This is a genomic window from Bradyrhizobium sp. RDI18 (genome assembly GCF_043203335.1).
Lineage (GTDB): Bacteria > Pseudomonadota > Alphaproteobacteria > Rhizobiales > Xanthobacteraceae > Bradyrhizobium > Bradyrhizobium retamae.
In genome coordinates, this window is sequence record NZ_JBICRN010000008.1 from 56,283 (window position 1) to 112,878 (window position 56,596).

Here is a 56,596-nt window from a genome sequence, read left to right on the forward strand (position 1 = left end):
CAGCTGCCGCCGAACTCGCGGAAGATCGAGGGATAGATGTACATGTTTTGCCCGGCGCCGGCGACGCCGCGCAGGGCGCATCCCCAGATGCGGTCGTTGGGGTTGTTGAGGGCGGCGGCATTTGACACATAGGCCTCGAGCGTGTCGGCCGGCTTCAGCCCCTTCGCGTCGTAAAGGTCCTTGCGATAGACCTGGATAGTGACTTCGCCGTCGTAGGGCACGCCATAGAGCTTGCCGTTGATGCTGTCGGCGCTGCGCCAAGCGGGGATGATGTCGTCGAACTTGAACCAAGCATCATCGGTCAGCGATTTGTCCTTCAGATAGTTATCGAGCGGCTCGACCCATTTGTTCGCAGCATAGAGCGAGTAATACATGGGATCGGCGGCATGCGTGGCATAGGTGCCGGTCTTCGAGGTGAGGTCGATGACGCATTTCTGACGGATCTGCGCCGGCGGAATCTTTTCGAAGCGCACATCGATGCCGGTCAACGTCTTGAACTGCGGCGCCAGCGTAATGAGATTTTCGAAATAGCTTGCGGGGATCACGGCGACGGTGATGGTTTCGCCGGAAGCCTGCTGCCAGTCGATCTTGGCCGACCTATAGGGCGCCAGATCCGCCTCTTGCGCCGCGGCGCCTCGCAATAGGGCAGGGCCCAGCCCGATCAGGGCGGCGGCTGCCGTACCGGTCTTGAGGAACGTACGTCGCGTGGGCCTGAATGACCGCATCTTCCTGTCCTCCGATGGTGTTTCCCTGGCTCTTTTTTGGGCCCGGCTTGGGCCGGTTAAGTTAAGACATTCTGCCAAATGTTATAACAAGTCAACGCGCCCTGGCGGGCAACTTGTCACGGGAACGAGCTGTCGTGCGAAATCTCGGCGGCGGGCCTGAGTGGCGATCTGCTGGAGCGAAGGCTCCAGCCGCTTGGCCGCAGAACCCAGCGTCGGGATCGTGGCTGAGGCCGAATACGCAGCGAAATAGCTACAAACGCGGTCAACCGGCTTGTTGATGAAGCAACCTAGACCTTAACACATCGGCAGTTTCCGTCATGTGGGTGACGTGCATATCCATATTCGCGATGTAAATTTTCTGCACAGCAGAAGCATCGTGCGCGGCCTTCCTGGATTTGGTCGGAAGCTTGCGACCCCTTTCCCACATTGCCTGCTTCGATGCCGTCCAGGCGCGCATAGCGGTACTGAGCAAAGTCATCGTCAGTGCAAGCGGGCAGCACATTGCGCCAGGCGTCTCAGACTGTCGTCGAGTGTCAGAAAGTCTTCAGCGGTACCCGCGTGAACGCGGATGCGCTGGCGGTACGAAGCCGCAGCGCCGACCCCATTGTTCCGCCGCCGCCGGAACGCCGGCTGATGGTGCCAACCTGGACGTCGCCAAACAAGATCAGCCAGCAGTCGGCGGTACTAGGCGCGCGGGCGGCGGGTGAGTTCGCTCATGGCGTTGCTTCCGGCTCCTGACGCCGCCGCTTCGCCAGTTGCCGCAGCTCCGCCGGCGGACGCTTGCCGGCCTTGCGACATTTCTCGCAAGCGAAGTCGGCTGACGAGGTGGTGCACGCAGGTAATTGGCACGTGTGGGAGCGATGCAACGTCGACGGTATGCGGTGTGCGGCAACGCGAACAGGCGATTTCAAGCCAGTATAGCACCATTCATCGCCTGGTCGACCCTCGGCGAGGGTCACACTCGGCTAACATTCATTTTGAACCAAGTGCACATCGAGCCTTACATATGTTCATGCGCTCAAGCGCGAGGAAATCGTGTCCGAGCCGCCTCTAATTCTCGTCATTGAGGACGAATATCCGATGCAGGGCATCGTTGAAGATGCGCTCACCGAAGGCGGTTTTGAAACCGATATTCTCTCCTCTGCGGAAGAAGCCCTGACCTTGTTCAAGAGCGGACGCAAGAACTACAAGGTGCTCGTCACCGACGTTAGCTTGAAGGGTAGCTTGAGCGGTTGGGAGGTCGCGAGGCAGATCAGGGAAAAAGTCCCTGCTTTTCCGGTCGTCTACATGACGGGAGCGGCGGCAGACGAATGGACGTCGCAAGGAGTCCCCAACAGCATCCTTCTGCAAAAACCGTTCGCGCCCGCTCAGCTTGTCACCGCCGTTTCCAATCTGCTCAATATGGGCACGCCGACAGCGTAGAGCCGCAGCAGAAACAGCAACACCCCGGTCGCTCGAGCGAACCGGGGTGCGGGGGCTGGCAATGTGATGCGGTACGGCAATGTTCCGGCACCACCGGCCTGAATAGACACCGGCTTCTTAAGCGCGTCTGCCCGGTAGATGGCGCTCCTTCGCGCAAAGAGAATGGCTGTTTGCGGTTCGTTCGCGCACTGGGCATCGAACCGCACGAGACCTGGCTCGAGGACCAAGACATGGATCTGTTGAAGGAGCACAAGAAGGACGCGTTACGCCAGGCGGTCTGACGATGCTCGGGCCGACAAAGCGGATGCACGCCACCCTTCGCCGCCGCCGTGGCCGCCGAACTCGACCACCAGCGGCAGAGCTTCGGCCGCGACTTGCCATTGCGGCAATTGGCGTTCTTTGGCGGACAAATCCAGCCTATAGGTTGCGGATCGCGGAAGCTGGCGAGCCTGCGTAGGTGCGGCAACGCGATCGGCTCGTTGAGTTCGCGGCCCCAACCTGAAGAACGCTCTGACATTTCTCCGCCTCGGGAACAGCCAATCGGAGGCGAGGGTCAGGGGAAAGCGAGGCCGCGCTTATCACCGGTTCGTAGTGATGGGAACTAATCGATCGTTGTCGGTTTACTAGCTGGATGAGCGACTTCACCCCAAGTAATCGCGTCTACAGCAAGCCAGGACGCTCCCGCCGCATACTGCCGTGGTTTCTCCTTCTTCTTCTCGCGGTTGCGATCGGTGCAGTGCTTTGGGCCAGCAATCGTATTGGAGACGAGTCCTCGCCAGTAGCTGTTGTTCGGCCCAAGGCTGAACTGTCTGCGGCTGCGGAGATCGCCGACACGACGGCTAGAGAAGCTGTGGCTAATCTCCAGCAAACGATCCAGGAGCTGCGGGCAGAACAGCAGCGTGTCGCGGAACAGATCAGCGGTCTCCAGCGGCAGATATCAGCGGAGCAGGGCGGGCGTAAGTTGCTTTCGGAACAGGTGGGAGGGCTTTCCGCTCGCGTGGATAGCCTTCAAGGATCGAATGCGGCAGCGCCGCCCAACCCGCCGCAACCTGCCAAGAAAGGGCGTGGACAATGACTGCTGCTTCGTTTCGCTCTTTCTTGACCAGCAGGTGGTGATGCGGGCTGCTCCGGCATCTAAGCCTACTCGACGCCAAGTCACGCATTCCTGGCCCGAATGGCTGGCCGCCTCGCACAAGATCGAGGGGCCAAATCAGCCTTTGAGGCTCGGCGAGACCTTTCGCGAGGAGTGGCAGATCCGGCGTGGCACGATCGAGCTGCATTGGACGGTGACCGAGAGCAACCGTCCGAGCGCATGGACGTGCAAGGCCGATACCGATTTCATCGGTCCGATCGTCATCCGCTACACGTTTGCGGATGAGAAAGGCCACACTCGCTATACGCGGGAGCTCACCAATCCCGATCGGCCATCCGAGCCGACCGAGGACCAGCTCCTGCGCATGGACGAGGAAGCCCGGATCGGGCTCTGCAATATCAAGAAGCAGGTCGAGTGGCGTTTCGCCGCCCGCCATGTCAGCCCCTATCCGTGCTGAAACGCAGGAGACCACGCGATGACGACTGAGATCACGGTCAGGGTCGATCCGGACAAATGTCAGGGGCATGCCCGTTGTAGCGCGCATGCGCCAGAGTTGTTTCAGCTCGATGAGTTCGGACACGCGCGGGAAAGCGCGAGCACCTTCGCCGCCCCTGACCTGATCGACAAGGCCTACATCGCTCGCGCGAATTGTCCGGAGGAAGCCATCATCATCACCGAGCGGCTTAAACCAGTTCCATAGCGCCCAGACCTAGGGCATTGGCGACGGCCGGCCCATTGCGCCGACGGGACGGAGCTGCCCCGGCAAGGATCACTCGGCCGAGTTCACGCGGATTTCGGATTGGACGAGCCTGCATCCCTTAGCTTCGGCGCAGCGGTCCATCGGAACAACAAGCATCTCCCTCAACCTGCGCTGCTTCTCTCCTTGGGAAAAAGGGGGCGCTAACTGGTCGGCTCTTCTCCGAATCTCACTTTCCAAGGCGGCTCGCTGGTCAGGAGTAAGAGCCTTCCCAGCCGTCATTAAAAGGAAACCAACTAGATCATGCCGCCGTAAGTCCAAATCCAGAATGATGAGCCCGAAAGAACCATCGGGGATGCTCACCCGCTTAAAAATGCAATCATAGCTGTTCTGGCAAAGCGAATATTGCTTCAAGTTCACATACCGCATGCTACATTCCGGAGGCGTTTCCAAACGAACGACGCAGACCGCCAGATCCGGCGCATTTTTGTTGGGGATGGGCATGGCCGTCGGACCGCGCCCCCCGCCAATGCCTGGAATGCCGTCCCAGGGTTCTCCGTTGGCCTTCGTGTGGTCGGCCGCCACGGTGATGCTGATGGGTTTCCCTTCACCGGCTAGGCAGTAGGCGGGGAACATCAAAATAAACAAAATGGCCCACAAAGATTGTCGGCTTATGCGCGAATGCCAACTAGCGGCTCGGTAAGAGCGCCTGAATAAGCACAACTGGTGTATTTGCATGTTGCGCATCCGACAGGTTTTTCCTGACACGGGTTCGCGATTCATTGATGATCCTTTTGCGAGATCAACATATTCTCGCGTACGGACGCGTCAACGCCTAAGCGACAAGCTCTATGGCAGAGCGCCTAAGAGAGATTTCCATGTTTCGTTGCTCCGCGAGCGCTTCGGAAGGAGAGATATCATGGATAATGGCCAACAAATGAGGATTACACGGCGAGCTTACGAGCTGTGGCAGCAAGCAGGCGAGCCGAAAGGTAGAGACGAAGAGTTTTATCGTCAGGCCGCGCGAGAACTCAAGGAAGGTGCCAACAAATCCAATGAAGGCAACAGTCCAGCTTCGGATTGTAAAGGGCGGCTATGATCTTACCTTCGACTGGATCTGCTGCAAACTGCATGACCTTTAAAGGCCTACCCCATTAGCGGAAATCGGAGGGCCGTTGGTCGCATGCAGCCGGCTGCAAAACATATCATAAAGAATGGACTGCCCGCCCATCGGCAAAAGCCACATGATTGGAATGGTGGCTCAATTGACATCGCCATCATGCATGCGGTCGTATCTGCAACGAGGGATTTTTCCCGCGGCAGGACAACCAAGAACCGACATTCGCGAGATCTTTTGGGACCACTGGAGTTTCGACTTTTTCAATAGTATCGGCACGACCCGGAAGTCCGACTATCGGTGATCAGCTGACCTGCGTCGGACGGATCATGGGGCCCGCTCGGTCATCGAGGAGCCGCCGCCACGCTACTCCAGACGAAGCGGCGCAGCACGTCGCAGAACTCCTGGGTCGCGGTGAATAGGGGCACGTGGCCGTAGCCCTCGAAGGGATAGAGCTGTGCACCAGGGATATGGGCGGACAGGTATTCGGCGGCGGCGAATGGCACCTGCCGGTCCTCGGTACCGTGAATAACCAGGGTCGGCACCCGGACGCTGGCCAGCAACGACCTGATGTCCATGTCGGGGTCGCGATCGTAGAAGCTGAGCATGGTCTCCCGCGGCATGCCAAGCCATCGCTTCAAGCGGCTCGCCGCCAGATCTGCAACGTCGGGCTCGGAGAAAATCCTGGCAACGTGATAGCGCATCAGGCCATCGAAGTCCTTGTTGGCGAGAAATGTCGAGATAGTGTTCAAATACTCGAGTCGCTGTACAGGGCTGCCGCTCGTCCCGACGTCGGTCGGGGCACCGATCAGGATCAGCCGCTGCACCAGTTCGGGGTGCCTGTCCGCGAGGCGTACCAGGAGGTTGCTGCCACGGGAAATGCCGATGCCGGTGACCGTCGCGATTCCGGCGTGGACCATGACGGCGAGCAACGTCCTCGGTGTGCTGACTAAGACCATAGGCACGCCGCAACGGATCCGATGCGCCCGTTCCTCGCGGGTCGATGGTGACAATGCGGAATTCCTGACACAGCCGCTCGACCAGCGGCTGGAATACCTCGAGGCCGTACACGACCGGATTGACAAACAACAGTGTCTCATCGCCGCTGCCGTGCAGGTAGTAGGCGATGCGTGCGCGGTCGCGCAGCGCGCGGCCGGGTCGGTGCCGCTCATTCTCGATGCGATGGCTTGCCGCCGCGTCAATGGCCATCGCGCTGGCGGCATCGTAATGTTGATTGGCCGCCTCCAGATCGCCAACCAGGCTGTGCAGATCGCCCAACAATTCCAGGGCCAGCAGCCGGACCCTTTCGAGTGCCGGATCGCGCCCGGCGGTTTCCTGCGCCTTCCCTGCGAGCTCCAAAGCGGTTGGATACACGTATCTCTGTTTCGGTTTCTCCGCGGCCCGCAGGAAATACTCAGCAGCCTTTTGCCACACGGCACCCTGCTCGAAATGGTAAGCGAGCGTATCGACGACCGAGTCGAGATGATCTACGTGCGAAGCCTCCAGGAGTTTTTGCGACGCGAGCGTGCAATGCACGGCGGTTCTCGTGGAGCATTCCGTCATACACGACGCGCCGAGTGAGCCCGTGCCTGAAGGCATAGGCTATGTTCGGAAACAGCCGCGCCTCATACAAGAGCTCACGAGCGCGCAGGCTGGCCAGCGCACTATGGAGCGCATCGACGGAGAGCTCGGACACGCCCTCGAGTAGCGCGAGGGGAACGTCTTCGCCACTCACTGCGGCGAGCTGAAGTACCGACTTCTCGGCCGCACTGACCCGGTCGATACGTGCGGCGATGATTGCGGTGACGCTCGCCCGAATCCCGATCACCTGCGCCCGCTGCGTCAAATGGTAGGCGCCGCGTCCGCCCGACAGCACGTTAGTGTCCACCAGAATGCGTACGTTCTCTTCCAGAAACAAGGGATTGCCCTCGCTCGCCTGGTACAGCCGGAGCTTGAGCTCGGCGAGATCAGGTGCGTTGCCGAGCAAGCTGGAGAGAAGCTCGCCGGTTCCTGCCGCCTCGAGCGGAGCAATGCGCAATTGCGTGTGGTGGGCTCGGTTGCCCCAGTCATGTCGGTATTGGGGCCGGCAGTTGACCAGCAGCAGCATGCGACAGGCGTGCATGCTTTCGACAAGGCCATCCAGCAGCGCTTGGGTCTCTCCGTCGATCCAGTGCAGGTCGTCCAGCACCAGCGCAAGTGGCTGCCGCTGGCTTTCGCGCACGAGCAACGCTTTGACACCATCGAATATCCGTCGTCGCCATTGCGGCGCCCCGAGTGCCTGCCATTCGGCATCCTCGACTGGCAGGTCGAGCAAGGCCAGTATCGCGGAAAGGAAAGGCCGCAGCGCATCGTCGAGCAGCTTGATCTTTCCGAGCACCTCCTCGACGCTGCGACATCGATCATCGCCGGGCCCAATGTCAAAGTAGAGTTTGAGCATGTCGATGACCGGTGCCCATGGGCTGGCCCTGCCAGAAGAGACCGAAGCGGTCTCCAGCACCAGCCATGGGCTCATCCGCCGGGTGCGCGTGAGTTCGTAGAAGAGCCGGGACTTGCCGACGCTCGGTTCGCCGCAAGCATCTGGCCGTGCCCGGCCGCAGCCAACTCGCGCGCCCTATCGAGCGCTGCCACTTCCTCACTGCGGCCGACGAAGGGGCTGAGGCCACGGCTGGTCGATGCCTGCAGGCGCGTGCGCGCCGCACCGACCCCTGTGAGATCGAAGGCCTCGATCGGTTGCGAAAGGCCCTTCCGGCACTTGCCCCAACGACCTGAGGTCGACGAATCCCTCGGCGAGATTGGCGGTCGCCGAGGTCAGCCTGATGGTGCCCGGGCTCGCCAGCTGTTCCATTCGGCTCGCTAGATGCACGGTCGGGGCCGACTGCATCGTAGTCAATGCTGAGATCGTTGCCGATCGCGCGCACCAGCACCTCGCCAGAGTGCAGCTCGACGCGCGCGCTAACCCCTATGCCGCCGCGTGCTTGGCCGGCCTGGGTGCGCATCGCCTGTTGAATTGCCAGCGCCGAGTAGCAGGCACGCACCGCATGGTCCTCGTGCGCAATCGGTGCCCCGAACAGCGCCATAATACCGTCGCCCATAACCTTGTTGACCGTGCCCTCATAGCGATGCACGGCATCCATCATCACTCGGATTGCCCCATCAAGGATGCGGCTTGCTCCTTCCGGATCGGTGCTTTCGATGATCTCGAGCGAGCCTTTGATGTCGGCAAACAGCACCGCGATGTGCTTCCGCTCGCCTGTCTCGCCAAGTGATCCGGCGTATAGCTCCCAGGTGGCGCCGCGCCAGGCATCGACTCCCATGTTGTCGCCGAGGCGTCGAACTCCGCGATAGCGGCCAGCAGCTTCTTGCGGTGACCCAGGGACGCGACGCCGAGGTCCTTGAGATCGTCAGTTGTCAGCGTACACAAGACTTGCGCGTCGATATCGTTCGACGCGAACCTTTCTGCATACTGTCCGAGGTTGTGAGCCTCCAGCCAGGCGCGGACGTCCATCGCTTTCCTCGACGCTGATTGCGAAGCCGGTCCCTGACGCACCGACAGCTTGGCATTTCTGGGGCGCATTTCCATCACCTAACTCCAGTACATATTCTCGCCCTCGATCGTGATCGCGACGCCCTAAGTCAAACCCGATCGGAGAGCCGAGAGTTGCTGTCTCCAAATGCGTCTCCACGTCACGTCCATCTAGACGAACCCCCGAGGAGGTTCCCGAAGGGAAGGGGACGAGGTGACGCAGGGAACGCGATAGCCGACTCCTGGCACGAAACGGACCTGCCTAGTTAGGCAGTCGATGTCCGGTCACAGGGGTAAAGTGGACCTCGACGGTGGGCGCGTCAAAGGTCTGTAGTTGGACCCACAGCGGACTTACGGGCGTCTTTACTCAGATCATCCCCCCGGTCCCGGAATGAAGCAACGCCATATAGGGGTCATTCTTCCATCGGTGTAGGACGGCGACCACCAAACCATCGCGATGCCGCTGAGGTTCGGATGGTCGATCACGGCGGAGTATGGCACGTCGAACCATTGGCCCCGGCTCGGTTGGCCTATGCGGATCCTTCAATAAGACTTTATACCCGCCCTTCATCATATCCCACTCGGCCTCCACGTGCTGGCCGTCGCCGGTGTCGCAGCACGGCTCGCCTACCTTATTCTTGAGACTCTTGAACCACGCATTGAGTTCTGGTCGCATCGGGTCATGCGAATTGGCCGTGCCAATCTCGAGAAGAGCAACCGCACTCAATCCCATCATGGGAGTTAGGATCAATCGATAAAGGCGTGTCGGCCGGCGTCCATTCGAACTGGTCATGGGAACCTCCGTTCCCCCAAACCCGTTTCTGTGGGTCATCGGCACTGCGAGAAGGTTCAACCGGATGGCCGACGCGCTGGCTCGGTTAGCCATTTCGAATCTGGCACCAATGCGAAGTTCAGAGGCCTCCGAAGATTATCTGCTTATCGGGGCAGACCGGAAGTGGTCAGCGCACGGTTAGAAGGACGCGATTGACCTAAGGCGGACATTCGATCTCTTGGATGTCTCCCTTAAAGGTTCTACGCTCCAGTGTGATACATAGCAGGGGCATGGACTGATGCGTCGGCGAGAGCTCATTGCAATAATTGCTGGCATCGCAGCATTGTCGCTCGCGGCGCGGTTAACAGGCTCCGTGGCGGACGAGCGCGCCGAACGGCGCTTCGACGGGCCAATCATTTGATCTTGGAGCCGCAAGGCACCACGAATAGACCCAAATCGGCGATTTCATGCCCTCCAGCCAAAACAAGAGGCTTTACTCGATACCAAGTGCCACCGGAGCTATCGCGCGGCTCGCATGCGCGCGGCTGCGCGAACTTGGTAAGGACCCTGCGGCCGTTATCGCCAAGGTAAGGGCAAGGCCCGAGCAGGTCTATGATGACGCCATACGACTTGAGGTCCCCAAGCAAATCAGGATCCTGGAGTTGGCATCCGAAGAACTTCAGGATGGACTCCTCGGATTTCACCTGGCCCGCAGTTTCGATCTCCGCGAGATCGGGTTGGTTTACTATGTGATCGCATCATCGGAACGATTTGCCGACGCTCTGCTGAACGCGAAGCGCTATTGCACGGTCATGAATGAAGGAGTCCGCCTTCAGGTGAGGCAGGATGACCGAACGGTCTCCATTGCACTCGACTATGTCGATATCGACAGGAAGTCAGACCGGCACCAGATCGAGTTCTGGCTGGTGACGATGGTGCGGATTTGCCGGCAAGTGACAGCCACTAGGCTGGCGCTGCGCCATTTGAGGATCAGACATCGGCGCGATGAAATGCCTGCGGAATTCAAGAGCTTTTTGGGTGCGATGTTGAATTTTGCGCAGATAGGGATGAGATCATTTTCCCAGCGCCAGTGGCATCCCTCCCCATTGTTGGCCGTGACAACTATTTGAACGATCTGCTGCGGCGATACGCAGAGGCAGCACTCGCCGACCATCCGAAGGAGCGCGGGGCTCTTCGATCGGCCGTGGAGGGAGTTCTGCCGCAGCTGCTTCCACACGCCAGAGCAAGTATATCGAACGTCGCCAAACGGCTCGCCATGAGCACGCGAACGCTGTCACGCAAGCTCCGCGAAGAGGGTGTGGCATTTACCGAATTATTGGAGGAGACAAGAGCAGCTCTTGCAAAGAGCTACCTTGCCGAGCGCGATCTGCCGGTCTCCGAAATTGCATGGCTACTGGGATATCGCGAGGTCAGCTCTTTCAACCACGCGTTCAAGCGTTGGACCGATATGACGCCGCGGCAATTTCGTTTAGCCGCAGCTTCTCCCCAACCTACGAACACGCCGAAGGGAGGGCGAGGTGGCTAGGGGTTTGCTGGCAGTCATAGCCAACTGAGGCGGTCTTGTGTCACAAGAACGCGACGTGATGTGGCTCGGCAGGCTGATCGTCATCACCAAACGATCAGCCATATGACGGCGATGCTCAGGCCGAAAACCGAAGCGACTGAAGCCAGGACAAGGAAATCGTACCGATCCATATGGGGCTACAGTCCTTAGCTGAGAAGGCCGCAGTCATTCGATACTTCGGCGACAATGCCTTAGCGATTGATCGGATCGAAATCTTGTATTTGAACGCCTATTTGTTGCGATTGTGCGCCAATTTCCTATGTGGCGGCCAACCGCGCGGGGTCTGCTGTTGGCCCCTTTGCGACATGCCGACGCGCCCTGCGAATGTCCGCTGACCGAGGTAAACCGGAAGCGACCGGCCGGTGGTCAAAAGGCGCTTTTGACCCGCAGCAGACTTTCGGTCCGCGCTGAGTTCAGGTCACGCTTTAGTTGCCAACAAGCTTTGACTGAGTCCTAATTTGCAGGACTGGAGATTGAGGCACATGGCCAAACTTGCAGTGGTCGCAACCATCAAGACCGTTCCGGGCAAGCGAGAAGAGTACCTCAACCACATGAGGGCTCACTCTCAAACGTACCTTGCAACGGAGCCGGGTACGCTGAAGTTCGAGATAATGGTACCGCATGACCAAGCCGACACAGTCATGCTGTACGAAATCTATGCAAGTCCTGAAGCCTTCGAGACGCATTGGCATGGTCCGACCAAGCAGGAAGCCAATCGAGATTTGGAGCCCTTTAGGGTCAGCGTCAGTTTTGTGCGCTGCGATCTCGTCGAGTGAGGGCGGTTGGCGAGCTCGTTTGTTTCCAAACGTCAGTCTGTTGGCACTAACCGGGCGTTGCGATTGCACTAGCTGATGTCCGCTTTGGTGGCGTTACAGCCCGCCCGTGCTCAGCCGGGGTCGTCACCGCCACTGCACGGTATTGGCGGACACGGCCCCGCGCCTTCTCGGGGGCATGTTGTTGAGGCCGGGGCCGTGCCGGGGCCATCGGTAACCGTACCGCGTGGCCCGCAAACGAAACGGGTTCGGGGATACGGTTGTTCCTAAAACGCCGGCAGCGTATCGCCGATTATCACAGCGATCTGACGTTACACCGCGTGCGGCGGTAATTTGGCTGACCGTTGGCCGCTTGTTTCCGCGTTGCTGGCGGTTGGAATGGGCGCGGTCCCAGCCAGCCTCCCAGCCTCCGCTGCTGGGGCCGCTTCTCCGCGCGGGCTTTTTGCGCTGAAATGCCCTGCATTCTTCCGCCGCTCACAGTCGCAACGATAGCTGCCGCGTCGGGCCAGCATAGGTATCAACGAAGTCTTGGATATGCTCGGGCACGGGCTCACCAGCAATGTCGCACCGGGTCTGTATTTCTTGAGCGACATCTTTGGAAACGTCGTCCGCCCAATGCTCCAACGTGTTGAAGGCGACGACGCGAACCGGATCATTGAACTGCCCGGTCATAAAATCGCTGATGATGGTTTCGAGGTCCGTGCGCTCGATCTCGGTCTCGCGATACACGGCGCCATTCTTAAAGCGGTCGATCACTAGATAGACCGTCTGATCCGCGCCGTAAGGAACGGTACTCGGCGACCAGCCCGTTCTGGGCATGGCAATACTCCAACGCAACAGGTACCCGAAAGGAGATCAAGCTTACACCGGCCGGTTCGTTCCGGCCACTGGAGCGCTTAGCCGGTCCCAATCGATCCATCGGGCTCGTGGTTGGGTCATTAGGGTAGTTGCGTTGAGATGCGCTAAGCCCGCGATGCCCAGTGCGATCAATCGGCGATCAATCAGCCCGATAGTTAGCAACCGTTTCTTGTGCAAATGTAGCTTGGTGATCGCCGCTAGGATCGATTGAGCCACCGTCAAAATCGTCTTCGAGGCGTCGTCTCGTCAAGGCATCCATGCCGTTGCGGTGCAGCCAGAGAAGCCCCGTGGCAAGTTGCCGTAAGTCGTTCCGATCGGCGCCAACAGGGAGCCTTCTCGCCCGACGCAGCGAGTCGGCCGCCTGCTGCTCCAATGCTGACAGCTCGCGTTTCACTTGCGCCCCATAAATTTATCTTTGCCGCTTGGCGAAAGATCGATCTCTATCTCACTTCACGCGTCAGATTTGTGAAATGGTTCACAATTCATCGCCGGCCAGACTGCGATCTATCCCCCGCATTACGGAACGGTGCACTAGGCCGCGCTTGTTTCCTCATGTCCTTATTCCTGACCCTTCGGAACAGTCTCTTTCTCCGGCGACGGCGTTGGCGCCTTATCTTCCGGCGGGGTGGTTGTTCTCAGTTCAGGCGCCGCCATGCACTCACCGGCCCGGAGCTTGGTGCCCTTGACCGTTCCGACGAGCTTGCAGGCCATCGGCGCGGTCGGCTTTACTTGAACAATCGGTTTGCCGCCAACGGTTGGTCGCTTCGCTGGGACGGCCCCTTGGGCGAACGCGGCGCCAGAAACTATGGTTATAACGAACACCAAAGCCGCTCGGGCGGCAGTAGTACGGATGCTCATCGATGTACTCCCCCTCGGCAGTGGCGGGGAAAGCCTATAGTATCACCCTTTCTCAGTGAGGTTTTACGCCGCTGACGATCTTCCTTGTCCGCTCCCCGCATGACGATCTTCAGCGCATCATTCGCGAACGGCCGCTGCAGCACCTTGGCCTCATCCCACGACGCACGCATCCAAACATCGCGCTCTTCGTCTGTCTGCAGGATTACCGGCATCGCCTTGGGATGGATCGGCTCAACGATGGCGTTAGGCGACGTTGTGAGAAAGCCATAGACGTTGTGTGGTCCCGGAATAGGTTTCGACTTCGTACCCCGGTCGTCCTTGAACTCGGTCCAGATGCCCCCGACGGCGAACAACGGTCGCTCCTCGTTGAGTGCAAACCAGACCACGTCCTTTTTCTTGGTTTCCGGGTTCGGCTCAGGGGCGTATTCGGCGAAGCTGTTGGCTGGGACCAAGCAGCGGTTCGCCGGCTTCAGCCACATGCGCCAATGCGGTGAGAACGTGTTGCGGATGTTCGTGACCGGCGGACCGCACGTGCGCGGCGGTGGTGGCATGCCTCAGCGCATCAACGTCATCTCGGTGCCGCTGTCCGTGTTGCGGATCACCGGCGCGGGGTAGTCCGGGAAGACGCCGGGCATCGGCGCGAGGTTACTGACGTAACGATTAATGACGCGGAAGAGCGCTGCGATGGCGGCTTGGTTCGCGGTGATGCTGTATAGGTTACACATTTATCGCTTTCTCTACAGCATTTCGCCTTTTGGAGCTAAATCATAAAATGCGAGGAAACGAGGATTTCATTACTTAACGATTGTCGGCGATAGTCCGTTTCAAACGCAACCAGATCAAGATCCCGCAGTCTGAGAACGCGCATCCAATGGCCCACGCCCCCACGATAATCGGACTGACTGCTGTCGGCGGCATCATCGCCGCTTCGGAGTTCGGGCCAACCCTTGTCGGCTGTCCCATCAAGGGCAACATCAGCAAGAACACGGGCGAGCGCATCTATCACACGCCGGGACAGGAATACTACGCTCAAACTCGGATCAATTGGTTCGCTGGCGAGCGATGGTTCTGCTCTGAGGGGGACGCGCGTGTAGCGGGATGGCGGAAGTCTCGAAGTTAGGTGTGAAGTCTGTGCCCGCGGGAGGCGAAAGCAAGAACGCGCTGATTACGAAGGAAGAAACTTCGCCTTTTGACCACAGCGGATCGCACCCTTCGGTCACTTCGTGCAGCGTAGATCGCGTGAAATTCTTTCCACCCGGAGACCGCCGCCTTCTGATCATCGGTTGTTCTGATACTAGCGTCTTTAGCGAACCCCCCGGTACGGCAAGGAAGCGTTTATGGATTCTTCATAGGCGTTCAATGAATCTGTGCTTTGAGGCCCCCCGACTGGCGCGCAGCATAACAAACTTCGCGACTGCCCGGAAGTCAGGCCCCGCGCTGGGGGCGGCCAAAACGCTAACTTCCAGTTTTGGCACATTCGAGACACCCCGACGCAGGGTACCAATGTCTGTTCATAGGGAGTGGAGCGGAAGTCGTCCGTGCGCGCCAAATCGACGCGAATGACCCAACTCGGACATCACGCAGGGTCCAATTGGATATACAGGTAGCTGTTAAGCGGCTAAAACAGGCACCGGAAACCACGTTGGGCTTCGGGCAATTAAATGAATAGCCGCGCTTCATTGCTCTCAGGGACAAGGATGAAACGGCGTGAATTTCTCTTAAGCCTCGGCGGAGCCGTAATATGTCCCTTTGCTGCGTTTGGGCAGCAAATCAAAGTTCCGACAATCGGCGTACTCGTTTTGGGGAATCCTAATCCCGGTCCCTTTTTGAAAGCTCTTCGAGAAGCGCTGGGAAAAATTGGCTACATCGAAGGCCAGAGTTTTCGCCTAGAGCTGCGGTCCGCGGGTGGCGATGCGGCAGCCCTTGGAGATTTGGCTAGTGAATTGGTTCGCCTCAAAGCCGACGTTATTGTCGCTTGGCAAACGCCATCTGCCATGGCGGCGAAGCAAGCCACGAACAGCATTCCCATCATCATGGCGGCAGTCGGCGATGCGGTTGCTACCGGACTTGTGAAGAACCTGGCACGGCCTGAAGGTAACATCACCGGAAATACGGCCATCGCTGCAGAAGTCATGGCTAAGAACGTCGAACTCATTCGTGAGACGTTGCCGGCCGCTCGCCGCGTTGCAGTTCTGGCGAACACGGTGGACCCCTTCAGCAAGCCCTTTCTCAGTCAGATCGAGCTCGCAGCACCGGCCCTTGGCATCGAGATCAATCGGGTAATGATGCATCCAACGGAGAATGCCGAGGGTCATTTTGAGGGAATGAGCCAAAGCAAGGTGGATGCAGTTATTATTCAACCAACCTTGGTACGGAGGGATGTCATCGAACTCACACTGAAGCATCAGATGCCTTCGTTCTCGATGGTTGGTTCGTTTCCTTCTTCGGGCGGTCTGATGTCGTACGGCGCCTCTGATCCCGACCAGTGGCGGGAAGTGGCCATATACGTGGACAAGATACTGAAGGGCTTACGACCGTGGTCCAACATCGAAGCGATGTAGCTAGCGTCACTGGGACGGACCTCCGGCGCCTGCGCGCACGAATTGCATCGCGGCGACATCGGTCCGCTGTTTCTGTCTGACGGGAAACCCCCGTTGATTCTACTCAGTAATCCTGGATGGCCGGGGCAGGATACGCTCCCAAAAACGTGCTAAGGTTGCAACTTGGCGAGGTGAGCCTGCGGGCAGATTACTGAGTTTGTAAATTTACAATTGTAACGTTTTGAGTGGCGGCGTTTTCAAAATGACTACGATGCGCATCGTCGTGTGGAGCATCGGCCTCCTTTTTTTGCTCGCGGGGGAATCTCGCGCCGCGGAGCGTGCGCGCATTCTTATGCTCCACGCCTTCAACTACTCATTTCCCGCCACCAGCGTGATCGCCGAGGCCGCTCGAAAGCGGCTTGTCGAACACTCGAAATCAGCTGAGATCGATGCGGAATTTCTCGATCTGGGTCGAAACACTGACGAGGCCCATTCGCTGCGAGCGGCGACTTTTATTCGCGACAAGTACGGGAAGCATCCGCCGGATTTGATGATTACGCTCGGCAGCAACGCTTTGCCATTTGTCGTCAAGCATCGTGACATGCTGCCCGACGTTCCGGTCGTCTTTGCATCCATCTCTCCACACACCTATGCTGCGTTGCGACCGCCGCCGGGCATTACCGGGCTCGTCACTGCGTTCGATCTGGCGAAGACGCTTTCGCTTGCGGAGAAGCTCCAGCCGGAGGCGCGCCGTCTGTTTGTCATCGCCGGAAGCGGCGAGACTGATCGCCGTTGGCAACCGATAGCTCGCAAGATGATCGAGGAGCGCGGCGGCAAATTCGAGACGACATTCCTGTTCGAGCTTCCATACTCAGAACTCGTCGCTGAACTGTCGAAGGTGCCTAGTGATGCGATCGTGATCCTTCTGACGTTTTTTGCTGATCGCGAAGGAAAGACTTTTGTTCCGGCACAGGTCGCGGCTGATCTGTCCGCGCTGTCACCTGCACCGCTCTACGGGCCTTACGATACGTTTATCGGCAGGGGTGCCGTCGGCGGTTTTGTTGAGACGTTCGAGTCGATCGGCGTTGCAGCGGCTGAAATGGCGATCGAAATCATGGATGGCGCGGATCCGGCTACGCTCGCGCCCCGAACAAACCCGGCGCAGCACTACCGCGTCGATCACCGGGCAATGCAGCGCTGGAATCTGAAGGAGAAGAATCTGCCTCCAGACACCGTTGTTCTGTTCAAAAAGCCGACGATCTGGGATGAGCATCGCGGCACCGTTCTTGCGGCACTTTCCGTCCTCGGGTTGCAAACGACAATTCTGGGCGCCTTGCTAATTCAGCGGCGCAGGAGACAGCGCGCCGAGGAACTGCTTAAGGATAGCGAGGAGCGGATGACCTTTGCGGCCGCTGCGGCAAACATCGGCCTCTGGCAGTTTGACCGGGATACGGATGAGTTGTGGGTCACCGACCATGGCAGGGCGCTGTTCGGGCTGCCGCGTGATGTACCTCTCACCCGGGAGGCATTCCTTGCCGCTGTTCATCCGGATGATCTCGAAACCGCACGCCGTTCGCTCCGGCAGTCCTTCAGGAAGGAGCGGTCCACGGCCAGCGACGTACGAATTGTCTTGCCGAGCGGTGAGACGCGTTGGATCCGTATGCGCGCCCGGTCGTATGCGGAGAGCAAAAGCGAGCCAAAGCAGCTAGGGGGAATTTTCGTCGACATCACCGACCAGAAATCGGCCGAAGCTGAGACCGCATTGCAACGTCTGGAAATTGAGCACCTGATGCGGGTGTCCGTACTCGGCGAACTTTCAGGTTCGATAGCTCACGAGGTCAACCAACCCCTCACTGCAATCCTGTCAAATGCGCAAGCGGCGCTCCATCTCTTGAGGCAGAGGTCCCCAGATCTCGCCGAAGTTCGCGACGCTCTTGAAGACATTGTGCACGAAGATAATCGGGCGGGCGAAGTGATCCACCGTCTCCGTGGCCTTCTTAAGAAGGGCGAGCGAAATATGGAAAACGTCAACATCAATTCCCTTGTCACATCGACGATCAGTCTGCTGCACAGCGAGCTGATCGGCCGCGACATTAGCGTCAAGCTTGATCTGGAAAACGATGTGTTTCTGACGCGAAGCGATTCTGTGCAGTTGCAGCAAGTCCTGCTCAATCTTGTCATGAATGCAATGGACGCCATGGCCGCTACCCCGATAGCGCAGCGGTCTATCCTGATCTCGACCCGAGGGGCGAAAACCGGAATGATAGACGTGCTCGTGAAGGATCGGGGGCACGGCATCTGTCCCAAGGTAAATGGCCGGCTGTTCGAACCGTTCTACACCACCAAGGTCCATGGCCTTGGCCTGGGTCTGGCCCTTTGTTCGACGATCATAAAAGCGCATCAGGGAAAGCTGACCCTAGTCAATGGCGAGGGCGGTGGCGCCGTCGCAGGATTTTCGTTGCCCGCTCAGCAACCTGCGGTCAGTTCTGTATGACAGACATGTTCACGGTTTATCTCGTTGACGATGACCCCGGAGTCCTCAAGTCGTTGTCGCGACTGCTCCGCGCCAAGGGTTATGACGTCAAGCCCTATTCTTCGCCGCAGGTATTCCTCGAAGAGCATGACGAGGCGATTCCTGGATGCGCCGTACTCGATGTTTCGATGCCAGATCTTGATGGTCTGGAGATTCAGGATGTGTTGACCACCGCCAGTGGCTCGCATCGTCCCATCGTGTTCGTTACCGGCAAAGGCGACATTCCCACCAGCGTACGTGCCATGAAAGCCGGGGCGATCGATTTCCTGACCAAGCCGGTAAAGGACCAGGATTTGTTTGAAGCGCTATCCCGCGCTGAAGCCATGGACGCCGAGTTGCGTCGACTTCGTTCCGAACTGGACGTGATGCGAGCGAAGGTAAGGACCTTGACCCCACGCGAACGCGAAGTGCTTACGCATGTCGTGGCGGGGCGGCTCAACAAGCAGATTGCCGGCGAGCTGGGTACGGTCGAAAAGACCATCAAGGTTCACCGCAGCCGGATGATGGAGAAACTTGGCGTTCGAACTGTCGCCGATCTTGTGCGGATGGCCGAGAAGCTCAAACTGTCCAAATAAGATGCACCTGTTGGCCCAAGGGCCAACTCGACGAGCGCAGGGTGCATCGGCAATAGTCTTCCATGGCGGAAGCTTCCCCATGGATTGCCATTGTGGACGATGATCCGGCCGTGCTCAAGGCGTTGAGTCGGTTGCTGCGTTCGCGCGCTTTTAGTGCCCGGACTTACGGATCGGGAGCGAATTTCTCGCGGCGTTGCCAGCCGGCCTTCCCATGTGCCTGATCGTCGATCTTCAGATGCCAGATATGAACGGCCTGGAGCTCCATCAGCATCTTATCAGCCGCGGCATGGATATTCCGACCATTCTCATTACCGCGCACGCCGATGCCGCACTGCAAGGACAATCGCAGAAGCGCTGCGTGAACGACGAAAACAGAGCTCGACAACAATTAGCGAGCCAATGGTCCAAATTCTCGCCCGCCAGCAAGGCCCAATGCATTCCGCTGGAGAGTATTGGGGTACGCCAAGCTACGTAAGTCTTTTGACGTGTCTGCAGATGGACTTGTGGTCTCGATGATCGGCGAGGCATGGCGTACATGGACGCGCCGTGATGTCCTCGTTGAGGCTACCGTCCTGCTCTGTTCAGAAATTTCGGAGCACTGCGCGAAACATCCGGCCATAGCGGCACCGGCACTCTGCGCTCCTGCGTATGACGCATTTAACTGGACGGAGGGCTGGCCCTTTGGAATTGCTGACGTCCAGTTGGGCGCACCCCACGTCACGCCGTATGGGGGTCAAAAACCGACATCGGCCGTATCCGATGCCGCCAGGTTCCAATATGGTTCCAATAGCAGAAGTGGCGTTATCGGCATTGGCCCAAGGGCCAATCGACATCATACATCGTGGTCAGGGACAATCTTTTCTAAAATATCCTTGGTCAATTTCCTTGGTCGCCCCACGGTGTTGATACAGCGGCATGTTCACGTTCCGGACCTCGATCACGCTGGCGGTGATGGCTTTTGTCGTTGCGCTGGCGGCACTGCTGATTGCTATTCAGGTCCGTTCGCTTAGCTGGGCGACGCACGAAGCGGCCTCGGCTTATATGGACGCTGCGAGCGCCAAGGCATTGGGCCGCCTGCATGGCGAACTGAACGCGATTGCCTCGCTTGTGAACGTGCTTGCCACCAGTTCGAGCGTCGCCGACTCGGATGAGCAATCGGAGACGGGCCGCGCGATTCCCCTGTTCAAAGCGGCTTTGCAAGAGATGCCGCAGACGGACAGCATCTATGCCGGCTTCGAGAATGGCGCGTGGTTGCAGGTGCGGCGCACTAGCGACCTCAACGAGGATCAGCGCGCCAGGCTGCGGGCACCGGCACACGCGGATATGGTGATCAATCTGGTTCGACCTACCCCGGCCGGCGACCTGCCGATGCGGCGGATCTTCCAGGATCGGCAAGGCAACGAGATCGGCGAAGTCGATCTCTGGAAGTACGGATACGACGCCCGGACGCGGCCCTGGTACACGCAGACGATGAAATTGGAACGGGCCTATGTCACCGAGCCCTATCTCTCTTACAGCCTTGGCGCACCCGTGATTACGGTCAGCGCGCCCTTGCAGGGCAAGGTGCCCGGCGTGCTTGCCGCCGATCTAAAGCTCGACACCTTCAGCGATTTCGTCCAGGCCCAGCGGCCGGGACCGCACGGCACGGTCATGATCTTCGACCAAGCAGGCTCGCTCATCGCCCACCCCGATTTTGCGGAGTTCGTCGCAAGCGCGATGACTGACCCCGCGCGATCGCAATTACCCAACATCGACGGGATCAAAACCGGAATCGTTGCGTCCGTGCTACAGAAATCACTCAACGTCGACGTCAACGAAGGAATCGTTCGTGACGACAAAGGCCACGGTTACCTGTTCAGGTTGACGAAGTTCCCCCTCGGCGAAGGATACAGCGCGAGCATATTGCTGCTGGCGGCCCAGGATGATTTTGTTCAGAACGTCCGGAAGCTGCAGTTCACGGGGCTGGTCCTCGCGATTGTTGTCGGCGCGGCCTTCATCCCAATGGTCTGGATGTTCGGCGGCAGCATGGCGCTTTCGTTGAATGCCATTACCGCGCAGGCACGAAAACTCCAGAATCTCGCCGAGCCCGATCCTGTGCCGGTAACGTCCAATATCGCGGAGATTCATGACCTGGGTATTACCGTGAACCTCGCGCAGCGGGCGATATGGTCGTTCGCGCATTTCGTTCCGAAGGAGATCGTACGCCGGGTGCTTGACAACTCCATCTCTACCAGGCTCGGCGGCGTCAAGCAGGAAATCACGCTGGTCTTCACCGATGTCCAGGGCTTTACCACGATCGCGGAATCTGCCGATCCCGACGTACTGATGCGGCAGACGTCGCGTTACTTTTCCGTGCTGACGCAAGCCTTCCTTGCCGAAGGCGGCACGATTGACAAGTTTATCGGCGACGCAGTCATGGTGTTCTGGAATGCCCCCAATCCGCAGCCAGACCATGTAGCGCGTGCCTGCCGTGCGGCACTTGCGGCCCAAGCCGCCGGCGAGCGGCTCAACGCCGAGTTTGCAACAGAAGGCTGGAAGCCCTTCATCACGCGGTTCGGCATACACGTCGGGGAAGCCGTCGTCGGCAACGTCGGATCGACCGAGCGCATGAACTACACGGCTCTCGGCAACGCGGTGAATCTCGCGGCCCGCCTCGAGGGGCTGAACAAGGAGGTCGGCACGACAATCCTTGCAAGCGAAGACGTGTATTTGCGCGTTCGCGATCAATTCGAGTTCAACCCTTTTGATGCGGTCGTCGCCAAGGGAATGTCCAGAGAAACCCGCATCTACGGGCTTGTCGGAGTATCGGCATGAAACTGGCTTGGACCTGGCGCGGCCTGGTTTCGGTGTTTCTCATTCTTTTTGGGCCCGCGGCTCACGCCGCGGAAGGAATCATCAAGATAGGCATTCTGCATTCTCTGTCCGGCACGATGGCCATCAGCGAGTCCGCGCTGAAGGACACGGTTCTTATGATGATAGCGGACCAGAACCGCAAGGGTGGGCTACTTGGTCAGAAACTGCAGCCTGTCGTCGTGGACCCGGCCTCGAACTGGGACGTCTTCGCTGAAAAAGCCCAGGAATTGCTCGAGAAGGAAAAGGTCGCGGTCGTCTTCGGCTGCTGGACTTCAGTGTCCCGGAAGTCGGTTCTGCCTGTGTTCGAGCGACTGAACGGCCTCTTGTTTTACCCGGTGCAGTACGAGGGTGAAGAGAGCTCACGAAACATTTTTTATACCGGCGCGGGGCCTAGCCAGCAGGCGATTCCGGCCGTTCGCTACCTGATGAGCAAGGAAGGCGGTCGGGTTCGCAGATGGGTTCTGCTCGGCACTGATTATGTCTACCCGCGGACCACCAACAAGATCCTGAGCGCGTATCTCGCCACCGAAGGCGTAGCACCCGAGGATATCACAACGATTTACACGCCGTTCGGTTATTCCGACTGGCGCGAGATCGTTGCAAAGATCAAGGCTTTCGGTTCGGTAGGAAAAAAGACTGCGATCATATCGACCATCAACGGAGACGCCAACATACATTTCTACCGGGAGCTGATTACCCAACGGGTGAACGCCAACAACCTTCCAGTGATGGCGCTCTCCGTCGGCGACCGCGAATTGCTCCAGGTTGGCGCAATCGGGCTGGCCGGTCAGCTCGCGGCATGGAACTATTTCCAATCTATCAAATCGGCAGAAAACGATGCATTCGTGAAAATGTGGGCTGACTTCAACGAGCAACGTGACAAGACTACGAATGATCCAATGGAAGCCACCTTCATCGGCTTCAGGATGTGGGCGCAGGCAGTAACCCAGGCTGGCACAGCCGACGTAAACGCCGTCCGGCAAGCGATGTACGGTCAAAGAGTTAAAGCACCGAGCGGCTTTGAGATCGTAATGAACACCAATCACCATCTGTCGAAACCGGCCATGATCGGCAAGATCAATTTGGCAGGGACCTTCGACGTGGTCTGGCGTTCGATTAACCCGATCAAGGCTTCAGTCTGGAGCCGGTACATCCCAGAGAGCGCAAGACTAACCGCCGACTGGACCTTCCCCTGGGTTTGTGGGGGATGTGCCGAGCCGACATTCAAGGAGTGGTGATGGAGGACCCCGCACCGAACGCGGACGAAGTGAGATGTGGGTCGGTTTTGTTGCAAAGTCAGTTGCCGCTGATGGGCGCTCGGGAATTTTTCTAGGCGAGGCCGACTTCGATCTACCGGCCGTGACGCTCTCTGCGCAACTTCCACGCTACGCCGGAGCCAACAAGGCAGGTCCGCGGCGAGCAGCCCGCGATCTACTTTCGCAACGCCGATGCCGGCACCGAAAAAGAAGTAGCTCGCATAGGCATCACGCGCCCGTGCTGGATCGTGAACTCAAACCAACTGCTATGTGAGGCGCCCCGAGGGGAAGTTCGAGAATCAGTGGTTCGCCGAACAGCCTTCGCATCAGGAGCGCCGGCGAGCGGGTCATTCCAATCCAGTGCGTACAGTTGCCCCAAAGGGCAATATCAATCTGACATTTGTCGATGCAGTGTTTCCGTTGTGAGCCGTTAATGGCGCGTTCGCCAATTGGGATTGCTGCAATGTTCAATTGTAACGCCACTCCATCCGTGGTCCTCACGCTTGGAAAGCGGGTGGGCAAGCCAGACCATGAGCTGGTTGAGCAGGCCGAGAGACTAGCCTTGGCCAACTTTCAAACTCCGCCCGATATTCCAACACTGTGTCGAGCGCTGGCCGTCAACGAGCGAACGCTGCGCAAGGCTTTTCAGAAGATCCGGGGCCTACCGCCCTGTCGACGCCTGCGAATGTTGAGATTATCGGAAGCAAGGTGGGCGCTGTTGTCGGCCCGCGGTCGTTTCGTGACCGTCACTGAAATCGCGACCTCATTTGGTTTCGTTGAGCTTGGCCGCTTTTCCGTGGAGTACCGGAATTTGTTTGGTGAAAGTCCTTCGGAAACGCTTGGTCGGCGTTCCGTAACCCACCGGTGCGGCCGCAGCGCCTCGCACGATCGCGTGGGGACCGCCAAGTCTGGCACTAGCGAAATGCCATCTCTCTAGATTGCAAGGCGTCGTGGGTCGTTTTGCATGCGTCGTGCCACCCGCGACAACTCAGTGCAGCCTCGGCCTGGCTGTATTGGCCGCCGGCCTTCCGGCCTCGGAGAAGCGAAAATCATCTGGCGTGGCGGATCTGTTAGGGGTGGCATCGCGACAACCTGTCGCGCTTCGTCAACTGGTGTTGAATGACCATTCCGCCATGGCGGGGGTCGGCGACTTCAGGCGCCAGCCGATCTACAACTCTGAGCCAAGCATCAAAGAGGTCTTGATGATTTGCAGCTTCGCTGGAGGGCGGTTCTTGATAGCGGCCGTGGCGTGATTTCTAAACCATCGTCCAGTTTCTCGATTCATTTCGAAACATTAATTCCATGGCCAGCATCGCGTAATGCAAGAGCCCGTATCGGCTGCGGCATAAGCGTGCACAACTGCGCGCTGAATCGTCAACCTGGAGCTCTCGTATGATCGACCAAGGCAATTCTGCTTCCTCCTCTCATCGGGAGCAGACGCGCTCCCTGTTCTCGGCACGAAAAGTGATGTTGATGGCATCAGTAGTGACCGGGCTCGCGGTGTACGGGTTCAGCGCTTCGCCCGATCGCCTTAATATCTTTGGCAGCCCTGCTCACGCCCAAGTAGGTAATGCTTCGTCGAGCGCCGTCGCCCAGCCCCTTGGCTTTGCCGATGTGGTGGAGCGGGTGAAGCCGTCGGTGATCTCGGTCAAAGTCACAACGAAGGGCAAGACGACCGACGCGAGCAACAAGGACGACGACGACGAGCCGGGCTCGCCCATGGAGCGCTTCTTTCGTCAGTTCGGCGGACCGAATGGCGAATTTCAAAATCCCGGGCGTAACGGTCGGCGTGGCACGATGGGGCAGGGCTCCGGATTCTTCATTTCATCCGATGGCTACGCGGTTACCAACAACCACGTCGTCGAGGGAGCCGACAAAGTCGAAGTAACGACGGACGCCGGAAAGACTTACACCGCGAAAGTAGTCGGGACGGATCCCCGGACAGACCTTGCGTTGATCAAGGTCGAGGGCGGTTCGGATTTCTCGTATGCGAAGCTCTCTGCGGGCAAGGCCCGGATTGGTGATTGGGTACTTGCAGTCGGCAACCCGTTTGGCCTGGGTGGCAGCGTAACCGCTGGTATCGTTTCGGCCAGCGGCCGTGACATCGGAAGTGGTCCTTACGATTTCATTCAGATCGACGCGCCCGTTAACAAGGGCAATTCGGGTGGCCCGGCGTTCAATATGCAGGGCGAGGTCGTCGGCGTAAACACAGCGATCTATTCGCCATCCGGCGGTAGCGTCGGCATCGCATTTTCGATCCCGGCAGCGACTGTAAAGAACGTGATCGCTCAGCTGAAGGACAAGGGAAGCGTCAACCGCGGTTGGATCGGTGTTCAAATTCAGCCGGTAACCCAGGATATCGCCGACGGCATGGGTTTGAAGCAGGCAGGGCGCGTTGGTAGCTGACCCCCAGAAGGATGGACCCGCAGCAAAGGCCGGCATCGAGGCAGGCGACGTCATTACTGCGGCAAATGGTCAGTCGGTCAAGGATGCCCGTGAACTGGCCCGCATCATTGGGGGCTTCGCACCTGGCAGTACTGTCAAGCTGGACGTGCTGCACAAGGGCAAGAACAAGGTTGTCACTCTGACCCTTGGTCAACTGCCAAATGCTCAGCAAGCCAAGGCCGACAGTGAAGCCGGTGGCAAAGGGCCGACCCAAGGTACCGACGTTCCGCATCTGGGCCTCACCCTTGCCCCGGCGGGCAAGGCAGACGGCGCAAGCAAGGAAGGCGTCGTTATCACGAAGGTAGAACCGAAGAGCGCGGCCGCCGATCGCGGGCTCAAGAAGGGCGATGTGATTCTGGAGGTTGCCGGAAAGAATGTTACGAAACCCGGTGACGTTAGCGACGCGCTTGAAGCTGCCCGCACCGATAAGAAGGGCAGTGTGCTGATGCGCCTTCGCTCCGGTGACGCGTCCCGTTACGTCGCTGTGCCGCTCGCAAACGGCTAGGCAACTCAATGGCTGCCGGCGGCATTTTTGTCGCTGCCGGCCATCCCGTTGCCCGCTGCGCCCCGTTCAGCGTCTTTCCGATATCGCGGATCACAGATGGCTAATAGCAGCGGAACTAATTCTGCCGCCCGTTCAGATGTGCGACAGGGGTCTGATGCTTGGCATCTCTGGCGGGTAATCATGCCGAGACGATCGATTGCCGGTCGGCTCGTTTGGGGAATGGTATGGCGGCGCAACCGTGGGGGACGCTGGGTATACAAAAAATTCGTCGAGTATTCGGATGACGGCGATCCGAAACCTGTCTCGTAGATCGAGGCACAGGCCGATGCCGGCCAGGTTAATGTCATCTTCCGCGCGGCAGGCCACTTCCTGAAGACAGGTCGTCGTGCCACGACGCAGCGATGACGGAAGTCATCACATCAATATTCAACGCCGAGAACGATCGTGTGCACAGCATCTGAGATCGAGTTCAGCAAATTGCGGATTATCCGGGCCTATATCAAGCTCCTGTGTATTCCGGAAGGCGCCGCGAAAATGGTTTCACTCGCGCGACTAGGAAGTTACGAGGTGCGCATGCTTGAAAGCTCGCAAGACGACTCTGACGCGGCTCCGCTATTTTCGATAGAATTGTTCGATCACGACGCACAATCGCTGGTCGATAGTTGCAGCTGCTATGGCATCGACGAGGGAGCAGCTGTGTTCCGAGATTTCATTTCGCGATGAAGTCATTCGAGCGAACTGTCTCAAGGGGCGAACCGAAAAGTTGAACGAATTGTCTCCTTTCTCGGACGGTCGTCCGCGGATTGTGAGTGTTCTAATTCATGGCATTACCGAGTAGCCGAAAAGCCGCGAGATGCCAGCAGACGAGAATGCCGCGATTGGTCACCAGGCGGACCGCTCGCCCAAGGCCAGGTGACGTCGGCGGACGCTGCGTTGCACCATAACTTTAAATGGGGGGCGCGTCTGTCGGCCGATATGCTGACCTCCACACGTCGAATTCGGCGTCGCTGTTGAGGCTGGCCGCGGCATGGGGCACGCTCTACACGGTCATCCGGGTTTCTAACGGAAGAGGAGATCGTGAGATGCTCATGCGCTTCGTCCGACGCTCGGCAATTCTTGGCTTGGGCATCTTTAGTATCTGGTTGATCGTTTTTGTGGTCTTTGAAACTGCAGACCGCAGATTGCCCTGGATTCTGGCTTTGTGCATCACTTATGGATTTGCCGCGTATGTTGTTCTTCCGCGGGTCATTCGCTTGGGTCTTAAGATTTTAAAGCGCAAGCGGGTGCCCAGTTACACAATCGCAGGTGACGGACTACCTGGAGACCCTGTCAACGTCGCACTCGTGGGTACGCTACAGCAGCTTCGATCGGCGTTCGCAATCCTCGGCTGGTCGGAAGCGGATCGACCGGGACTGGCAAGCTCCTAGGGCATGATCCGAGCCTTCCTACTCAACTCGCCTTATCCTACCGCGCCATTTAGCAGCCTCTATCTTTTCGGACGTGGCCAGGACATCGGTTTTCAAAAGGCAATTGATAACAGCCCGCGGAAACGCCATCACGTACGATTCTGGGCTTTGAGCGCCTAACGCGCGCTCAAGCCACTTGGGGCGCGGCGGGCTTCTGGCTAAACACCGACCGGCCACCGGACAATGAACGCGTTCTGTGGGTAGGTGCCGGCACGAGAGATACCGGTCTATCCTTAACTCGACTCACTTTTCAGATCACCCACGCCACGGATTCGGACACAAATGCCGAGCGCGACCATATCATCGCCGAGCTGACGAAAAGTCGAACAATCGAAGCCGTGAAAGTATATCAATCCGGTCAAGATCTCCTGACAGAGCACGTTAACCACTACGTCACCGATGGTGAGATCGCGTTGGCGAGGTTGGCAGTCAAAGACCCGTGATAGATAGTTCACTTCGCGGCGTTAGTGGCGTGCGTGAGTCTCGATTTGGCGCAAATTAACATCTCATTCCGTCCACATATGTTCGCTGGGGCGCACAAGTGTGCCCGCTCGTGGCCCCAGAGGGAGTGGAAGTTATGTCCAGCGCCGATCATGATTCAGGCGGCCGCAACCGGCTCACAGCAACCTGGGTCGAACTGGCTATCCGGCTCGGTGTCCTCGGACTGCTGCTCTTTTTGTCGTTCACCCTGATTCGTCCATTCATCACGATCGCCATCTGGAGCGCAACTCCGAAAGGCTCAGGTGCCGAAATTGCATAGTCACTTGGCAGTTCTTGCTCCACTGTTTCTCCGAAGGCTTCAGCACTGCTCGGATCGGCATTTACGGAAAGTCGATGAGGAGCAAGAGCCCGGCCCGTTCGCAACGCGTTAAACTCCATTCGGAGGCCCGGCGGAGTAGGCTATGTCACATCATATCGACGGGACGAGGTTTAGCAGCCCAGAGTGTCGTTGATCAGCCTGAGAAGAGAACTAATCATGTCACGTCGAACCATCCTTTCGCTCGCTGCATCCGTCATTATCGGCATCGGATTTGTCGGTACCATTTCAACTGACGCATCCGCATATCGCGCTGGTGTCTCTCGCGGTGGGGTTTACCGTGGTGGGGTCTACCGTGGTGTACGACCGGGAGTGGCGGTGGGCATCGGTGCTGCTGCCGCGGTAGGTGCTGCTGCCGCGGGTGCTTACGCGCCAGGTTATTACGGCGCTCCTGCCCCGGCCGGTTGTCCATACGGCTACTATTATTATCCCCCTTACAACCGCTGCGTACCGACGCCGTAACTGCTTCAATGCGGCAGACATCGAAAGAGCGGACGCAAATGGCCGCCGCTCTTTTCGAACAATCTGAAAATGTGTTCTTTGCGAAGCCACTGCGCAAAAAGCAGAACATTGTTCCCGCGTGCACGGCCCGCCGGCGGCTCGCGTGCGGAAATGACTCGTACTCTAGCGTCGGCCGCCCATCAGGCGCAGCATCATCATGAACAGGTTGATGAAGTTGAGGTAGAGCGATAGCGCGCCCATCAGGGCCTTGCGGCCTGCCGAAATTGTGTCATCGCTGCCGTCGTACATCCCCTTGATCCGCTGGGTGTCGTAGGCCGTCAAGCCCGCAAAGACGCCGACGCCGATAATGGAAACCATCCAATCGAGCCCGCTCGATCTCAGAAATAGATTGACCAGGCTTGCGATAATGATGCCGATCAGGCCCATGAACAGGAAAGTGCCGAATCCCGACAAGTTTCGCTGGGTGGTGTAACCAAAGATGCTGAGCGCGCCGAAGGCCGCCGCCGAGATGAAGAACACCCGCGTGATCGAGGACTCCGTGTAGATGTGGAAGATGGTCGACAATGAAATCCCGACAAGGGCCGCATAGAGGAAAAACAATCCTCGCGCAGCTTCCACCGACAACGTGTTGATTCGGGCACTGATAAAAAACACTAGTCCCAGCGGCGCCAGCATGAGCACCCACATCAGCGGACTTTGAAGCAATTCATCGCCGGTGAACTGGTAGGTCAAAAACGCGGCAACGCCGGTCAAGCCAACGCCGGCGGCCATGTAATTATATACGCGCAGCATGAATGCGCGAAGGCCGACGTCTATCGCCGTGGTGCCGTTTGCGGAGAAGGCGGGCGCAGGTGCATTTCGATCGTAGTTCGACATTGGGCGTATCCTTCTTGATAACTCCTGAGCCGCCGCTCAACTCCGACAGATGAGGCAGACGATCGCACGTTCCGTAGTGTGAGCTAATCCCCGCGGAATAACAGCAGCCTCGCCAAGAGACAGCGACCTTGCCCGAATTGGCAAATTAAAGCGGAACCTCTGCGCATGCTATGCGATTTCGGCAGGAAGCGGATAGTTGTCCTCCAACAACCGAACGTATCCGGTCACGCTTGGTATCGCCTGTTGTGCACCAAACGGGACATTGAACCGACGCCGGTTGATGTTGGCTATCGGGGGGTAAAGCGGACACTGCCCGCGCGGTATCGCAGCCACCAACGTGGGTCACTGTTCGCGTGATGCAAATGGCGAGCCAGCCCCAATAAGGCCGAAGAAGCCCGAGCACCAAGCGCGTCATTCGCTCGCTCCGTCTCACCAATGCTGTACTAGGCCGACAAAAAGCTGCAAGAGTCTCGCAATTGTTTGGTCTTCAGTTTGTGCTTGCGAGGCGGAGCACGCTACCCGGGGAACCTCTCACAGGATATTGGACCGTGGTCCAATATCGAAGCCGACGGATGCTCGGTTACTGTCGCAAAAATGCGGTGGATCTTACGGATCCAAACGCAGGGCGTGGCGGAGCGTTAGAAGCTGGGAAACCAGCTGATTGCCCTAAAGATCAACACGACGGACTCACGGCAGAGATTTCGTGGCGAAAAAATATCCCCATGGATTCTACCGGAAGGGTGGAGAGACGGGACCAGAAATTGGGAGGGCATTATGAAAATTCACCAGATGGCTCAAGTCGCTTTCGTCGCCCTATTGCTGTTCATGGGTTTTACAAGGGCATGCTTCGCTGAAACCGGCACAGTGAGCGTCGTATTTACCAAGGGCGGTTTTATCGTCGATGTCGGCGGTGGCCAGGGTGTACTTACCTTTCGGGGCAAGAAGTATCCCTTCACGGTTTCGGGCATGAGCTTGGGCCTTCAGATCGGCGCCTCCACCAGTAAGTTCGTAGGCAGGGCACTGAACTTGCAGCGCCCCGGCGATCTTGCAGGCAGCTATGCCGTCGCCGGCGCAGGCGGTGCGATCGCCGCCGGAGCAGGGGGCGTGCAGTTACAGAACGCCAACGGCGTCATCCTGCAGCTCAGTGGTGCCCGGGTCGGTGCTGAGGTGTCGGCTGCCGTGGGCGGGGTAACCATCACAATGCAATAAGAAGCAGGTCCGCCGACTAGAGGCTGAACCTCTGCAAACGTCATGTGCTGTGGCGGCCTGGAACATTCAGCGGCGCTGAGTTTTTGGCCGGTGCGCCCGGCAACTCCTTGCATCATGTTTGGGAGCTGCAATGATGAAGTGCACCAAATCGACGAAAGAGAAGCGAAGGGCTGCCATTAGAAATGGCCAAATCGCACTTGCTGGCATAGTTGCGGTGTTCGGTAACGATGCGCTGGGGCAGACACCGGCAATCGCACCCACTGGCTCGGCAGTGCTGGCATTTGGCGTACTAGTTGGCCGGTGGGCGCGAACCGAAGGCCCATACGTAATCAACATCAGTGCGGTTGATGAAAACGGCAAGCTTGACGCCAGTTATGCCAATCCGAGGCCGCTACCTTTTCACACCGCAGAAGTTACCCGCGACGGAAACGCGCTCAAGCTATTCTTTGAATTGCGCGCTGGCGGTTACGGCGGTTCAACTTACACACTCAAATATGATGCCGCGAGCGATCGTCTGAGAGGCGTCTACGACCAAGTTGTCGTAAAGCAAAAGTTCGACGTGGTTTTTAATCGTACGAAGTGATGGGCGCTAGTGCTTCGGGCTTGCGGACATCAACTGAAAACTGGTGCATGTCCGCAAAGCGGACATCAGGACTTTGCAACAAGCAACTCGAAGCCAACCTTCATCAATGCACTCAGTTGACCTGATACAATGGCCCGCTGGGGGTTGACATGCAACGGCGGGGATTTCTTAGCATCGTTGATGGTGCGGTCGCGTGGCCGCACGCCATGCACGCACAGGAGGGCCTAGAATGAGGAAAACATTTGCTGCCTTTGTCGCGGTCGCAACGATCGCCGGTTCGCTCGCCGCGACGCCGGCAAGCGCACAGCGTGGCGTCACCGCTCCGGGCCGCTATTATGAGCCCACTCCCTACGGAGCAGGTCGCGGGCCATACGATGATTTTGGCAGTTGCGAATGGGTGACACAGCGCTTCTGGGACGGCCATGGCTGGCGGATCCGCCGGGTGCGAGTCTGCGGCTGATCCGCGACTGCGGCGAGATTGAACGGCTCATAGCAACCCTTCTGCCGAAATTGCATAGCGCGCGGATCAGGTTGGAATATCTTCCGGACGGACCTAGCGACGCCGTCATGCACTCGCGTGATGTCGATACGAGGCTTGCGCGCGCAAGCTTGGGTTTCCGGACAACATCAATGGAGCACCCAAATGACACACATGATACGAGCGTGTTCGGTACTGACTATGGCCGTATTGGGGTTGGCTGTTGCAGCGGCGCCCGCACTTGCACAGAACGCTCCCCAGTGCGTGGTGTCGGGATCACCGCCAGCAGGCTGGGGCTTTAATTCGACAGGCTATATCGAGATCGCTTCCGGCGGGAGTTGCATGTTTTCCGTCAATGTTGCCGGCGAAATATTGAGTTCGAGCGTTTCACAGAATCCAGCACACGGCTCCCTGCAACAGCTCAATGTCTCGTCTTTTGTATACACGTCGGAGGCTGGATATAGAGGTAGAGATACTTTCTCCGTTCAGGCGACCGGCAAGAGTCCGACGAGTTCTGGCATGTCAGTGACTACTATCAACGCAATCCTCCAATAGCGTTGGGTCACTCTATCAGGTGACGCCCGTTTCGCGAACCATAGCGGGGCCGTTGTCGACGATACTGACTGATCGGAAGCGCGCGCTTGGCTCCGACTCGAACGACCCCTCGCGTTCGGTTGCAGTCCGGTATGAAGTTCTATCTGATGGACTACTGGATGGAAGTGTTGGATCGCCGAGGCTTCGGCCGGGCATTTGGTTGAATCGCAGAGCGGGTTAGGTGGCGTATGTTCGGAATTCTGGGGCTGGGGTTTCTGCTGGGCATGCAGCATGCGCTCGAAGCCGATCATATCGCCGCCGTATCCAGCATCGCCGCGCGCCGCAGCTATGTGGCCGATATCGTTAAGCACGGGCTGACCTGGGGGCTCGGCCACACGCTCACGCTGTTCGTGTTTGCCGGCGCCGCGATCCTGCTCGGCCGCGCCATCCCTGAAACGGTCGCCCGGCCGATGGAGACCGCCGTCGGCATAATGCTGGTCGGCCTCGGCGCCCATGTGCTGTGGCGGCTGTGGCGTGACCGCGTGCATTTTCATCAGCACGGCCACAGCGAAGGCACGGTGCATTTCCATGCCATAGCCACGCCGGCGAAACTGCGGTGCATGCCCGCTCCGCCCACGCGCATGACCATGGCTTCCGCTGGCGCACCTTGATGGTTGGGCTGATGCACGGCATGGCGGGTTCGGCGGCGCTACTGGTGCTGGCGGTATCGCAGGCATCCAGTCCCGCAGTCGGGCTGGGATACGTTGCGCTGTTCGGGATCGGCTCGACGATCGGCATGGGCGCGCTGTCGATGGTGATTGCTGTACCGCTCGTGGTTTCCGCCTGCTGGCTGACCTGGGCCAATCGCGGCCTGCAAGGCGCGGTGGGGCTCGCAACCATCGCGATCGGAATCATGACGGTGGTCGAGATTGTCTTGGCCTGACGCCAGTTGCAGCCTGCGCGGCGGGCTGATGCAGTAGCATCGGAACAGCAACTGCCGGCACGGTAGGGGGCGAGAGGGCTCACTTTTGGCCAAAGGGGAACGTCGGGCCTAGTGGCTAAGCCTCTAGCAAATGACCTCGCACATATGCTTTGATCGCTCAGGGATCGACCCCGGAGTTTAGCGGTCTGATAGGGCAACGCGCGGCTGGAGTTTCGCGGCATTGTTGTAATCACGCGCTACGTGACCAGTTTCACCGCGGCATGGCCGGGCAGAACAATCCAGCTGGGATGCCGACATCTACGTTTGGCGACTTGATCATTTACTATACCGATGTCGTTCGGCGACGGCGTCAATATCTGTCGTGTAGCGAATGAAGGGAAGCGGATGACGCGAAACCCCGTTCTTCATAGACCACCGGTACAAAAGGAACGGCGGCTCGCTGTCGCTGATCCGACGTGGCAATTGCCTAGCGCGGTGGCGGTCGCGATTGGGGTTGGTATCGTATACTTCCTTGCGGCACGGTTTAGCCTTTCCCTGCTGACAAAACCTGAGGGCGTGGCAGTGTTCTGGCCGGCGTCCGGTGTTGCGGCGGGCGTCCTGATCGCCCTTGGTCCTCGGGCGAAATGGCCGGTGGCTATCGGAGCGGCCGCGGCAACGATCGCGGCCAATCTTCTGGGAGACAGGAGTTTTGCGGGCGCCGTTACTTTCGCGTTGTGCAATGCCGGAGAAGCGATACTTACGGCCGCCCTTGTCGAACGCCAGTTCGGTTCGGGTTTCGCTCTCCACAGGGTGCGACAGGTCTTAGGATTGCTAGCGGCAGCGGTGTTCGGGAGTGCTATCTCAGGGATCGGTGGGACTCTGGGGTTCAAGTTGTTTCACTTCTCGACTGCGCCGAGCTGGACCATCTGGCAGCACTGGTTCGCATCTGACGCGCTCGGCATTTTAACGGTTGCACCGCTGCTGATCGGAGCTGCCGTCGCCGGGCGCGACCCTCCATCGCTGAAGGAGGCCCTCGAAGGGGCTGTAACACTTTTCGCGATAACACTGACGATCACGCTTGTTATCTTTCTACCGCGCGCATCATTCGCGACGGTGGTGCCGATTGCCCTGCTGTTCCCCCTGTTACTTTGGCTAGCGGCGCGCTGCCGGCCTGTATTCTCCGCGGCGGCCGTGTTCATCGTGGCACTGACGATCGTGTGGACAACAACTTTTTGGCATCGGATATTTCGGTGACCCCGAGCTTCCGATCGAAGACCGTATCTTGGGAGCCCAAGCGGGCATCTTGACAACGTCACTCTGCACGCTCGTTCTTGCCGCGCTTTTCGCAGAGCGGCGTCACCAGGAGACTGCGCTCAGGGAAGGGGCGACACGTTTGGAAAAGGCCCTTGCGGCCGGGTCGGTGATTGCTTTTGAGTGGAACGCCCAGACCGGAGCATCACATCGCAGCGAGAACGCGGCGAGTATTCTTGGATACGATTCGCAAGCGCCCCTTTCGGCAACTCGCTTTCTAGCGCTGGTTCACCCGGATGACCGTGTGCACCTCAGAGCGCATTTGATGAATGTCCGACCTGACAACCCTTCCTATGCTGTCACCTTCCGGGTGATCCGCCCCGACGCCCAGGAAATGTGGCTTGAGGAAACGGCAACAGCAGAGTTTGACGTTGATGGGAAATGCCTGCGTATCGAGGGCCTGACCCGTGACATCACGAAGAGCAAGCGAGCCGAAGAGCACCAACGCATGCTGGTCGCAGAGCTCGACCACCGCGTCAAAAACGTGCTTGCGCGCGTTGGCGTGGTCGCCATGTATACGCGCGAGGGCAGCGGCACAATCGACGAGTTCATCCAAGCACTCGATAGACGCATCCAAAGTATGGCAGTTGCGCACGAATTATTAAGCCAAGGTAACTGGCTGGGCGTTCGCCTTGCGGATCTTGTTCGGCACCAGCTAGCCCCCTACGCGGCAGACGCAAATACGGCGACCAGTGGCCCGGACATCGCGCTCAACGCCGCGGCAACTGAGGCGCTAGGAATGGTGCTGCACGAGCTTGTAACCAACGCCTCGAAATACGGCGCGCTGTCGATCCCCGAAGGTCGGGTATCTGTAAGCTGGGAATACCAGAACAGGGGCGATGCAAGGCTTGGTCTGAAAGTCTTGTGGCGCGAGACGTGTGGCCCGTCCGTATCAGCTCCATGCAAGAGCGGGTACGGAATTAGCCTGATTTGCGAACTCATCCCGCACGAGCTTGGAGGTACGGTCGACCTCGCATTTTCATCTGAAGGCGTGTCCTGTACAATCGACATACCCCACAATCAGCTGGGTTACTCGCCCGACAGAGCCACCTCATCGATCCGTCAGCCGAGCAACGATCGGGCGCAAGACAGCTAAGAACCGTTCCTCGCTAACTGGCTTTTGCAGAATGGCTTCCACCTTTCCAGGTTGTAGAGAAGCTTCCGTGTAGCCCGTTATGACGATGACCGGAATGCATTCTTCCTGCAGCCGATCGAGCAATGGATTAGCCTGCTCGCCATCTCGCAGATTGATGTCTACGATGGCCACGTCGGGCTTGCGCTCTGCAATCAGGCGCTCGGCGTCAGCGATGGTAGCAGTTGGCCCCGCCACGTCCGCTCCCAGTGCACGAAGTAGACGCTTGATGGCATTGCCGACGTGCCAGGAATCCTCGACTAGCAGAATACGCGCACCTTTCAGTTCCGACGATCCAGATGTTGGTGGGGTATGAGGGCCCGAGGTGGCTTTCATGGTTGCCATTTCAGCGGCACGAAGCATGAATGCTGATCCACCGCGTTCGCTGGGCGTGGTGGGCTGCTCAAGCGGTCCCGAGATGCCAACGGGGCCGCAAATTCCCTTCCCAGATGTTCGAATATAGCTGCCGGCCTAGCGGCTGCCTATGCAGAATAGGGCACTTCAACGGTAGTGCGGTGTTGATATGGCACTTAGCGCACTCAGAAGAACAGCTGCTTTCAAGCGGATCAGGTCGTCTTATGAACGTTTGAAATCCCAGCGGATGTCGGTGCAACCAGCGTCCCTCAAGCTTTGCTTGGTTTCACCGCCCGAGAGCAAGTACGTTCGCATCCTTGCTTCCGTGCTTTTCCAGATCTGCCAGTATGCCGGCATCGGACAGGTCGATCCTCTGCGAGTGCTTCCAATCCCGACGCGATACCTCGACAAGGCGTTTCAGAACGCGCTTCGATTTGGTTTCGATCGCGAGTTCGCGTCTCGAATCGAAGCTGCCTGGACTGAGATTGATCGATCCGACTCATCCGATTTCGCTATGCGAAATCCGACCACCAGAGCCAGCGACCCGAAGTCAGGCTTGAGTCTCCTACAGTCGGCAATTCAGGCGGCGCGCTTGACCTCTCTAATGCAGGGCCTTTTGAGCATCGTCTGTGCTTGCCAGAATTTTCAGCTCGCCTGGACGACAGTCGAATAGAGCCTATGCCACTCGCAGCTCCTCAGTAGCATGGCGGATAGGGGTAATAGCCGCAGTAGGGATAGGCGGCATTTGCAGCCGCCGCACCCAGCGCAGCTCCACCCACCGCGGCGGCACCGACTGCTGCAGCACCGTAGCCCCCGCGATACCAGGCACCACGAGCGACGTAGGGACGACCCCCGACCCGCGCGTAGCCGCCGCGGAAGCCCGCCGCGTGGAAGCCACCCATGCCGCCCGCGTGGAAGCCACCACCGTGAAAGCCGCCGAAGCCGAAGCGGTCGATGAAGAGCGCCGCCGGCCCGTCGCCGCCGGAAAGATCACCTTCGAGCACATCCACGTCGAAGGTCAGCCGATCGCCCTCGAGCTTCGCCGTCTTCAGCACCACGACGGCATCGCGGATTTTTGAGCCGTCCGTGCTGAGCACTGAGACGGTGGCGTTCGGCGGATCCTTGGCAAAGCTCTCGGCGCTATCATTGCCCGGTGACCATTCCGCCAGCAGGTCGGTCGTGAGCGAATGCCCTGCCGCCCGCACCGGGCGGTCCGCGAAAACGATCGAGTTGGGCGCTACGCCGGTGAGTGTCAGCTTCCCGCCCTGCAGGCTGGCGCCGCGGGCATTCATTACGATCAAGGACGGCACAATCTCCGGCTTGGCCTGGCCGATCGTCTTCTGCAGCGGCATGTGCTGCGGCGTCGAAGGCGCGGTCTGGGCCAGCGCCGGTGCTGCCCCGCAGAGCAGGAGGGCGATGATCATGCAGCTTATTCGATTCTTCTTGGCCATGAGGAACTCCTTGCCGTGATTGCACAGAGCTTGTGGTGCAGGGGTGACATCCCTCAAACGACATAGGCGAGGAGCACGTTGCTTCGTCGTCCTGCGGAACGTCCCGAAAAAGTTCTCTCTCTCTCTCTCTCTCTCTCTCTCTCTCTCTCTCTCTGCACCCGGTTACACGCGGATACTCGCTTCAAGATTGCTTGCGAGAGATTGGTCGAAGCGCCGCGCGTGCGCTATGCAATTTCGGCCCTTCTGACCCTGGAAATCCCCATGATCCCGCATTGTAAGGCGAGCAAGTTTTGCGGGAGCAGAGATAGTTGCCGCCCCCGCTGCCACGGGCATGCATTGGCATCGGCAGGCGCTGGCCCTTGGGGTTGAGCAAAAGCGAAACAGAAGCCACCGGGAAGACGTTGGATTCTCATGGGTGAGTCCCGTCATAGCGAACAGCGGCTGAATATTCTCTTCTCATCATCTCGGGGGCGACCCAATCGGAAGTGGCCCACCCATGCCCGTTCGTTCTTGCGGAGAAGGTGGCGCAGGGTTGGTGCCGGGTCGGTACCAGGGATTGGTCAGGCATTCGGCATCGGTGCCGGAAGCCGAGGCTTGGCAGGCTTCCAGGCTGTTAAAGGAGCAGCCGCTCCAACCGGGATTGTCCATGCCCTGGATGCAAAAAGGATATTGCGATATGCCGGTTTGGGCAGAAGCCGGAATGTGACCGATCATCCAGATTCCTGCTGCAGCGAGCAGCGCGGTGAGGGACACACGGATCATTTCCGCACCATCATGGCTGGAGGGGGGCGCCTTGGACATCGATGGCGGGGACGAGCGAGCAAGAGGGCTATCAGCTAGACCTTGTTCACGCACCGACCGCTTTCTGGACGGAGACTATTCGCTCTTGAATCGTTCGCTATGCAGATTCGGATCCCGTCGGAGGATCTGCAACAGTCTGCGCAATGCGGCACTATCGGAACCAAGCAGGACGGCCCGGCTCGCATCCGATAGGGCCCAATTGGAGACATCGCACGTTTGATCTGAGGTGGTCTCAAACTGAGGCGGGCACTCTCGCATCGCCGGCAGGTCCGCACCGGGCCTAGCCTATCCGAACTCGTGTTGCGTCTGATGCGATAGCAACGATGACGGGATTAGAAGGGCTCGGACGCGGTGCTGCTATATAGAAGTGGTCCAACCTCGTTGTTGCCGAAAAGTCACCGCAACGAAGATTGCGCGCATGGTTTGACCCCGATCAATCAAGCCGGTTGGGGCGGAGGTGGTAGTTGCAATATGCTTCGGAGTTGTGGCCGACCCTCAGGAGGCGACAGTGCAGAAAATTTTCCTTGCAGGCATCGCTGCTGCAGGATTGTTGAGCGGATCTGCTCTTGCATCGGACTTGCCTGCCAAAACCCCGATTTACAAAGCTCCAATCGCAGCGCCGCCTTATAATTGGTCAGGGCTTTATGTGGGGGCCAACTTCGGCGGGGGATGGTCCAGCGGCAGCCTGAACATTCTTGGCAACAATCTGTATGGCGGCCTTAGCGAATTCATTGGCGGCCTGCAGGCGGGCTATAATTTCCAGGTCGGTCACCTTCTATTTGGTGTCGAAGGTGATTTCGATGGTGCCAGCTTTAGTCATCCGGTCCTCTCTACCCCAACATTAGGTTATGTGGACCAGCGCTGGATCAGCACCGTGGCGGCCCGCGTCGGCCTCGTGAATGATCGATGGCTCGTATTTGCCAAGCTTGGCGGCGGCTGGGTGCACAGCAACGCTACTTTGAACCTCCCTGGCACAGACTGGAACGGATCCAACACCACCAGTGGCTGGTTAGTTGGCGGCGGGCTCGAATACGGTTTCAAGTCGCATTGGACGGTCAAACTCGAATACGATTATCTCGGGCTATCAAACTGGAATTCTCCCACGGTCCCTTCGGTGGCTTTGAACCGCGACCTTCAAATGGTCAAAGCCGGGATCAACTATAAATTCCAGAGCGGCGTTTCCGCTGCGGCAGAGCCATCGACCGCCGGGGGGTCTCATGAGCCTTCGGAAGATCTTCAGAAGGCATCACAGAATCCGATTGCGGACCTGGTCAGTGTGCCGTTTCAAAGCAACACCAATTTCAACGCCGGGCCATTCAATCGTACCCAAGAAGTATTCAATATTCAGCCCGTCGTGCCAATGCACTTAAGCGATGACTGGAACCTGATCTCGCGCACCATCATTCCGTTGGTGAGCCAGCCGAATCCGCTGTTCGACAGCAACACAAATGGCATTGGCGACATTACTCAATCGTTGTTTTTTTCTCCTGCGCACCCGGGCAAACTTATCTGGGGCGTTGGTCCAGTCTTCACCGTTCCGTCCGCCAACGATCCCATCCTCGGTACCGGTAAATTCCTGTTTGGCCCAACGGCCGTCTTTCTGACGACACCGGGACATTGGGTGATCGGTGTATTGCTCAATAACCAGTGGTCGGTCGGCGGCAATCCACTACGACCGCCCGTCAACACCTTCCTCGCCCAGCCCTTCCTCAACTACAACATGGCGCACGGCTGGTACTTGACCACAGCCCCCATCATCACCTCGAACTGGCTCGCGGCATCGGGCGAGCAGTGGACTGTGCCGGTCGGCGGCGGCTTCGGTCGAGTTTTCAGAATGGGTGATCAACCAGTGAATGCATCGATTGCCGCCTATTACAACGCGATACGTCCGACAGGCACTCCGGCATGGCAACTGCGGGCCTCTATCGCACTGCTGTTCCCTGTCAAATGACGGTGCGGCCGGGCGCGTAATCTGCGCTATCCGATTTCGGCCCCATCACGCTGTCAACCGAGGGCAGGAGCACGCTAGCAAGTCTGGCTCGATCTCGGGATAAAATGCCGAAAGTGCATAGCGTATACGCTGCGCTTGGATCAACTTGTTGCCGAAGATCTCTAAGCGAGTCGCCCACGTCGGCGCTGTCGGCCTTTGGCATCGACCGTACGGCGTCCGCGGCTTTTGGTATTGGGGGCGGCGCCATAGCAGCTACGGTGGTTGCCGCGGTCGACAGAGCCCGCCTGCCTCCTGCTTGGCGAACTGGTAACGGCAATTGTCCAGAACAGTCGTGCTGATGACACGAGCGCAGTGTCGTGGGGGCACCGTCGGAAGATGATCAGCTTTCTCCGCGACTACCTGTTCACCATGCCAGTGCTCGCGAAGTTCGCGGTAGGGATGGTGATGCTAGTCGTTATCCCTCGCCTTTCCCGCCGAGTGCACATTCCGGCAACTGTGGGGCTGCTGCTCGGCGGCGTTATCGTCGGACCGTATGTTCTCGACATCTTTGGCAAGGTCCGGCCGATCGCGGATTTCCTGGCGGAGCTCGGCAAACTGCTCTTGATGTTTTTCGCTGGCTTGGAGATCAATCTCGCGCTATTTCAACGAGCCCGTGACCGCTCGATCGCCCTTGGCATCGCCACAACCGTGTTTCCTCTATTGCTCGGCACCATCGTTGGGCTTTCCTTCGGGTACGGCGTGGTTCCGGCGATTGTGATCGGATCGCTGTTGGCTTCGCATACACTGCTTGGGTTAACCATCGTGAGCCGTCTCGGCCTCGGAAACCTGGAGTCGGTGACAGTTGCGGTCGGCGCCACGGTGATGTCCGACACCCTGTCGCTCGTGGTATTCGCGATTTGCGTTTCGATTTACACGACCGGCTTCTCGCCGGTGGGGCTCGCGATCCTTATAGCGGAAATCGTTGGCTATATCCTGCTGGTGCTGTTCGGCTTGAGCCGTCTTGGAGCCTACGTGCTCAAGCGAGTGGAAAATGAGGAGGACGCATACTTCATTCTTATGCTGAGCATCATGGCAATCGCAGGCGTACTTGCGGATGCGATCCAGCTGCCGGGCATCGTAGGGGCGTTCCTCGCGGGACTCGCCATCAACGCTTCAGCACAAAAAGCGCCGGCAAGTCTCAAGCTTGAGTTTTTGAGCAAATCGTTCTTCATCCCCATCTTCTTCGTTGTTACCGGTTTCTTGATCGATCCGATCAAGTTTGTTCTTGGGATTTTCGACGACTTCTTTCTCGTCGCCAGTATCGTTGGAGCCCTGCTTGTCGGCAAGTGGATAGCCGCCTGGGCCGTGGGTCACGTGTTCGGCTATAGCCAGAACGAACGACTAAACGTCTGGTCGCTCACACTGCCGCAGGTTGCTGCAACGCTTGCCGCGACATTGGTCGCCCATGACACGCTCAATTCGGGCGGCCAGCGCCTCCTGGACGATCGTATGTTCAATGTCGTGCTTGTGCTTGTGTTCGTCACATCAGTGCTTGGTCCGCTTCTGACGGAGCGGTTTGCATCTCGTTTGACTGCCGATAAACACGTTCTCACCGATTGAACTTCAACGATTTGCGGCGACCGAAAAAGGAATTGGCGTGCTCGGTGCGAGCAGTTGGTGATCGATTTCAAAGCTGCTGCCGGAAATCTGTCGGGGCTGTAAGTCCGTTTTCGCATAGACGAGAGCAGTCCGTTCCCATGGAATACGTGTCCAGATGGGCCGTCGCATGGAAGAATAGGATAAGGAGTTACGAGGATGGCTATTTCAGTCTCGATGTTCGCCTTGAGTTCGCAGCTGGTGGTCGCGGTTGCCAATGGAGTGCCGGTATTCGACGTTACACGTACATGCAAGCTCGATTTGGCTGCGACGGCTGGACTTTCGAACACCCAATCCGTAAAGGCCTGCATAATGGATGAAAAGCGAGCGCAACGGCAGCTCGGGAGCGAGTGGTCGAAATATCCGGCGTCAAGCAAGGCACAATGCATTCCGCTGGAGAGCGTCGGAGGCACTCAAGCTATGTAAGTTTGCAAACGTGCCTGCAAATGAACCAGTGGGCTCGCTAGTTTGCATTGCACGACATGAGCCTACTAACGCCGGGCGAAACTCTGTTGCTGTAGTGCATCATCTACTGTCATCGCGATCCAGCCAGGGCCCGAAAGGCCCTGCTTTTTTGCCATGTCGTTGACCGCATCGACAATGTCGGGTGTGAGGGTAAGTTGATGATGACGTCCAAACCGCTTTCGAGGCTATACACCAGCCTCGTGACTTGGCCGGAGAATCGCGCGACACGCGCAGCTTTTTCAGTGTCGGTCAACGAGGCTTCTTGAACAACCATTGGACAGTAGGCACCGATAAGGTGATCAACTATCAGTCGCTTGGGCATGCCTTCGCGCCGAAGGGTGGCTATGCGGCGCTGAGTTGATTGATATCGACCATTACGTTGGCGTTGGGGAGCAGGCCTTTGATCTGCTCGAGCTTGGCTGGAGCATTTGGCTTGAACGGAGACGGACATTCGAATTTATCCGCAGCGACAGCCGGTACGACCGTGAGCATAGAGAAAGCGAGACTTAGCAAGCGTGCAAAGCGGGTCATGATGTCTCTCCGGCTTTGGTAGCGGTTACTCCTGAGTTCGAAAATCGAGTATCAGGTTTGCTCACCTCGTTTTCGAGTCGGACATTCATGATCATCTATCGTTCCATCTGTCGGGGCCGCCGTTTACGACGAGATACAATCGAGCAAACACCAGTAGTTTAAGTTTCAGTACGCTCGCCCTACAGTCCAAGCAGGTATGTGGCGAAGAGAACTGCGAGCGAGCCATCGCATGATTGCGATCGCTATCATCATGCTCGTACGCGTCAGGCTGCCGAAGAAGATCAGGAACAGCGCCCTTAGATATCGAGCGGGTAGACCCAGTTGAACCAGGAATGAGCACGGATTGAGATTTTTCGAAGTACGGCCCATGCACCGTGCTCACCGCCTGTATAGATTGCAGCCAAACCCTGTGCCCCGATTGGGAACTTGGATTGATCAGCGTGGTCAAGTCGTATCTTCACGGCGTATTGCCCTTGGGGAACATTTGGCGGCGGCTGCTGGAATTTCGGAATATCGTCGCTCGGCAAATATTGTCCTATGCCATTGCCGCGCCAGATGCCGTCCACAGTCCCACGGAAGATTTGACCGGGATAAAGGTCGAGTGCCACTTCGACCGACTGGCCCGGCTTCACGTATTTGAGGTTCTCCTGGAAATATGTTGCGAGCAGATAGCGGTCTGCATCCGCAATAAAGGCGGCGATGCCGCCGACACGGATTGTGCCGGCCACCATTCCGGGGCGGACCTGAAGGTTGATGATATGACCGTCCTCCGGCGCCGTCATAGTGGTGTTATCCAGATAGTATCGCGCCAGCTGAAGTTGCGATTCCATGTTGGCGACCGTCGTGTTGACACCGTCAATTTCGGATTTGTATTGCAGATTGGCGCGTTCGAGTTGGGCCAGTGCCGCTTCGTTGGTTGCCTCGGCCGCATTCACTTTGGTCAGCCACTCCTCCACCGTTTCTTCGCGCACCGCCTGCTCCTGTGCCAGCTTGTCGAAGATCCGCTTCTGGTATTGAGCGTACTCTAGCTCCACCTTGGCCTTCCTCGCGCCCTGGGACGCCGCGTCGACATCCGCCTTCAACACTTTGACGTTTTGCTTGGCCGCGGCGAGCTGCGCGGAGATCTGGTCGACCTTGTACTGGTAGGGACGGCGATCGAATTGAAACAGAGGCTGGCCCTTCTTGACCGCGGCGCCTTCCTCGACAAGCACTGCGTCAACAAGCGTTGGCTCTGGGAGGCGGGGAACGAGCTGGATCGTTCGTTGAACGACAGTTGCATTGGCGGAATTCGGCGTAACGAATCGGAGGCCTATCACGAAAACAAGCAACAAATGGACAACAAAGAAGCCGAAAATAACGCCCCAGCCGGGCGTAAGCCTGAGGAGCTTGAAGCGGAAAAAAACAAGCCAGAACACGAGTGACGCAAATGCAAGAACGAGAAGAGCAACCATCATGGCGCAGATTCTCCTTGCTGCGGTTCCGGTGCCGTGATGGCCGCCGGCGCCTTGCCGGTCAATTTTGCGATCGTCGCTTCGGTTTCGGTTCTCCGCTCCTTTGGCAAATAGCGGACATCGATCACGGTGGTCGGCCTAAAGGCCCAGGCCAGCGCCTGAATCCACGGCACGACCGCCATAAAGCCAACCCAGCCCATCAGATAGACCGCCTCGGCTTCCGGATGGTTGCGGGCGATGGCGATTCTTCCGGGAAGGCCAAGCATAAACACAACGAAGCCGAGTCCGACGGCGGTTAGAAAAAAGAGCGACAGGAAGGTTGCATAGTCCCAGAAGTCGAGAGAAAAACCTAACAGGGCTTCCATGGCGTTCCCCTCTGATGGTAGAACCAGCGCTTCGCGGGATGGAGTCCACCATTCGCGTCTCACTGACGAAGTAACGATATTCTCAGAACTATTTGTGTGACTATGCAAATTCGGAATGCCCGGCAGCTTTTCGCCAGAGTCTCAAAGTCGCGCAAGTCGAACGTCACGCGATCCGACGACGGCGAAGCGAATATTGTTTTCGTCACAAGGCGTCTGTTCTAGCGTCCACCGGTATCGGAAATGCTCGAATAGTGGGCGGCCAACATCGCGATCTCTTCGCTGGTTAGTTGACGGGCAACGCTTCGCATCTGCTCACTAATATCGTTGCGTCGAGTCCCATCTTTAAAGGACTGCATTTGCAGCTCGAGATAAGCTCGCTGTTGTCCATCGAGACCGGGAGCGCCAGGCGTGACGCCAACCGGTCCGTGACACGATGCGCACGGCGCTATGCCGCGGAGTGGGGCGCCGACGTCAATCAGGCGGCGCGCCACCGTACTGGTCGAGCTTTGCGTGCTCACAGCGTCGCCAGACGGACTGGGCAGCAAGGCGTAGTGTGCGGCAAGATCCAGCAAGTTTTGATCCGACAAGGGGAAAACATATACCCCCATTAGAGCCGGGTCGCGCTTGCCGCTTTTGTAGTCATCCAACTGTTTGTAGATCGCCGCTGCGCTTTGCCCAGCCAGATTTGGTATGATCGCATCAGCGCTTATCCCCGCCGTGCCGTGGCAATCGTTACAGACCTGGGCCAGTGCGGCTCCCACACTGGCGTTGCCTTGTGCGAGCCGTCGACGCGTCTCTGTCGTCCATGCAACCTGCGAAGCGGGCTGGCCTGCTATTGGCGCCGATATCCGTGCATTGCCATTCGGCAGGCCGACGGCGCGGCAAATGGCGGCCCAGAGGTCGAGCCCGTCGGCACCTCGCTGAGCGGAGGGAAGCCAGATGAAGCCAACCGCCAGCGCAAAAACAAAAAGCCCCGCGGTCGCGCCAATCCAAACGGCGAACCTGGTATCGCGCAAAACTGGTTGTTTACCGTCGGTCATTTTGCGAAACCGGGAAAGCGGATACGGCAGAGTTGTTGAGAAACACGAACTGCGCCAGCGGATAGCCATAGTTGGCAACGGTCAAGGCCAACACAAGCGCGGCCCATATCCCAAAGCTGTTCAGCGATTTTGGAAGCCGGCGGGGCGGGTTGACCGCGAGCGAAAACTTAAGAGGAGAGATGACGGCGGCTGGTCCGCGATGCGACGCCAGCAGCACGCCTATAAACAGAGCCGCCGATAAGACGAGAACGAAGCCGCCGATCGCCGATGCAGTGACCCAAACACCCTGCGAAGCCAACGCAGGATTGCTGAAATCGTAGTAAGCCATGCGACGAGGTTGTCCCATGACTCCGACAAGATGCCACGGGAGGGTAACGAGTAGCATCCCCACAGACCAGGTCCACAATTGAAGCCGAACGAGCTTTGGCGCTGCCAGCGGTCGGCCTGTCAACCGAGGCCAAAGTTCGTATGCGATTGCAAAGTACATGATAACGACCGCTCCACCGTAGATCAGGTGAAAATGGCCGGTAACCCATTGCGTATTGTGGACCGTCGAATTCAGTACGTAGCTCATGTTGATGATCCCGCTCGCGCCGCCAAGCCCCAGCATGACCATTGAAAACCCCGAGGCGAGCACGAATGGACGGTCCCACGGCAAGGCGGCGATCCAGCCGAACAGGCCTCGACCGCCGCGTAGCCGGCCGGCAATTTCAAGCGAGGCGCAGATCGTGAAAACCGTGAGCAGGGTTGGCACCGCGACCATTCCGGTGAACACGGCATGAAGAAACTTGAAACCCGCTCCGACTTGGGGATCGACAAACAGGTGATGAATGCCGATCGGCATCGAAAAAGACCAGGAGCTGCACGAACGCGATGCGGCCCATCTTGTCACTGTACAAGCGACCGTCGGCGGCCTGCGGCAGCAATACGTAGAACGCGATGTAGGCGGGTATCAGCCAGAAATAGACGATGGCATGAAGCGTCCACGAAAACAGCACCCGGGCTAGCCCGGGATCGACCGTAGGGGTCCACCCGAGGGCGTTCGGCAGGATGAGGAACGCGATCTCCGCGCCCACTCCGAGTGATGTCCAACCCCAGAGGAGCGCGCCGACGGTCGTGGCAAACATCGCAAGGGGGATCGGCAGGCCGGGGTGATCGATCTTCCAGCGCCTGACGTGCCAGACCATAAGTCCAATCCAGACCCAGGTGCCAACCACCGCGACCAGAATGCCGAGATAATAGTATGGGCTCCCGAGCATAGGTGGATAGAACGTGTAGAGGACGGAAGCTTTTCCTGCGGCGACCGTTGCAAGGGCCATTGCCGCCCCCACGATCACCAGTGCAAACGAGATCCAGGCAAGAGGCAAGCCGCGCATCGGGCGGCCGAGCGATACCGCGCAAACCGCATAGCCGAACCCCATCGCGATCAGCGTCGGAAAGACATAGGCGAACGTTGTGCCGTGCGCGGTGACGGCGCGGTAATAAAGTTCCGGGGGTATCCATTGGTGGAGGGGACTGCGTACCAGCATTTGCCACGCACCAAGCGGAATCGCTACCGCGAAGGTGGCAAAGGCAGCCCAGAAATGGGCAAGGACAAGGCGACTGCTACCCTGCACAGGACGCTCTCGGTTGGCTACCGTAGGACTTCGTGAACTCCTGTCGATCAACGACCTTGACATGTGCCCACATGCCGTCGTGACCGACACTGCAAAATTCGTGACACGGCATCAAATGGTCTTTCGGCTTTTCGAATCGCGTGCGCACTTCTGCGATGAAGCCCGGCACCACCATGCTGTTCACATTCGTATCCGTGATGAGAAATCCGTGCACGACGTCCGGGCTGGTAACGCGGAAAACGACAGGCGCATTGGCGGGAACGACGATGCAGGACGGAACGAATGAATATTGCTGCGCAATGACGCGCACAATCACCGAGCCGTCGGGCTGAACCGCCGTGCCAAGATTTTCTTCCACGAATTCGCCGGCAAGATGAAGACGGCTGGCATCGATCGTTTCAACATTCGACGGAGGCTGGGCGGCGAAATGTATACTGCTGAAGATGATCCCGGCGAACACGAAACCAATTACGGCCGCAACGACATAGGCCCACCGCCGCTCAGACTCCTCGATGACATCATGAGGGAGGGTACTCATCCAACCTGGCCTCGCGGCACAAAAATGAAGAAATAGAAGGCAATCCAGATAGCGAGCAGCGCCGCCACCGAGAGTCCCGCAACTAGAGCGGCGCCGCGAGGCCCCTTCGCCGCTAACGCCAGGAGTTCGTCCTCGCTACCGTGGAACGCCACGTTCTCGCGGCTAAAGGCTGCCGAGACGTGGTCTTCAATTCGGTTCTCTGATGTCGGCATGGACTGCCTCCGGCTATCCGGGCTGCTTTGCGAGTTTCAATGCTGCCAGCACCTGGGCGGGTCTGAACGGAATCGAGCGCAGCCGCGCGCCTGTCGCGTCGAAAACCGCATTCGCGATGGCCGAGGGCACAACGGCCGTTGTGGGTTCACCTGCGCCCCAGGGGACTTCGTTCGGCCGGTCGATCAACTCGATAACGACATCGGGTACATTGGGGAAGGTCAGGATCGGGTAACTTCCCCAATTGAGACTGGTGACGGCGCTTCGGCTGAATGTCAGTTTCTCGATCATTGTGCGGCTGACCGTCTGTACGATATTCCCCTCGATCTGATTGCGTAGCCCATCGGGGTTGATGATCTGGCCGCAGTCGTGCACAGCAAATACGCGATCGACCTTGATCGCGCCCGTGGCGCGATTGACCGTGACGTCGGCGACGTTCGCGACATAGGTCCGCACCAGCTCATACTTCACGTAGGAAACACCGCGTCCACGCGCGAGCGAGCCGGCATCGCGCGGACGCGCGCCGCGGGGCTCCCACTTCGCGAGCTTTCGCAAACGCTCGAGCAGTTCAAGGCCGCGCTGATCGGTCAGATGACGCGTTCAGATCTCAAAGGGATCGCTCGCCGTAGCGGCGGCGATCTCGTCAAGGAAGCTCTCGTTGGCGAAGGTATTTTGCAAGCGGCCCGGTGCGCGTATCCACGCTGCAGGTAGCGGTTCGTTAGCGAGCCAGTACGCGGTCAACTTGCTGTTGGCAAAATTATATGGGATTCCCAGCCCAGCATTGTAGAACCCACGGCCTGAGCCGAACTTCGGGAGCTTTGCGAGCGTCGCCGCGAGTAGCGTCGCGCCAGAACGTTGCATCGGTTGTTCGTTCAGGAATATGTCGGCTTCCCATCGGGTGATCTGGCCTTCGCTGTCTACGTCGGCGCTGTAGTCGAGCAAGACAGGGGGGCATTTCGGATCCCAACCGTGCTCGTCGGCGCGCATCCATTGCAGCCGTACCGGACGGCCAATAATCGTTGCGATCAACGCTGCTTCGGAAGAGCAGTCATCGGAGCCATTCCGGCCATAGCAGCCAGCTCCCTCGATAAAAATGCAGCGGATGCGCTCCGGGGGCAGCTGAAGCATGGTCGCGAGTTGCGGACGCAACAAATGGCACGCCTGCGTGGGGGTCCAGACCGTGAGAAAGCCGTCCTTGAAGTCGGCAACCGCGCACGATGGGCCGATCGATCCATGCGTGTTCATCGTCATGTCATAGGTGGCCTGCAGCGTTTGGCCGCCCGGCTTTCGCGGCTCGCCGGCATTGCCGGCGCTCTGCAACACTTCGGTACGGTCGATTTTCGAGTTGCGTACCCAGTCAAAGAGCTTGGATTCTTCGGGCAAGCCGGCCCAGGCGGACCATGTCGCGACAATCGCGGTCGATGCCCTGATTGCGGCCCATTCGTTGGTGGCCACTACTGCGAGAAAATTACCCTTGCGGACTGCGCGAACATAACCGGGGATTTTCTTGCAGGCATCGTCGTTCCATCGTTCGAGTGTTGCGCCGACGGCGGCGGGGTGAACGACACGCGCATGCAGCATGCCGGGCAGCTTGTGGTCTTGGACGAAGTTGAAGGTCCCGAAGATCTTGGCCGGGATGTCGCGACGAGGCACGGGAGTGCCCACGATCGTGTAGTCCTTTGGGTCCTTCAGTGGCGCAGCGGGATCGATCTTCATGGCAAGCTTTTGCTCGCCGATCAGTTGCGTATACGAAAGCGTCTTGCCATCCGTCCGCGACGTGATCACTCCATCCCGGACCGTTAAAGCGTCCTTCGCCACGTTTAGATTGCCGGCAGCCTGTTGGAGCAAGGCTTCGCGGGCGGTGGCCGCCGCTCGCCGGATCTGCATGCCGCCGTCCTGTATCGTCAAGCTGGCGTATGTCGGTCCCTGGTTGGGTGTCAGATGGGTATCGCCCTGGATCATTGTTACGCGATCGAGTGACACCGAGAGTTCTTCGGCGGCGATCTGAGCGATCGCCGTGACAGCGCCGGTCCCGAGCTCCACCTTTCCCGAGTAAATCGTGACCGTGCCGTTTGCGTCGATCGAGATGAAGCCGCCGACTTCATCAGGCGACACGCTCTTGTCGTTCGGTCGCGTCGCAGCATTCGGTCGCGTCGCAGCATCAGCATCGATCGCATGGGAGGCTATGGCAAACGTAACCACAAGCGCGCCTCCGCGCCTCAAAAGGGCGCGGCGCGAAAGCAGCGGAGTAGCAGTATGCGCCGTCACGCCATCTTCTCGGCGGCCCGCATCACGGCGCGCAGGATACGGACATGGGTACCGCATTTGCACAGGTTTCCCGCAAGAGCTTGTCGGATCTGGTCTTCAGTCGGCCGTTTTGTTGTTGCGAGGAACGCGGCCGCCTGCATAATCATGCCGTTGATGCAGTAGCCGCACTGAGCGGCTTGCTCGTCGATGAATGCTTGCTGCACTGGATGTGGCTTCTCGGCCGTACCGAGGCCTTCCAGGGTTACGATTTCGGCGTCGGCCACCGCCGAGACGGGCATCACGCAGCTTCGCAGCGCTTCGCCGTAATAGTGCACCGTGCAGGCACCGCACTGTGCGAGCCCGCAACCGAAGTGCATGCCGTGCAAGCCGAGCTGGTCGCGCAGTGCGTACAGCAGGGGCATGCTGGGATCATCAGCCTTCAGGACGACGGCCTTGCCATTGACGGTCAACTTGATTGTTGTGGTCATCGTGCACTCAACCGAAAATGAGGCACCTTGTAATACGCGCTGGTTCAACTATCGCGCATCTCCGGCCTTCCTGGTTATTCGCAGATTGGTTGAATACTTCCGCAACCGCTATGCAATTTCGGCCGTCTCTGAAGGGTATCGCCACTTTCATTGGCTGCGGATCGGGCCCGGCGGTGGGTTGTTGGGGTCGTGATGCCGATTACGGATCCCGATTGGATGAGGCGGATCGGGTACTTGCCGCGAGATTCCTGGCTTTTGATTGCAGGCGCTGCTGCCATCGTACCGAAATTGCATAGTCACTTTTGCCCCAGTAAGTAGATTTGCCGCGGTCTAAGTCCCGGTTATTCGGGCGATTCGCTCCGCAGGCGCAGCCTGGGAGCAATGGCGAAAGAGATGAACTACCGAGGTATCGGGTCTGCCCGCAGGCAAATCGCAGGTTTCTACAGCTGCCAACTGGTTCTCGCGCGAGTTTCCGGCGATGACCTGGAACCAGTTTTCCTGTATCATCCACCGATGATCCGACGAGCCTAACGAGGTTGAATTACTCCGACAGCTATCCAGGGGCTGCGCTGCTATGCGGTCAGTCAGGTCGAAGCGAGATCGTCGAGGTCAGATTTCCATAGGGCTTCTTGCTGCAGGCTGGATTGGAATCGGATCAGTCGGCGTAGTCACGCGGTCTCAGGCTCAATCTCAGTTTCAGCAACTCCTGCCGGATCTGCGCAAGGAGGTTGCAGATCAGGATCGCTATTTCTGGACTGTAGAAAAAATCCCGCCCCAGCCATACATGAATGAGGTCTTTTGGCCTCGATATTCAGCCGACACTCCGAAATTCTTTAGCGAATCCTTGCTGCAGTTTGTAGCGCGGACGTTTTATTTGACGCGCGAAAATCTTGATGGATCGAAATCGCAAGCCTGGGCAGGCGGGGGCTGGCTGGCCTTTCGGTCGGGGCTTATCGCCGACATGTTTGGGGTGCAGGCAGCCTTTTATACCTCACAACCGATTTTCGCTCCGCTGGATCAGGGCGGCACGGTGCTGCTGGCCCCACCGCAAAATTCGATTGGTGTGCTTGGGCAGATTTACGGCCGTGTGCAAATTGGCGATCAGGAAATTCGCGGCGGGCGTCAATTGGTGGACACACCTCTCATCAATCCGCAAGACAACCGAATGCTGCCAAACACGTTTGAGGCAGCCACTCTGGTCTCGCTGCCGGACCGGGATCGGAACTACGACTACGCGGTCGGGTATCTCTGGAACATGAAGCAGAGAGACTCAAACGACTTCATTCCCATGTCGGACGCGTTGGCGAGCAATGGAAGCAATGGTGTCGTCAACCGAGGCGCGCCCTTCGGGATGCTCAAATATCAGCCGGTTGCCGGGCTCTCGCTGGTTGCGATGGACTACAACGTCCAGGACTTTATCAACACGGCCTTCGCCCAGTTGGAGTACGACTTCAGGCAGCCGATTGGAGCTCCAAATTGGATCGTCGGTGCCAACGTCACGAACCAGCGGAGCGTCGGCGCCAACCTGCTCACCGGGACACCCTTCCAGACCTATCAGGCATCTGCAAAGGTGCAGATGCTCTATTCCGGATGGACTTTGTTCGTCGTCGGTTCGATGAACGGCCCAGGCTCCAATACGATTTCGCTATTCGGTGGCAATCCCAACTATGCCTCCATGCTTCAATTGACGTTCGACAACGCCAATCAGAAGGCCGTTGGGGGCAGCATCGCCTACGATCTCGGCACGGTTGGACTTTCCGGACTTAGCATCGGAGCGTGGTACATGCATGGGTGGGACGCCATCAACACGAGCACTGGCTTGGGGATACCTGATCAGAATGAGCTGGATGTCTGGATACAATACCGCCCTACGGAAGGCCCGCTGAAAGGGTTTCGTCTAAGAGCGCAATACGCGAACGTCTGGCAACAAGGCAACGTGCGCAATACCCAGCCCGAATTGCAGGTAGTTATCGATTATACTGTGCTAATGCGCCCGCCCTCACCAGTGAGATAGGCCTGCAAGTCGTCAGTAATTTGCGGAAGCAAGTTTGCTGCAAAAAAGTTGGTGGCGTTCTTTCTATGCAGTTCGGCCACGCAAGTGGAGTCCGATCCTGCTAGGCCGCGCTCCCCTTTTGGGGCTCGACCAGCGCTAAACGTGCCGAACTTGCATAGCCCGCTTGCCGGGTTTGCCCCAATATTCGACGTCCTGAATCCATTCATGTTGTTCAGCTTGAAAGAAGTGACAAAGATGGCCCACAGGTTGACCGCAATAATCCTCGTTGCATCGTTCGGGGTTGCAGGCGCCACCCAAGCAGCCGGAAATGTGGCGGCGGGGAAGAACGAAGCCTTCGCATGCGGAGGATGCCACGGCGATATGGGCCAAGGGATGGGGCCGTATCCCGCGCTCGCAGGCAAGCCGGCAGCCGCGTTGGTCAAGGCTCTACAGGATTTCAAATCTGGCAGGGTCAATTCCGTGATGCACGGGCTGACGGCTTCGCTCAGCGACCAGGATATCGAGAACCTGGCGGCCTACTACGCATCGCTCAAGTGACGTTGGTTTGAGAGTAGCTTACGCCGAGGCGATAGGTTCGAGGTGCCGAAACTGCATAGTCACTTTGCAGGATTTGCCTCAGTATTCGAACTTCAGAGAGTCCCTGATCGTTGTCCCTTTCCCGGGTCAAATCTCTGCCGGATCAAGGAATTCTTGCGCGTCAACCAAGAATGCGGAGCGCTGCGATGAAGAAGGCAATACAAAAGCTCGGTATTGGGTCGTTGTTGGCGCTATCTGCGTTTATGCCCGCAAGCGCGCAACAGGCGCCGTCAGCCGACTCGGTCATCCTGCTCGACCAGGCATGGTCCAAGGAGGACCGGGAATGGTATTACAATTTCTCGCAGGGTTCGGCGATCATTTGGTATGACGTCTTCCTGAATCTCGAGGTCGCCGGCAGCCAGGAGTTATTCCGCTCGGATGCGAACAGCAGAGCCCACGGTCTGATTCCGCAGGCTGCAAATTGGAATAACAAGGATGGCATACCGATCGGGATAAGCAAGACAACGGTGGCTAAGCCGGTGAAGGGTTGGCCGGCAGGGGAGTATGCCGGCCTGACATGCGCGGCCTGCCACGAGGCGCAGTTGTCCTACAAGGGCAAGCAGATTCGCATCGAAGGAGGAGCCTCCACGACGGTCAATCTCCAGGGGATGATCCGAAGTCTTGATGAGGCACTTCAGGCGACCTTGAATGACCCAGCCAAGTTTGATCGTTTGGCGGCGCGGATCGGCGCAACGAGCGCGGACGCGAAGGACAAGTTGCGAAAGCGAATGGAGCCTGACGCTGCACGGGTTCACCGGTATGCCACTCGAACCTCGGTGACTACCTCACCCTGGGGGCCTGGCAGGATGGACGCTCTTACCATGATCGCTGACCGCGTGACGTCGACGCTGCCAGAAATTCCCGAGAACTGGTCCACTGGCTCGGCGCCCGTCAAACCCCCTTCCTCTGGAATGCGCCGCAGGGTTTGTGGACACAGTGGGCCGCTTTTCAGCAAGATCCAAGTCACCGCAATTTTGGAGAGACAGAGGGCGTGTATCTGCCCATCGACCTGACATCCAAAAGCCCAGCCGAAGGACTGTTCGACTCGAACGGCGCTATCCTCGAACTTATGCGAGTTGAGAACCTCTTGTCACGCCTGGCGCCCCCAAGCTGGCCGGAGGACGTGTTCGGCAAAATCGACCGCGACAAAGCGAAGGCAGGCAAGGCCCTGTTCACCGAGTACTGCGCCAGCTGTCACAATGCCTGGCCCTACCGGTGGACCGACGCGAACAAATACGGCAAGCGATTCATCTTGGTCGGAACCACGCCCGTAACATACGTGGGCACCGATCGCACGCAGCCCGAGGTCTTGAGGCCCTTCGCCCTCACTGGCCCGCTTGCCAAGTATCTTCCTGGAGAGTTCCGGGACAAACCGATTATTCCAACCAAGGACTTTCTTGCCATCCTTCAAGGCATCGTTCGCAACAAGGCAATCGAAAAGCTCAAGCTGACCGAAGAGCAAACTGCCAATCTCCATGGTTATCGGGAGTTGCCACCGCAGCCGATCCCCGAACTGGTCTACAAAGCGGCTCCGCGAGACGGAGTGTGGGCGACGCCACCCTTCATGCACAACGGGTCCGTGCCCAACCTCTACGAGATGCTGATTCCGGCCAAAGAGCGCACGAAGAAGTTTTACCGTGGACAGGAATTCGATCCCGTCAAAGTTGGTTTGGATACCACGCAAAGCTCCGGTTACCTCATGGATACCACTCTGCTCGGGAACTCGAATGCTGGTCATTCCTTCGAGGAAGGCCCGCGTGGCAACGGCGTCATCGGCCCGCTGCTGAAGGATGAGCAGCGTTGGGCGCTTGTCGAATATCTGAAATCCATTCCGGAGACGCCCGGCCGCGTAACGCCGTTTGGCGGTCCACCAGAAGGTCAGCTTCCTCAGAAGTAGCCGAGCCTTCCGTTAAAGCCATGACCGTCTCGGCCACAAGCGTAGTCGAGACGTGCAAATACAAATGGAGTAGAGCCATGTCGGATCATATCGATGGGCCGAGACAGATCGGTGATCCCTCGGCTGATCTGACGGATCTATTCGCATTCACGAGCCCGGAGAATCCATCGCGTACCGTGCTCGCCGCAAACATCTTTCCGACATGTGGGGTGGATGCCATTTTCTCAAACGCGATTAATCATTCGATCGTCGTTCGTCGCGCGAAGGTGGCAGGTGTCGGTGATGCGACCAAATTCGAAACGGCCGATCCCGAAGTGCGCTTCAGTTGCCGGTTCGGCGGACTTGAACGCGGCGCGGCGGACGGCAAGCTTGTCCAGCGCGGAACTTTCACTTTCCCCGATGGCCAGACCCTTCGTTTCCTCGTCGGCGACGAGAAGGGAACGTCCACGCCCGACGGCACTTTCCGCGTTTACGCGGGGATGCGCTCCGATCCGTTTATCCTGGCGTGGATACTCTCCTCAGGACTGAGGAAATTTCAAAACCTGCTGTTCAATGATAACGTGCTTAGCATCGTCGTCGAGTTCGACACGCAGCGCGTGCTTGATCCCGGCAAGGGATCCTTGTTCGCGGTGATCGCCGAAACGACGCCGATTCCGCGGCCCGGCGCATTTGTGGGGCACGAACCGGTACGCATGGATTGGGTTGGCCGTCCAGAGCAGACCAATATCCGCATGAACAACGCGGGACTGAAGGGCTCTGATGATATCCGCGACCTCTGGAATCAGCAGACCCCGTTCGCGATCGATGAAAAGCTTCGTCCGTTGTTTCTCCAGCGTCTGAAGGACAGCCTAGCCGAATGGGATATGCGCGATGGCAAGCAGGACTGGGTCCCGTCGGCATTGGCTGCGAACGCCAATATGTTTGTCGACGACTTTCTGCTGTTTGATGTCGCAAAGCCAATCATCGATGCCGGCCATCTGGAAATCGAGAGAAGTACCCTCAACGGAAAGGCCTATCAGACCGGTGGAGGCCGCACCGTCGACTCT

General features: G+C 58.4%; 52 protein-coding genes and 8 pseudogenes (2 of these 60 only partly in view). 34 read left to right on the plus strand and 26 right to left on the minus strand.

Annotated elements, in window-relative coordinates; genetic code table 11:
• Window positions 1-725: the 5' portion of an ABC transporter substrate-binding protein gene (locus tag ACFXS9_RS08860; RefSeq protein ID WP_392687617.1), read on the minus strand. The gene continues 670 nt to the left of window position 1, outside the view; 725 of the gene's 1,395 nt are visible here — the first part of the coding sequence; its start codon is at window positions 723-725; the stop codon falls past the left edge of the window.
• A 558-nt stretch (window positions 726-1,283) separates the two neighbouring features.
• On the opposite strand from ACFXS9_RS08860, the gene ACFXS9_RS08865 reads away from it, so the two are divergent.
• Together ACFXS9_RS08865 and ACFXS9_RS08870 are read left to right on the plus strand one after the other, a co-directional pair.
• A complete protein-coding gene (locus tag ACFXS9_RS08865) occupies window positions 1,284-1,463 on the plus strand; it encodes a hypothetical protein (RefSeq protein ID WP_392687619.1) in 180 nt (59 codons plus the stop codon).
• A gap of 297 nt (window positions 1,464-1,760) precedes the next feature.
• Complete coding sequence (locus ACFXS9_RS08870; RefSeq protein ID WP_392687622.1) at window positions 1,761-2,147, plus strand: response regulator; 387 nt, start codon at window positions 1,761-1,763, stop codon at window positions 2,145-2,147.
• Window positions 2,148-2,410: 263 nt separating this feature from the next.
• Here ACFXS9_RS08870 and ACFXS9_RS08875 read toward each other — a convergent pair whose 3' ends face one another.
• Window positions 2,411-2,557: a hypothetical protein gene (locus tag ACFXS9_RS08875; protein WP_392700323.1), complete on the minus strand. Its 147-nt coding sequence runs from the start codon at window positions 2,555-2,557 to the stop codon at window positions 2,411-2,413.
• 221 nt (window positions 2,558-2,778) lie between these two features.
• On the opposite strand from ACFXS9_RS08875, the gene ACFXS9_RS08880 reads away from it, so the two are divergent.
• From ACFXS9_RS08880 to ACFXS9_RS08890, 3 genes are read left to right on the plus strand one after another with little or no spacing between them, the layout of a single operon-like run.
• The gene (locus ACFXS9_RS08880; protein ID WP_392687625.1) at window positions 2,779-3,222 is read left to right on the plus strand and encodes a hypothetical protein; all 444 of its coding nucleotides are present in this window, start codon (window positions 2,779-2,781) and stop codon (window positions 3,220-3,222) included.
• A complete protein-coding gene (locus ACFXS9_RS08885) occupies window positions 3,212-3,697 on the plus strand; it encodes an SRPBCC family protein (RefSeq protein ID WP_392687628.1) in 486 nt (161 codons plus the stop codon). Before ACFXS9_RS08880 ends, ACFXS9_RS08885 begins: the two co-directional genes overlap by 11 nt.
• An 18-nt stretch (window positions 3,698-3,715) precedes the next feature.
• Window positions 3,716-3,940, plus strand: a complete 225-nt coding sequence (locus ACFXS9_RS08890; RefSeq protein ID WP_392687631.1) for a ferredoxin — start codon at window positions 3,716-3,718, stop codon at window positions 3,938-3,940.
• A gap of 69 nt (window positions 3,941-4,009) precedes the next feature.
• On the opposite strand, the gene ACFXS9_RS08895 is transcribed toward ACFXS9_RS08890, so the two are convergent.
• Complete coding sequence (locus ACFXS9_RS08895) at window positions 4,010-4,720, minus strand: hypothetical protein (RefSeq protein ID WP_392687634.1); 711 nt, start codon at window positions 4,718-4,720, stop codon at window positions 4,010-4,012.
• Between the two features lie 136 nt (window positions 4,721-4,856).
• Between ACFXS9_RS08895 and ACFXS9_RS08900 the strand changes: the two genes are divergently transcribed.
• A complete protein-coding gene (locus ACFXS9_RS08900) occupies window positions 4,857-5,036 on the plus strand; it encodes a DUF2934 domain-containing protein (RefSeq protein ID WP_392687637.1) in 180 nt (59 codons plus the stop codon).
• A gap of 362 nt (window positions 5,037-5,398) precedes the next feature.
• Here the strand turns inward: ACFXS9_RS08900 and ACFXS9_RS08905 are convergent, their stop codons facing one another.
• The 5 genes and pseudogenes from ACFXS9_RS08905 to ACFXS9_RS08925 all read right to left on the minus strand — a co-directional run bounded on the left by ACFXS9_RS08905 (window position 5,399) and on the right by ACFXS9_RS08925 (window position 9,370).
• Window positions 5,399-5,986 (minus strand): alpha/beta fold hydrolase, encoded by a 588-nt coding sequence (locus tag ACFXS9_RS08905; protein ID WP_392687640.1) that lies wholly within the window; start codon window positions 5,984-5,986, stop codon window positions 5,399-5,401.
• Between the two features lie 482 nt (window positions 5,987-6,468).
• A pseudogene (locus ACFXS9_RS08910) lies at window positions 6,469-7,611 on the minus strand (ATP-binding protein); the annotation flags it as partial.
• 373 nt (window positions 7,612-7,984) lie between these two features.
• Window positions 7,985-8,284, minus strand: a pseudogene (locus tag ACFXS9_RS08915) (adenylate/guanylate cyclase domain-containing protein); the annotation flags it as partial.
• Window positions 8,191-8,634, minus strand: a complete 444-nt coding sequence (locus tag ACFXS9_RS08920) for an SAM domain-containing protein (RefSeq protein ID WP_392687643.1) — start codon at window positions 8,632-8,634, stop codon at window positions 8,191-8,193. The gene ACFXS9_RS08920 and the pseudogene ACFXS9_RS08915, both read right to left, overlap by 94 nt.
• Before the next feature lie 310 nt (window positions 8,635-8,944).
• Entirely contained in the window at window positions 8,945-9,370 is a 426-nt protein-coding gene (locus ACFXS9_RS08925; RefSeq protein ID WP_392687646.1) for a hypothetical protein, read from the minus strand.
• 446 nt (window positions 9,371-9,816) lie between these two features.
• Between ACFXS9_RS08925 and ACFXS9_RS08930 the strand changes: the two genes are divergently transcribed.
• The 3 genes from ACFXS9_RS08930 to ACFXS9_RS08940 all read left to right on the plus strand — a co-directional run bounded on the left by ACFXS9_RS08930 (window position 9,817) and on the right by ACFXS9_RS08940 (window position 11,710).
• Window positions 9,817-10,479: an AraC family transcriptional regulator ligand-binding domain-containing protein gene (locus ACFXS9_RS08930; protein ID WP_392687649.1), complete on the plus strand. Its 663-nt coding sequence runs from the start codon at window positions 9,817-9,819 to the stop codon at window positions 10,477-10,479.
• The gene (locus ACFXS9_RS08935; protein ID WP_392687652.1) at window positions 10,476-10,895 is read left to right on the plus strand and encodes a helix-turn-helix transcriptional regulator; all 420 of its coding nucleotides are present in this window, start codon (window positions 10,476-10,478) and stop codon (window positions 10,893-10,895) included. The genes ACFXS9_RS08930 and ACFXS9_RS08935 overlap by 4 nt, the downstream gene beginning before the upstream one ends.
• 521 nt (window positions 10,896-11,416) lie before the next feature.
• On the plus strand, window positions 11,417-11,710 hold the full coding sequence (locus ACFXS9_RS08940) for a putative quinol monooxygenase (protein WP_392687655.1): 294 nt from the start codon (window positions 11,417-11,419) through the stop codon (window positions 11,708-11,710).
• A gap of 471 nt (window positions 11,711-12,181) precedes the next feature.
• On the opposite strand, the gene ACFXS9_RS08945 is transcribed toward ACFXS9_RS08940, so the two are convergent.
• From ACFXS9_RS08945 to ACFXS9_RS08960, 4 genes and pseudogenes are all read right to left on the minus strand, one after another.
• Window positions 12,182-12,526 carry a hypothetical protein gene (locus ACFXS9_RS08945; RefSeq protein ID WP_392687658.1) on the minus strand — a complete coding sequence of 115 codons (345 nt, stop codon included), beginning with the start codon at window positions 12,524-12,526 and terminating at the stop codon, window positions 12,182-12,184.
• Window positions 12,527-12,704: 178 nt separating this feature from the next.
• The gene (locus ACFXS9_RS08950; protein ID WP_392687661.1) at window positions 12,705-12,959 is read right to left on the minus strand and encodes a hypothetical protein; all 255 of its coding nucleotides are present in this window, start codon (window positions 12,957-12,959) and stop codon (window positions 12,705-12,707) included.
• Window positions 12,960-13,123: 164 nt separating this feature from the next.
• Window positions 13,124-13,423: a hypothetical protein gene (locus ACFXS9_RS08955; protein WP_392687664.1), complete on the minus strand. Its 300-nt coding sequence runs from the start codon at window positions 13,421-13,423 to the stop codon at window positions 13,124-13,126.
• A pseudogene (locus ACFXS9_RS08960) lies at window positions 13,420-14,148 on the minus strand (SOS response-associated peptidase). The gene ACFXS9_RS08955 and the pseudogene ACFXS9_RS08960 overlap by 4 nt, the downstream one beginning before the upstream one ends.
• An 80-nt stretch (window positions 14,149-14,228) precedes the next feature.
• Here ACFXS9_RS08960 and ACFXS9_RS08965 point away from each other — a divergent pair.
• From ACFXS9_RS08965 to ACFXS9_RS09020, 12 genes and pseudogenes are all read left to right on the plus strand, one after another.
• Window positions 14,229-14,543: a hypothetical protein gene (locus tag ACFXS9_RS08965; RefSeq protein ID WP_392687667.1), complete on the plus strand. Its 315-nt coding sequence runs from the start codon at window positions 14,229-14,231 to the stop codon at window positions 14,541-14,543.
• Window positions 14,544-15,120: 577 nt separating this feature from the next.
• Window positions 15,121-15,984 (plus strand): ABC transporter substrate-binding protein, encoded by an 864-nt coding sequence (locus ACFXS9_RS08970; protein WP_392687670.1) that lies wholly within the window; start codon window positions 15,121-15,123, stop codon window positions 15,982-15,984.
• A 250-nt stretch (window positions 15,985-16,234) separates the two neighbouring features.
• A complete protein-coding gene (locus ACFXS9_RS08975) occupies window positions 16,235-18,457 on the plus strand; it encodes an ABC transporter substrate binding protein (RefSeq protein WP_392687673.1) in 2,223 nt (740 codons plus the stop codon).
• On the plus strand, window positions 18,454-19,071 hold the full coding sequence (locus tag ACFXS9_RS08980; protein WP_392686661.1) for a response regulator transcription factor: 618 nt from the start codon (window positions 18,454-18,456) through the stop codon (window positions 19,069-19,071). Before ACFXS9_RS08975 ends, ACFXS9_RS08980 begins: the two co-directional genes overlap by 4 nt.
• A 211-nt stretch (window positions 19,072-19,282) precedes the next feature.
• Entirely contained in the window at window positions 19,283-19,546 is a 264-nt protein-coding gene (locus tag ACFXS9_RS08985; protein ID WP_392687675.1) for a response regulator, read from the plus strand.
• A 440-nt stretch (window positions 19,547-19,986) separates the two neighbouring features.
• The gene (locus tag ACFXS9_RS08990; RefSeq protein WP_392687678.1) at window positions 19,987-21,885 is read left to right on the plus strand and encodes a cache domain-containing protein; all 1,899 of its coding nucleotides are present in this window, start codon (window positions 19,987-19,989) and stop codon (window positions 21,883-21,885) included.
• Window positions 21,882-23,162 (plus strand): urea ABC transporter substrate-binding protein, encoded by a 1,281-nt coding sequence (gene urtA / locus ACFXS9_RS08995; RefSeq protein ID WP_392687681.1) that lies wholly within the window; start codon window positions 21,882-21,884, stop codon window positions 23,160-23,162. Before ACFXS9_RS08990 ends, urtA begins: the two co-directional genes overlap by 4 nt.
• 481 nt (window positions 23,163-23,643) lie before the next feature.
• Window positions 23,644-24,117 carry a helix-turn-helix domain-containing protein gene (locus ACFXS9_RS09000; RefSeq protein ID WP_392687684.1) on the plus strand — a complete coding sequence of 158 codons (474 nt, stop codon included), beginning with the start codon at window positions 23,644-23,646 and terminating at the stop codon, window positions 24,115-24,117.
• 455 nt (window positions 24,118-24,572) lie between these two features.
• Window positions 24,573-26,130: pseudogene (locus ACFXS9_RS09005) on the plus strand (Do family serine endopeptidase).
• A 1,088-nt stretch (window positions 26,131-27,218) separates the two neighbouring features.
• Window positions 27,219-27,716: pseudogene (locus tag ACFXS9_RS09010) on the plus strand (LssY C-terminal domain-containing protein).
• 74 nt (window positions 27,717-27,790) lie between these two features.
• The gene (locus ACFXS9_RS09015) at window positions 27,791-28,039 is read left to right on the plus strand and encodes an LssY C-terminal domain-containing protein (RefSeq protein ID WP_392699687.1); all 249 of its coding nucleotides are present in this window, start codon (window positions 27,791-27,793) and stop codon (window positions 28,037-28,039) included.
• Between the two features lie 134 nt (window positions 28,040-28,173).
• Window positions 28,174-28,356, plus strand: a complete 183-nt coding sequence (locus ACFXS9_RS09020; protein ID WP_392687687.1) for a hypothetical protein — start codon at window positions 28,174-28,176, stop codon at window positions 28,354-28,356.
• A 681-nt stretch (window positions 28,357-29,037) separates the two neighbouring features.
• Here the strand turns inward: ACFXS9_RS09020 and ACFXS9_RS09025 are convergent.
• A complete protein-coding gene (locus tag ACFXS9_RS09025) occupies window positions 29,038-29,751 on the minus strand; it encodes a Bax inhibitor-1/YccA family protein (protein WP_392687690.1) in 714 nt (237 codons plus the stop codon).
• A gap of 789 nt (window positions 29,752-30,540) precedes the next feature.
• Here ACFXS9_RS09025 and ACFXS9_RS09030 point away from each other — a divergent pair.
• From ACFXS9_RS09030 to ACFXS9_RS09055, 6 genes and pseudogenes are all read left to right on the plus strand, one after another.
• Entirely contained in the window at window positions 30,541-30,960 is a 420-nt protein-coding gene (locus ACFXS9_RS09030) for a hypothetical protein (RefSeq protein ID WP_392699689.1), read from the plus strand.
• 130 nt (window positions 30,961-31,090) lie between these two features.
• Window positions 31,091-31,543 carry a hypothetical protein gene (locus ACFXS9_RS09035; protein WP_392687693.1) on the plus strand — a complete coding sequence of 151 codons (453 nt, stop codon included), beginning with the start codon at window positions 31,091-31,093 and terminating at the stop codon, window positions 31,541-31,543.
• 229 nt (window positions 31,544-31,772) lie between these two features.
• Window positions 31,773-32,003, plus strand: coding sequence for a hypothetical protein (locus ACFXS9_RS09040; protein WP_392687696.1), 231 nt, complete (start codon window positions 31,773-31,775; stop codon window positions 32,001-32,003).
• 800 nt (window positions 32,004-32,803) lie between these two features.
• A pseudogene (locus ACFXS9_RS09045) lies at window positions 32,804-33,498 on the plus strand (urease accessory protein).
• Window positions 33,499-33,828: 330 nt separating this feature from the next.
• Window positions 33,829-34,731: an MASE1 domain-containing protein gene (locus ACFXS9_RS09050; RefSeq protein WP_392687699.1), complete on the plus strand. Its 903-nt coding sequence runs from the start codon at window positions 33,829-33,831 to the stop codon at window positions 34,729-34,731.
• 139 nt (window positions 34,732-34,870) lie between these two features.
• The gene (locus ACFXS9_RS09055) at window positions 34,871-35,884 is read left to right on the plus strand and encodes an HWE histidine kinase domain-containing protein (RefSeq protein ID WP_392687702.1); all 1,014 of its coding nucleotides are present in this window, start codon (window positions 34,871-34,873) and stop codon (window positions 35,882-35,884) included.
• On the opposite strand, the gene ACFXS9_RS09060 is transcribed toward ACFXS9_RS09055, so the two are convergent.
• The 3 genes from ACFXS9_RS09060 to ACFXS9_RS09070 all read right to left on the minus strand — a co-directional run bounded on the left by ACFXS9_RS09060 (window position 35,840) and on the right by ACFXS9_RS09070 (window position 38,526).
• Entirely contained in the window at window positions 35,840-36,283 is a 444-nt protein-coding gene (locus tag ACFXS9_RS09060; RefSeq protein ID WP_392687705.1) for a response regulator, read from the minus strand. The two genes, ACFXS9_RS09055 and ACFXS9_RS09060, sit on opposite strands and share 45 nt — an antisense overlap.
• 686 nt (window positions 36,284-36,969) lie before the next feature.
• Complete coding sequence (locus ACFXS9_RS09065; RefSeq protein WP_392687708.1) at window positions 36,970-37,725, minus strand: hypothetical protein; 756 nt, start codon at window positions 37,723-37,725, stop codon at window positions 36,970-36,972.
• 459 nt (window positions 37,726-38,184) lie between these two features.
• The gene (locus ACFXS9_RS09070; protein WP_392687711.1) at window positions 38,185-38,526 is read right to left on the minus strand and encodes a DUF3551 domain-containing protein; all 342 of its coding nucleotides are present in this window, start codon (window positions 38,524-38,526) and stop codon (window positions 38,185-38,187) included.
• A 508-nt stretch (window positions 38,527-39,034) separates the two neighbouring features.
• On the opposite strand from ACFXS9_RS09070, the gene ACFXS9_RS09075 reads away from it, so the two are divergent.
• The 3 genes from ACFXS9_RS09075 to ACFXS9_RS09085 all read left to right on the plus strand — a co-directional run bounded on the left by ACFXS9_RS09075 (window position 39,035) and on the right by ACFXS9_RS09085 (window position 42,538).
• Window positions 39,035-40,477 carry an outer membrane protein gene (locus tag ACFXS9_RS09075; protein ID WP_392687714.1) on the plus strand — a complete coding sequence of 481 codons (1,443 nt, stop codon included), beginning with the start codon at window positions 39,035-39,037 and terminating at the stop codon, window positions 40,475-40,477.
• Window positions 40,478-40,852: 375 nt separating this feature from the next.
• Entirely contained in the window at window positions 40,853-42,076 is a 1,224-nt protein-coding gene (locus ACFXS9_RS09080) for a cation:proton antiporter (protein WP_392687717.1), read from the plus strand.
• 195 nt (window positions 42,077-42,271) lie between these two features.
• A complete protein-coding gene (locus tag ACFXS9_RS09085; protein WP_392687720.1) occupies window positions 42,272-42,538 on the plus strand; it encodes a hypothetical protein in 267 nt (88 codons plus the stop codon).
• Between the two features lie 381 nt (window positions 42,539-42,919).
• Here the strand turns inward: ACFXS9_RS09085 and ACFXS9_RS09090 are convergent, their stop codons facing one another.
• The 10 genes and pseudogenes from ACFXS9_RS09090 to ACFXS9_RS09135 form a co-directional block, all read right to left on the minus strand.
• Complete coding sequence (locus ACFXS9_RS09090; RefSeq protein WP_392687723.1) at window positions 42,920-43,108, minus strand: hypothetical protein; 189 nt, start codon at window positions 43,106-43,108, stop codon at window positions 42,920-42,922.
• A gap of 296 nt (window positions 43,109-43,404) precedes the next feature.
• Window positions 43,405-44,562, minus strand: coding sequence for an HlyD family secretion protein (locus ACFXS9_RS09095; RefSeq protein WP_392687726.1), 1,158 nt, complete (start codon window positions 44,560-44,562; stop codon window positions 43,405-43,407).
• Entirely contained in the window at window positions 44,559-44,924 is a 366-nt protein-coding gene (locus ACFXS9_RS09100) for a DUF3302 domain-containing protein (protein ID WP_392687729.1), read from the minus strand. The genes ACFXS9_RS09095 and ACFXS9_RS09100 overlap by 4 nt, the downstream gene beginning before the upstream one ends.
• A gap of 218 nt (window positions 44,925-45,142) precedes the next feature.
• On the minus strand, window positions 45,143-45,964 hold the full coding sequence (locus tag ACFXS9_RS09105) for a c-type cytochrome (protein WP_392687731.1): 822 nt from the start codon (window positions 45,962-45,964) through the stop codon (window positions 45,143-45,145).
• A pseudogene (locus tag ACFXS9_RS09110) lies at window positions 45,951-47,580 on the minus strand (cbb3-type cytochrome c oxidase subunit I). Before ACFXS9_RS09110 ends, ACFXS9_RS09105 begins: the two are co-directional and overlap by 14 nt.
• Entirely contained in the window at window positions 47,570-48,040 is a 471-nt protein-coding gene (locus tag ACFXS9_RS09115) for a cytochrome C oxidase subunit II (RefSeq protein WP_392687734.1), read from the minus strand. Before ACFXS9_RS09115 ends, ACFXS9_RS09110 begins: the two are co-directional and overlap by 11 nt.
• A 74-nt stretch (window positions 48,041-48,114) precedes the next feature.
• Window positions 48,115-48,330 (minus strand): hypothetical protein, encoded by a 216-nt coding sequence (locus ACFXS9_RS09120; protein ID WP_392687737.1) that lies wholly within the window; start codon window positions 48,328-48,330, stop codon window positions 48,115-48,117.
• A gap of 13 nt (window positions 48,331-48,343) precedes the next feature.
• On the minus strand, window positions 48,344-48,883 hold the full coding sequence (locus ACFXS9_RS09125; RefSeq protein ID WP_392687740.1) for a molybdopterin cofactor-binding domain-containing protein: 540 nt from the start codon (window positions 48,881-48,883) through the stop codon (window positions 48,344-48,346).
• A gap of 45 nt (window positions 48,884-48,928) precedes the next feature.
• Complete coding sequence (locus ACFXS9_RS09130) at window positions 48,929-50,653, minus strand: molybdopterin cofactor-binding domain-containing protein (RefSeq protein ID WP_392687743.1); 1,725 nt, start codon at window positions 50,651-50,653, stop codon at window positions 48,929-48,931.
• Window positions 50,593-51,063 (minus strand): (2Fe-2S)-binding protein, encoded by a 471-nt coding sequence (locus tag ACFXS9_RS09135; RefSeq protein WP_392699691.1) that lies wholly within the window; start codon window positions 51,061-51,063, stop codon window positions 50,593-50,595. Before ACFXS9_RS09135 ends, ACFXS9_RS09130 begins: the two co-directional genes overlap by 61 nt.
• 574 nt (window positions 51,064-51,637) lie before the next feature.
• Between ACFXS9_RS09135 and ACFXS9_RS09140 the strand changes: the two genes are divergently transcribed.
• From ACFXS9_RS09140 to ACFXS9_RS09155, 4 genes and pseudogenes are all read left to right on the plus strand, one after another.
• Window positions 51,638-53,077, plus strand: a complete 1,440-nt coding sequence (locus ACFXS9_RS09140; RefSeq protein WP_392687746.1) for an OprD family outer membrane porin — start codon at window positions 51,638-51,640, stop codon at window positions 53,075-53,077.
• A 204-nt stretch (window positions 53,078-53,281) separates the two neighbouring features.
• The gene (locus tag ACFXS9_RS09145; protein WP_392687749.1) at window positions 53,282-53,614 is read left to right on the plus strand and encodes a c-type cytochrome; all 333 of its coding nucleotides are present in this window, start codon (window positions 53,282-53,284) and stop codon (window positions 53,612-53,614) included.
• A gap of 242 nt (window positions 53,615-53,856) precedes the next feature.
• Window positions 53,857-55,550 (plus strand): annotated as a pseudogene (locus tag ACFXS9_RS09150) (di-heme-cytochrome C peroxidase).
• Between the two features lie 77 nt (window positions 55,551-55,627).
• Window positions 55,628-56,596 carry the 5' portion of a DUF4331 family protein gene (locus ACFXS9_RS09155; protein WP_392687752.1) on the plus strand. The gene runs 531 nt beyond the window's last position, so only the first 969 of its 1,500 coding nucleotides appear in the window; it begins with the start codon at window positions 55,628-55,630; its stop codon lies off the right edge, out of view.

Excerpts from the sequence above, each read along its gene's own strand:
- ACFXS9_RS08980 (WP_392686661.1), top strand. The coding sequence starts at position 18,454 with ATGACAGACATGTTCACGGTTTATCTCGTTGACGATGACCCCGGAGTC.
- ACFXS9_RS09130 (WP_392687743.1), bottom strand. The coding sequence starts at position 50,653 with ATGCGGTACCCATGTCCGTATCCTGCGCGCCGTGATGCGGGCCGCCGA.
- ACFXS9_RS09100 (WP_392687729.1), bottom strand. The coding sequence starts at position 44,924 with ATGGAAGCCCTGTTAGGTTTTTCTCTCGACTTCTGGGACTATGCAACC.
- ACFXS9_RS09120 (WP_392687737.1), bottom strand. The coding sequence starts at position 48,330 with ATGCCGACATCAGAGAACCGAATTGAAGACCACGTCTCGGCAGCCTTT.
- ACFXS9_RS09070 (WP_392687711.1), bottom strand. The coding sequence starts at position 38,526 with ATGTCCAAGGCGCCCCCCTCCAGCCATGATGGTGCGGAAATGATCCGT.
- ACFXS9_RS09025 (WP_392687690.1), bottom strand. The coding sequence starts at position 29,751 with ATGTCGAACTACGATCGAAATGCACCTGCGCCCGCCTTCTCCGCAAAC.
- ACFXS9_RS08895 (WP_392687634.1), bottom strand. The coding sequence starts at position 4,720 with ATGAATCGCGAACCCGTGTCAGGAAAAACCTGTCGGATGCGCAACATG.
- ACFXS9_RS09140 (WP_392687746.1), top strand. The coding sequence starts at position 51,638 with ATGCGGTCAGTCAGGTCGAAGCGAGATCGTCGAGGTCAGATTTCCATA.
- ACFXS9_RS08890 (WP_392687631.1), top strand. The coding sequence starts at position 3,716 with ATGACGACTGAGATCACGGTCAGGGTCGATCCGGACAAATGTCAGGGG.
- ACFXS9_RS09080 (WP_392687717.1), top strand. The coding sequence starts at position 40,853 with ATGATCAGCTTTCTCCGCGACTACCTGTTCACCATGCCAGTGCTCGCG.
- ACFXS9_RS08955 (WP_392687664.1), bottom strand. The coding sequence starts at position 13,423 with ATGAGCATCCGTACTACTGCCGCCCGAGCGGCTTTGGTGTTCGTTATA.
- ACFXS9_RS09105 (WP_392687731.1), bottom strand. The coding sequence starts at position 45,964 with ATGACCGACGGTAAACAACCAGTTTTGCGCGATACCAGGTTCGCCGTT.
- ACFXS9_RS09135 (WP_392699691.1), bottom strand. The coding sequence starts at position 51,063 with ATGACCACAACAATCAAGTTGACCGTCAATGGCAAGGCCGTCGTCCTG.
- ACFXS9_RS08975 (WP_392687673.1), top strand. The coding sequence starts at position 16,235 with ATGCGCATCGTCGTGTGGAGCATCGGCCTCCTTTTTTTGCTCGCGGGG.
- ACFXS9_RS08970 (WP_392687670.1), top strand. The coding sequence starts at position 15,121 with ATGAAACGGCGTGAATTTCTCTTAAGCCTCGGCGGAGCCGTAATATGT.
- ACFXS9_RS09095 (WP_392687726.1), bottom strand. The coding sequence starts at position 44,562 with ATGATGGTTGCTCTTCTCGTTCTTGCATTTGCGTCACTCGTGTTCTGG.
- ACFXS9_RS09040 (WP_392687696.1), top strand. The coding sequence starts at position 31,773 with ATGAGGAAAACATTTGCTGCCTTTGTCGCGGTCGCAACGATCGCCGGT.
- ACFXS9_RS08920 (WP_392687643.1), bottom strand. The coding sequence starts at position 8,634 with ATGGAAATGCGCCCCAGAAATGCCAAGCTGTCGGTGCGTCAGGGACCG.
- ACFXS9_RS09000 (WP_392687684.1), top strand. The coding sequence starts at position 23,644 with ATGTTCAATTGTAACGCCACTCCATCCGTGGTCCTCACGCTTGGAAAG.
- ACFXS9_RS09085 (WP_392687720.1), top strand. The coding sequence starts at position 42,272 with ATGGCTATTTCAGTCTCGATGTTCGCCTTGAGTTCGCAGCTGGTGGTC.
- ACFXS9_RS09060 (WP_392687705.1), bottom strand. The coding sequence starts at position 36,283 with ATGCTTCGTGCCGCTGAAATGGCAACCATGAAAGCCACCTCGGGCCCT.
- urtA (WP_392687681.1), top strand. The coding sequence starts at position 21,882 with ATGAAACTGGCTTGGACCTGGCGCGGCCTGGTTTCGGTGTTTCTCATT.
- ACFXS9_RS08985 (WP_392687675.1), top strand. The coding sequence starts at position 19,283 with ATGTGCCTGATCGTCGATCTTCAGATGCCAGATATGAACGGCCTGGAG.
- ACFXS9_RS08945 (WP_392687658.1), bottom strand. The coding sequence starts at position 12,526 with ATGCCCAGAACGGGCTGGTCGCCGAGTACCGTTCCTTACGGCGCGGAT.
- ACFXS9_RS08990 (WP_392687678.1), top strand. The coding sequence starts at position 19,987 with ATGTTCACGTTCCGGACCTCGATCACGCTGGCGGTGATGGCTTTTGTC.
- ACFXS9_RS09035 (WP_392687693.1), top strand. The coding sequence starts at position 31,091 with ATGATGAAGTGCACCAAATCGACGAAAGAGAAGCGAAGGGCTGCCATT.
- ACFXS9_RS09145 (WP_392687749.1), top strand. The coding sequence starts at position 53,282 with ATGTTGTTCAGCTTGAAAGAAGTGACAAAGATGGCCCACAGGTTGACC.
- ACFXS9_RS09030 (WP_392699689.1), top strand. The coding sequence starts at position 30,541 with ATGGCTCAAGTCGCTTTCGTCGCCCTATTGCTGTTCATGGGTTTTACA.
- ACFXS9_RS08925 (WP_392687646.1), bottom strand. The coding sequence starts at position 9,370 with ATGACCAGTTCGAATGGACGCCGGCCGACACGCCTTTATCGATTGATC.
- ACFXS9_RS08900 (WP_392687637.1), top strand. The coding sequence starts at position 4,857 with ATGGATAATGGCCAACAAATGAGGATTACACGGCGAGCTTACGAGCTG.
- ACFXS9_RS08880 (WP_392687625.1), top strand. The coding sequence starts at position 2,779 with ATGAGCGACTTCACCCCAAGTAATCGCGTCTACAGCAAGCCAGGACGC.
- ACFXS9_RS09065 (WP_392687708.1), bottom strand. The coding sequence starts at position 37,725 with ATGGCCAAGAAGAATCGAATAAGCTGCATGATCATCGCCCTCCTGCTC.
- ACFXS9_RS09050 (WP_392687699.1), top strand. The coding sequence starts at position 33,829 with ATGTCGTTCGGCGACGGCGTCAATATCTGTCGTGTAGCGAATGAAGGG.
- ACFXS9_RS08940 (WP_392687655.1), top strand. The coding sequence starts at position 11,417 with ATGGCCAAACTTGCAGTGGTCGCAACCATCAAGACCGTTCCGGGCAAG.
- ACFXS9_RS09020 (WP_392687687.1), top strand. The coding sequence starts at position 28,174 with ATGTCCAGCGCCGATCATGATTCAGGCGGCCGCAACCGGCTCACAGCA.
- ACFXS9_RS09090 (WP_392687723.1), bottom strand. The coding sequence starts at position 43,108 with ATGACCCGCTTTGCACGCTTGCTAAGTCTCGCTTTCTCTATGCTCACG.
- ACFXS9_RS08930 (WP_392687649.1), top strand. The coding sequence starts at position 9,817 with ATGCCCTCCAGCCAAAACAAGAGGCTTTACTCGATACCAAGTGCCACC.